Origin of the sequence: Xenorhabdus sp. Sc-CR9 (assembly GCF_963897815.1) — a bacterium.
GTDB lineage: Bacteria > Pseudomonadota > Gammaproteobacteria > Enterobacterales > Enterobacteriaceae > Xenorhabdus.
The window spans coordinates 1-45,053 of record NZ_CAWQTY010000166.1 but is presented as its reverse complement, the minus strand read 5'-3'; the positions used below and the strand labels follow the sequence as shown (position 1 = coordinate 45,053).

13 protein-coding genes and 3 pseudogenes are annotated in these 45,053 nt (G+C 46.1%); 8 read left to right on the top strand and 8 right to left on the bottom strand.

Annotation, left to right across the window (positions count from 1 at the left end):
• Positions 1–97: pseudogene (locus tag AACQ81_RS08175) on the top strand (IS5/IS1182 family transposase); the annotation flags it as partial.
• A 59-nt stretch (positions 98–156) separates the two neighbouring features.
• Positions 157–6,237 (top strand): annotated as a pseudogene (locus AACQ81_RS08170) (amino acid adenylation domain-containing protein); the annotation flags it as partial.
• A 192-nt stretch (positions 6,238–6,429) separates the two neighbouring features.
• Here the strand turns inward: AACQ81_RS08170 and AACQ81_RS08165 are convergent.
• The 6 genes from AACQ81_RS08165 to AACQ81_RS08140 all read right to left on the bottom strand — a co-directional run bounded on the left by AACQ81_RS08165 (position 6,430) and on the right by AACQ81_RS08140 (position 14,145).
• Positions 6,430–7,842 (bottom strand): amino acid permease, encoded by a 1,413-nt coding sequence (locus AACQ81_RS08165; protein ID WP_237386961.1) that lies wholly within the window; start codon positions 7,840–7,842, stop codon positions 6,430–6,432.
• A gap of 96 nt (positions 7,843–7,938) precedes the next feature.
• A complete protein-coding gene (astE, locus tag AACQ81_RS08160) occupies positions 7,939–8,973 on the bottom strand; it encodes a succinylglutamate desuccinylase (RefSeq protein ID WP_237386960.1) in 1,035 nt (344 codons plus the stop codon).
• Between the two features lie 12 nt (positions 8,974–8,985).
• Positions 8,986–10,329 carry an N-succinylarginine dihydrolase gene (gene astB / locus AACQ81_RS08155; protein WP_237386959.1) on the bottom strand — a complete coding sequence of 448 codons (1,344 nt, stop codon included), beginning with the start codon at positions 10,327–10,329 and terminating at the stop codon, positions 8,986–8,988.
• Between the two features lie 2 nt (positions 10,330–10,331).
• Positions 10,332–11,816, bottom strand: coding sequence for a succinylglutamate-semialdehyde dehydrogenase (gene astD / locus AACQ81_RS08150; RefSeq protein WP_237386958.1), 1,485 nt, complete (start codon positions 11,814–11,816; stop codon positions 10,332–10,334).
• A gap of 65 nt (positions 11,817–11,881) precedes the next feature.
• Positions 11,882–12,913 (bottom strand): arginine N-succinyltransferase, encoded by a 1,032-nt coding sequence (gene astA / locus AACQ81_RS08145; RefSeq protein WP_237386957.1) that lies wholly within the window; start codon positions 12,911–12,913, stop codon positions 11,882–11,884.
• Positions 12,914–12,933: 20 nt separating this feature from the next.
• Positions 12,934–14,145, bottom strand: coding sequence for an aspartate aminotransferase family protein (locus AACQ81_RS08140; protein ID WP_237386956.1), 1,212 nt, complete (start codon positions 14,143–14,145; stop codon positions 12,934–12,936).
• 964 nt (positions 14,146–15,109) lie between these two features.
• Here AACQ81_RS08140 and AACQ81_RS08135 point away from each other — a divergent pair.
• The 6 genes from AACQ81_RS08135 (at position 15,110) to AACQ81_RS08110 (ending at position 43,397) form a co-directional block, all read left to right on the top strand.
• Positions 15,110–15,796: a hypothetical protein gene (locus tag AACQ81_RS08135; protein WP_237386955.1), complete on the top strand. Its 687-nt coding sequence runs from the start codon at positions 15,110–15,112 to the stop codon at positions 15,794–15,796.
• Between the two features lie 353 nt (positions 15,797–16,149).
• Complete coding sequence (locus tag AACQ81_RS08130; RefSeq protein WP_237386954.1) at positions 16,150–17,775, top strand: cyclic peptide export ABC transporter; 1,626 nt, start codon at positions 16,150–16,152, stop codon at positions 17,773–17,775.
• A 479-nt stretch (positions 17,776–18,254) separates the two neighbouring features.
• Complete coding sequence (locus tag AACQ81_RS08125; protein ID WP_237386953.1) at positions 18,255–21,494, top strand: non-ribosomal peptide synthetase; 3,240 nt, start codon at positions 18,255–18,257, stop codon at positions 21,492–21,494.
• 34 nt (positions 21,495–21,528) lie between these two features.
• Complete coding sequence (locus AACQ81_RS08120) at positions 21,529–31,512, top strand: non-ribosomal peptide synthetase (RefSeq protein WP_237386952.1); 9,984 nt, start codon at positions 21,529–21,531, stop codon at positions 31,510–31,512.
• Positions 31,513–31,516: 4 nt separating this feature from the next.
• Positions 31,517–42,340, top strand: a complete 10,824-nt coding sequence (locus AACQ81_RS08115; protein WP_237386951.1) for a non-ribosomal peptide synthetase — start codon at positions 31,517–31,519, stop codon at positions 42,338–42,340.
• A gap of 430 nt (positions 42,341–42,770) precedes the next feature.
• Positions 42,771–43,397: a beta/gamma crystallin domain-containing protein gene (locus tag AACQ81_RS08110; RefSeq protein WP_237386950.1), complete on the top strand. Its 627-nt coding sequence runs from the start codon at positions 42,771–42,773 to the stop codon at positions 43,395–43,397.
• A 297-nt stretch (positions 43,398–43,694) separates the two neighbouring features.
• Here the strand turns inward: AACQ81_RS08110 and AACQ81_RS19705 are convergent, their stop codons facing one another.
• Both AACQ81_RS19705 and AACQ81_RS08100 read right to left on the bottom strand, forming a co-directional pair.
• Positions 43,695–44,060 (bottom strand): hypothetical protein, encoded by a 366-nt coding sequence (locus AACQ81_RS19705; RefSeq protein ID WP_443089540.1) that lies wholly within the window; start codon positions 44,058–44,060, stop codon positions 43,695–43,697.
• Between the two features lie 880 nt (positions 44,061–44,940).
• A pseudogene (locus AACQ81_RS08100) lies at positions 44,941–45,053 on the bottom strand (IS30 family transposase); the annotation flags it as partial.

The following is a 45,053-nucleotide window of genomic DNA, read 5'->3' as shown; positions in this document are numbered from 1 at the left end:
AGCAGTAGCTACTCGGTATGACAAATTAGCAAGAAATTATGAAAGTCTCGTTGCTTTGGCATTTTCAATCATGTGGCTCCCTATGTGGGTCGATTGAAACATGTACAACAAAGGTCAACACGCTCTAGTGAAACACGGATCACCGCAAAATCAGCCACCACAAAACCAATTGTCAGCCTGATAAATACCGTTCCATCGGCTATTGTGCATTTGATCAATACTAATGTTATTCCTGATACAACCAAAATCGTCAATTTGGCTGGTGAAGCATTGAAACCAAATGTTGTTGAACAGTTGTTTGCTTGTTCCTCTATACAAAATGTGTGCAATCTTTATGGTCCTTCGGAAACAACAACTTATTCAACCTGGACACGCATGAGCCGGACAACGGGCTTTATCCCCCATATTGGCCGCCCAATTGCCAATACCCAAATCTACATTCTCGATACCCATGGTTACCCCGTCCCGCTCGGTGTCAGCGGGGAAATCCATATCGCGGGTGTCGGTGTTGCCCGTGGTTATCTTAATCGACCTGAACTCACGGCTGAACGCTTCCTGATCGATCCGTTTTCCCCCGTTCCGGATTCACGGATGTACAAAACCGGCGACCTTGGTCGCTGGCGGCCCGATGGCAATATCGAATACCTCGGCCGCAATGATTTTCAGGTCAAGATACGTGGTTTTAGGGTTGAGCTTGGTGAAATTGAAGCAAAACTTGAGCAATGTTGTGGTGTACGTGAGGCCGTAGTTATGGCGCGTGAAGATATCGGGGAACAAAAACGGCTGGTCGCCTATCTGCTTACCGACCCAAATGTGAAACCGGCCCCTGCGGGATTGCGTCAACAACTCACGAAACAACTTACTGACTATATGATCCCCAGCGCCTTTGTAACACTTGACGCTTTCCCGCTGACACCCAATGGTAAACTCGACAGACAGGCACTTCCTGCCCCTGATCCCTCTGCCATTGTGACACGCGTCTATAATGCACCAATGGGTGCAGTGGAAACTGCCCTGGCGCAAATTTGGCAAACACTACTGGGACTTGAGCGTGTCAGTCGACATGACCATTTCTTTGAACTCGGCGGTCATTCCCTGCTTGCTATCCAGCTTGTCACACGGATACGCCAAAATCTGGCACTGGAACTCTGCTTGCCGCAACTCTTTGCCCACCCGGTGCTCGCTGATTTGGCTACCGTGCTCACTGATGCTTCGGTGGTCACTCAAACAACCACTATTCCTGCCGTCGATCGCCGTCAGCCTTTGCCGCTATCATTCGCCCAACAGCGCCTGTGGTTTCTCGCCCGGCTGAACCCCGCTGCCAGTCTGGCCTACCATATTCCGACAGTGCTGTACCTCTGCGGACAATTTAATCAAGCGGCATTCAAGAGTGCATTGGATTCTCTCGTTACACGACAGGAAAGCCTGAGAACCCGTTTTGTCCTTGTTGATGAGCAACTTTACCAGCACATTGATGACGCAGATATCGGCTTTACCCTGAACTATCAGGATCTACGCGGGTTAAATAAAACCTCATGCATGAACCGCATTGATGAGCTGATAACACTCGAAGCACAAACTCTGTTTGATTTTGTCAATAAACCGTCGGTTCGGGGTCAATTACTACAACTATCGGACGACGAGCACATATTTATTCTCACTCAGCACCACATCATCACTGATGGCTGGTCAGTGGGGATATTGATCCGTGAATTAGGCATACTCTACCGCGCCTCACTTGGGGAGCAAAATGTTCCTTTGGCACCTCTGCCCATCCAATATGCCGACTATGCAGCCTGGCAACAGGAGTGGTTACGGGATGAGATTATTTCGGCTCAACGGGATTTCTGGCAAGAACAACTTCAGGGAGCGCCAGAGCTGCTGGCTCTTCCCACCGATCGAACACGTCCACCAGAGCAAAGCTATGCCGGCAGCCACATTCCCGTTCATCTGAATGCGAATTTACTGACCTCTCTCAAAGAACTTGATCAACGTCAAGGCACAACATTATTTATGACTCTACTTGCCGGTTGGAGTATTGTCCTTTCCCGCTTGAGTGGTCAAAACGATATCATCATTGGCACGCCGGTCGCCAACCGTCCACGAAGTGAATTAGAAGGCGTCATCGGTTTTTTCGTCAATACCCTGCCTCTGCGTATTGAACTGGAGAATTGCAATACCGTGGCAGAACTGCTCGCTCACATCCGAGAAAGATCTCTGGCGGCCTACGCGCATCAAGATCTGCCTTTTGAACAGTTGGTGGAAATTCTACAACCCAATCGCAGCCTGAGCTACAACCCGATTTTTCAGGTTATGCTGGCTCTGGACAATACCCCCGTGCAATCCTTTGAATTGCCGGGTTTATCTGTCTCAACGCTTAATCAAACACGCCATAGCGCACACTTTGATCTCACTTTGTCACTCAATGAAACCAGAAATGGTCTCACTGGTTATCTGGAATATGCCTCAAACCTGTTCGATAAAATGACAGTTGAACGAATGGTGGGTTACCTCACTCAGATACTGACGGCTATGGCAGACAGTGAAATGCAGGCCATTGCACATCTGCCAATGCTATCTGTAGCTGAGCGGCAACAACTACTCTTCGAATTCAACACCCCTCAGGCCGACTTCCCGCTATTTTCACAAGGCCAATTTTCACAAGATGCTTTGATTCATAAACCATTCGAAGAACAGGTGCAACGCACACCAAATGCCACAGCCGTAATATTTGAAGATCAATCTTTGAGTTATGCCGAACTGAATTGCCGAGCAAATCAACTGGCGCACAGCCTGATTGACTTTGGTGTACACCCTGATGATCGGGTGGCGATTTGTGTTGAACGGGGTTTGGATATGATCATTGGCCTGTTCGGGATTCTAAAAGCCGGTGCCAGCTATGTGCCACTTGATCCAGACTATCCCACCGAACGGCTGATCTATCAATTATCGGACAGTAAACCTGTACTACTGCTGACACAAAAACATCTGCAAACAGGCTTATTGATGCAAAATTTGCCGGTCTGGCGACTCGATGATGAGACTTATCAAAAAAGTACAGCGGCACAACCTGAACATAATCCAGACAGCAGACAAATAGGGCTTCAGCCCCACCATTTGGCCTATATCATCTATACTTCCGGTTCAACCGGACATCCCAAGGGTGTCATGCTGGAACACCGCAATGTCGTGAGCCTTATCCATGCACAACGTTTAGTCAGTCAGCCTCATCCCGGCGATCGTGTCCTGCAATTTGTTACCTTTGCGTTTGATATTTCCGTATCCGATATTTTCCCCACTCTTGCCTCGGGTGCTACGCTGGTTCTGCGTCCGTCCTATATCAAGATACCGGATATCAATTTTGTTAATTTCCTGCGTGAGCAGAAAATCACTATCATCAATATACCGACTGCTTTCTGGCATCATTGGGTACAGGAAATAGTAGCAGGACGCATCGGTTTCAGCCCCTGCCTCCATACCGTCATTGTTGGTGGTGATAAAGTAGAGCGCCGCTATTTAATCGACTGGCTATCGTGCCCTGAAACACATTCCTGCCGTTGGTTCAACGCCTATGGTCCCACTGAAATAACTGTTACGGCCACGGCGTTGATGATAGATGGCAAACAAACTTCACCTGTCACCGATAACATCCCCATTGGTCGCCCATTGTCCAATACCCGCATTTATATTTTAGACGCGTTCCGCCAGCCGGTTCCTACTGGTGTCAGTGGTGAAATTTATATCGGTGGTATGGGTGTTGCCCGTGGTTATTCCAACCAACCAAAACTCACGGCAGAAAGATTTGTTGTCGATCCATTTAGTGAACACCCCAATGCCCGCATGTATAAAACGGGCGATTTAGGTCGTTGGCGGGCTGACGGCAATATCGAATACCTCGGCCGCAATGATTTTCAGATTAAAATACGCGGCTTCCGTATCGAATTAGGTGAGATTGAAACCAGATTGATGCAATGCCACGGCGTACGTGAAGCCATCGTGCTTGCCCGAGAAATCCCCAGTCATACCGAAATGCCGAACGAAAAGCGGCTGGTTGCCTATCTGCTCCGGGAACCATATGCGAAACTGGTGCCTACGGAGCTGCGCCGGCAACTCTCACAGCATCTTGCTGATTATATGTTGCCCTGCGCTTTTGTGATTCTCGATTATTTTCCGCTGGCACCTAATGGCAAACTCGACCGTCAGGCATTGCCGTTACCAGATCAAGCGGCAATGGTGAGCCACGCATATGAAGCACCAATCAGCAATATGGAAATCGCATTGGCCAAAATCTGGCAAACATTATTAGGGGTGAAAAGAGCGGGACGTTACGACCACTTCTTTGAGCTAGGAGGCCATTCACTGATGGTTGTCAGCCTAATCGAACGATTGCGGGAACAAGGCTGGAATCTTGATATCCGCTCTGTATTTGCCACACCAATGCTGACTGAAATGGCGAAAATGATGCAGTCCGTCGAGGAAAATGTGATTACATTGATTGTACCGCCTAATCTTATCCCCGATGGCTGTACGAAAATCACTCCTGCTATGCTGCCCCTCATCTCCCTGACACAACATGAGATTGATACTATCGCAACCATCATTCCAGGTGGAGCTGCCAATATCCAGGATATCTATCCGCTGGCACCATTACAGGAAGGCATGTTGTTCCATCACCTGTTACAAACACAGGGAGATAGTTATCTGTTACACATTTTGCTTGCTTTCGATAACCGTGAACGTCTTGATGCTTTCCTCACCGCCTTCCAGCAGGTCATTGACCGCCACGATATTCTGCGTACTGCCATCTGCTGGCAAGGTCTGGCACAACCAATACAAGTAGTCTGTCGCCAAGCATCTCTACACATTGACACCTTCACACCTGAAAACGATAAAGACATCCGGTCTCAGTTACTGGCACATACCGACCCGTACCAGCATCGCCTTGATGTCAGTCAGGCTCCGCTTATTTCCGTCAATATCGCCTATGACCGGCATCATGATGAGTGGTTGCTGGCACTGTGCTGTCACCATATACTTAATGACCATATCTCGTTAGACATTATCATGTCTGAAATTAATGAATTACTGTTCCATCGTCCCAAACATTTAACGCCAATATTACCTTACCGCCACTTTATTGCCCAGTTACAGAGAGTATCGCTTTCATTACATGAAACTTATTTCCGTGAAATCCTGGCCGATGTAGATACGCCAACCACACCTTTCGGGATACTCGATATCTACAGTGGAAACAGACAAATCACGCGTATTATTCAACCTATCAGTGCATCCCTGTCGGGAGCTATCCGCAGACAGGCCCGTCGTCATGGCGTAAGCCCCGGTATCCTATTTCATGTCGCGCTGGCGCTGGTGCTGGCAAAAATAAGCGATCGGGAAGATGTTGTCTTCGGCACAGTTTTGTCGGGACGTATGCAAGGAGGTACTGATATCGACCAGATTCTAGGCTTGTCGATCAATACATTGCCCGTGCGGGTTAAACTGACAGGAAACAGCGTAAAAGAGACTGTGCAAGCAACTTATCGCAATCTGACCCGGCTACTGGAACACGAGCAGGCTTCATTGGCATTGGCTCAACGTTGTAGTGCAATACCATCACCCTTGCCTCTCTTTAATACGCTACTCAACTATCGTCATAGCCAATCGGACACAATCAGCACCACATGGGAAGGTATACGTCTGATAACAGCACAGGAGAGGATGAACTATCCCCTCTATTTTGCTGTGGATGATTTGGGTAAAGGCTTTCTTTTAGAAATTCAGGCGGTATTGGGAATCGATTCATCCCGCCTGAATTTCTGTATGACCACAGCTCTGTCGGGTCTGGTTAGGGCATTGGAAATTGCCCCCCAGCAACCCATTGTAAACATTCCCATTATGTCCGCCATTGAACAACAACAATTGCTGACTGATTACAATAGTAAGCCCAAACATCAGGCCATACTCTCATTTGATCAACCTGCGGTTGTTGAATGGGAATACGAAGCCCCGGTAGATGAAATGGAAATGACATTGGCCCAAATTTGGCAGGAGTTACTGAAACTCGAACGGGTTGGCCGCCAAGACAATTTCTTCAGGCTAGGTGGGCATTCTCTGACAGCGATACAACTGCTGTCACGTATGCGTGAACAAGGTATGGAAGTTCCGTTGGCCGCATTATTCACGCATCCGATCCTGAGTGAAATGGCACTCATGGTGAAGGGCATCTCCATATCCTGATCTTCGGCAGCCTTATAAGCATGCTATTCAGATAGCAGTAACAGAACAAAAAAGGGAATGGAATTATCAATATACCCGTCGTCTTTTAAGTTGCAAATTTATTAACTGCAACTTAAAAGTCATTGGATATAACAATAATCAGGTTTATAAAATTAATCAGGTTTAAAGAAATGATTAAATTTATTTTTCTGTTTATTTCCATTCCGCTTGCTGTTTTTGACGTTTTCTGACTCGCCACAAGATTTCTAATATCACAAACCACACAGGTGTGCCATATAATGCAATACGGGTCTCATAATCAAATATCATAATCACTACCGTGAAAGCAAAAAATATCAACGTACACCATGTCATGGGAATACCCATTGGCATTTTATAAATGGATTTTTTATGTAAATCAGGGCGCTTCTTACGGTAAGCCAGATAAGCAAGCAATATCATGCACCAACTGTAAATGACCATGATAGCGGCGACAGTTGTAACAATAGTGAATAATTTCATCACATCGGGAATGATAAACAGCAGAAATACACCGCTTGCCATGCAGATAACGGAAAATATCAGGCTGAATACAGGAACGGCACTGCTTATCGAAAGTTGCCCGAATTTATAATGAGCCAGTTTCTCTGTAGAGAGGCCATAAAGCATTCGGGTGCAAGCGTATAGACCACTGTTTGCTGAAGACATCGCCGAAGTCAGTGCCACAAAGTTAATCACCGCAGCCGCAGCAGGTAATCCAGCTAATGCAAACAATGTCACAAACGGACTCACTTCCGGTGAAATATGAGGCCAGGAAGTGACAGCAATAATACACATCATGGAAAGTACGTAAAAAATAATGACTCTGATGGGGATGCTGTTGATGGCTTTCGGTAAAATTTTCTCCGGCTCTTTGGTTTCAGCCGTCACAGTACCGACCAGTTCAATCCCCGTAAAAGAAAAAATGGCGATCTGAAAACCAGCAAAAAAACCAAATAAACCATTTGGCAGAAATACTTCAGGTTCCGTCAAATGACGTACAGAAGCTGTCACGCCATTGGGTGAAATCCATCCCACAAACACCATGCCCACGCCAACGATAATCAAGGCAACTATCGCTACCACTTTGATCATGGCAAACCAGAATTCAGTTTCACCAAATAACCGTACAGAGAAAAAATTACAAAAGCACATCAGCCCCAAAACAAACAGTGCCGTTAACCAAAGATAACTGTCCGGGAACCAATACTGGATATAACCGCCACAAACCACAACATCTGCTATGCAACTGACAATCCAACTCATCCAATAGGTCCAGCCCAGAAAATAGCTGGCTTTGTCCCCCAGATAATCTGCTACGAAATCAGCGAATGTCCGGTAATCCAATTTAGTGAGCAACAGTTCTCCCATTGCCCGCATGACCATAAAAGCAAAAAAACCAATCAGCAGATAAGTCAGAATAATTGAAGTTCCTGATACTGCTATGGTTTTCCCCGTCCCCATAAATAAACCAGTACCAATGGCTCCACCAATTGCGATCAATTGAATATGACGTCTACCTAATCCACGGTGGAGTTTTTGCGCACCTGCGGATTGCTCCGCAGATGTTTTTAGTGATCTCGTCATCAAGGACCTCTATGGTTTTATTTTTATATTTTTTTGTCTTTCAAACCGCAGCCTTGTGAACTACGGCCCGAAATCGATTAGGTATATCTGGATTGATTACGTTAATTGCGCCAGCAATAGACCCGCCCGTAACCCAATAGCGACATGGGCATTAGGGAACAGAATAAAATTTGCAGGAGAGGCTATTTTCCAGGACTGATTATGCTGACTGGCAATTTCGAAACCTTCCGCCAAAACGGTAAAGTTTTTCGTATCCTCTGGGATATTCAGCCGGAAGCTATCATGTTGTTTGATAATCGCATCAACCACACGATAACATTTGAGCGCGGGTTTATTCCGTTTAACGACAAATGAACCCGCGACCAAATTCCGTAATGCTTCGGTTATGTTACTGAATCTTGCCAGATCGTTTTGCCCAAAAGGCAATGCCTTGCCTATCTCCAGTGTGCAACTGTCTGCATTGAAATGTTCGCTGGTAAAGTGGCTGAACGTTCCCCCCACTGCGTTATGAAATACCACCGCATCAATATCACTAGCTTCCAGCCCTTGTAAAAAATCAGCGGCATATTCACGTGTTTGGTACGGCAACAGAGCAAATTGCTCATGACAGGAACCTCGAATCGCTGTATGGAGATCAAGGTGCCTGCGTCTCTCTGACGCCATGATTGCGGGCTGGCTAAGGAATTGGTGGACAACTGCTTCCAGCTCTATCGCACGGCGTGTCTCATTCCCTGCCGGAAAATTTTTATGGCGACCGCTAAACATGCGGTTAAGATCATTATCGAGATACCGCAGACCCTCACGCATGGCAGGTAAATTACCGAAGATCAACAGGAGATTATGTCGTAACGGCAGGCTTCCCTGAGCCAGTTGTGACAATAGTTGAAGCAGTATTTCCACAGGCGCAGTTTCATTGCCATGTATTCCGGCTGAAATGATCAGCGTATCGGTATTTTTCTCCTGTGAAAGCGCTTGTGATTGTTTTTCTGGAACCGGTTGTTTTTCTGGAACCGGTTGTTCTTCCGGAAATAACTGTAATACGCCTTCCGCTAACCAGGATGACTTGATACTTGGCGGAAAACACAAGGTATTTTCAATTTTGTTTTCAAGCAATAAATTCAGTAAATCCATCTTATCTCCTGATTAGTGCTGAAAATCATAGATTGAACCGAGTCTGAGGATTTGCGTCAGTTCATCAAGTGCGCTGTAAACTTCATTCAATAGCTGTGGATCAGCCAGATCAGCCGCATACAGAGAATCACGATAATGGCGTTCAATCCATGATGTCAGACGCTGATACAGTATTGGGTTCATCAAAACCGCCTGATTCACTGCTGCCAGCTCTTTTTCGTTCAAGACGACCCGAAGCCGCAGACAAGCAGGCCCTCCCCCGTTGTGCATGCTTTCCCGCAAGTCAAAGAAATGAAGTTTATTGATAGGAGAGTTTCCCCCTGCAATCAACTTTTGCAAATAGGCTGAAACATGATGATTTTGGCGGCACTCTTCCGGTAGAACCAGCATCATGTTGCCGTCGGGTTGACTCAGTAACTGGCTGTTAAAAAGATAGGATTCAACAGCATCCTGAATAGAGACTTGCTCTGTCGGGACTTCAACCGTCATTAATGTGTGTCCAAGCCGGGCCATTTTTTCCCTGAGTTCGATCAATACCGATTGTTGGTTCAGAAAAGCCTGCTGGTGATAGAAAAACACATTGCGATTGCTGACTGAGATCACATCGTTATGAAAAACACCACCATCGATGGCAACAGGATTTTGCTGGGCAAATACGGTTCCCGCTTCTTCAAGTTGATGTAAACGAGCAACAGCCTGACTGGCTTCCAACGTCTGCCTGGCGGGATAATGTTTAGGCCCAATGCCGTCCTGCAAGGCTTTGCGACCATAAACAAATAACTGCACACCCGCTTCACTATATTCAGAGCAAAAACGGTTATGATTCGCTGCTCCCTCATCTCCCCAATCTGCATGTTGCGGCAAAGGGTCATGGTGGACAAAACAATCCTGATCCGGAAAAACGGCTTTCAGCGCCCGCGCAGTGGTCGTGCTTTCCAGTGAACGGTGCAGCTTGTTATTCAAGTTGGCCACAGTAAAGTGGACACGCTGGTCAGCACTATCAGCCGAAGGTGATACAGTTGCTGCATTGGCTGTCCACATAGAAGACGCGGAGCTGAGACCGGACAATAACGATGGTGAATATTGTACCGCCTTATTGAGCACTTGTTCGTCATTACCCGTAAACCCTAATTGCCGCAATACAGGAAGATTGGGGCGTTGTTGCGGGGGTAAAACCCCCTGTACCAGTCCCATATCAGACAGCGCTTTCATTTTCATCAATCCCTGAAGTGCGGCTTTGCGGGGATTGGATTCCTGCCCCTTATGATTCATGGCAGCTTCATTGCCTGTCGACAGCCCAGCGTAATTGTGAGTCATCCCCACCAGACCATCAAAATTTGCTTCAATTCCCGACATAATCACCTCTGACATCCTAAAAAACCCAGTCCCGGCGCCGGCGTTTCAGGTAACACCACATTGTCAGCCGTCAGGGAAGCCATCGGCCAGGCGCAATAATCCGCCGCATAATAGGCACTGGGGCGGTGATTCCCCGATGCACCGATGCCACCAAAAGGTGCCTTGCTGGATGCCCCTGTTAACGGCTTATTCCAATTCACGATCCCCGCCCTCGCCTCCTGCAATAACTTCTTGAACAGGCTGGCATCAGGAGAAATCAGGCCGGTGGCCAGCCCAAACCGCGTATCATTCGCAATGGAAATGGCTTCGTCGAAAGTGTCGTAACGTCTTAATGTCAGTAAGGGACCAAAATATTCTTCATCAGGAACACTTTTGGCATTTGTCAGATCAATGATGCCCGGTGTCATAAAGGTTGAATGAGGATCGGGCTGAGTCAGGGGAAGTCGTGCAATTCCCCCCGTTGCCAACAATTTCGCCTGAGCTTCCAGCAGGTTTCCCACCGCTGCCAAAGAAATTACACCTCCCATAAAAGGCTGTGACTCGGCATCCCAATGGGCTGGAACAATCTGACTTGCGGCATCAAGTAACCGTTGGATCAGCGCATCACCTTTTTCCCCCTGTTTTACCAGTAACCGGCGGGCACAAGTACAGCGTTGTCCTGCGGAAATAAACGCAGATTGAATAATGGTATAAACGGCAGCATCAAGTGAATCATAGTCATCCACAATCAAGGCATTGTTACCGCCCATCTCCAGCGCCAACATTTTTTCTGGTTGACCCGCCAGTACACGATGGAAGTGGAATCCCGTTGCCGCGCTGCCAGTGAACAGCACGCCGTCAATTTCCCGGTTTTCCAGCAATGCACCGCCAGTTTCCTTGCCTCCCTGAACCAAATTCAATACTCCGGCAGGTAACCCCGCCTTTATCCACAATTCCACGGTTTTCTCCGCCGTTACCGGCGTCAGCTCACTGGGTTTAAATACCAGTGTATTACCGGCAATCAATGCCGGAACAATATGCCCGTTAGGTAAATGACCGGGGAAATTATAGGGACCGAAAACCGCCATCACACCGTGGGGACGATGCTGCAATATTGCTTTGCCATCGGGCATAGTCGTTTCGGAATACCCTGTCCGCTGTTCCCATGCTTCAACGGAGATAGCAATTTTACCTACCATCGACTGGACTTCTGTCCGGGTTTCCCACAGTGGTTTGCTGGTTTCCTCACTGATCACACGGGCAATGTTTTCTTTTTCCTGTGTCAGCAAATCAGCAAATGCCTGAATAATTGCAATGCGTTGTTCAACCCCTAACCGGGACCACTCAGGAAATGCTTTGCGGGCTGATTGACAGGCTTCATCCACCTGAGAAGCAGAAGCACCATTTGCCTGCCATAAAACTCGCTGGTCAACAGGAGAATTTTTAATAACGGGCAGACCTTGCCCTGCTATCCATTCTCCGCCAATGTAATTTGCCTGATGATTCATTATGAAAACCCTCAATTGCGAAAGCGCTTTTGTTCTTAAGCGCTTGCTCTTAATTGTGAAAGCGTTTAGGAGAACAGAGAAACAAAACGTACCGAATCGCCATCATCCAGATGGAGTGCCTCCATTTCCTCGGAGGTAAGCCGCAGTTCATCACTATCCTGAGGAGCAGAAAGATGCAGGAGAAGTGCCTTGAAATCCTGAAAATGCAGGTTAGAAACAATGTACGGCAGGCCATCCTGTGATCGGGACACATTCTCGCTTCTTTTAACATGTACAAGCCGGCTGGCTTTGATTGTGCGCACATTATCTATCTCTGCATCCAGAATGGCGCCAGCATCAAAAATATCCACCGCCTCGTGGTAAGCAAACCCCTCTTTTTCCAGAATGGCGCGCGCAGGCAAAGTATTTTCATGCACTTGTCCGATGGCTTGGCGCGCTTCTTCTGGCAACAAAGGGACATAAATTGGATGGAATGGCATCAGCTCTGCAATAAATGTTTTGGAGCCAAGCACTGTCAAATAATCGGCTTCGGCGAAAGGTACATTAAAAAAGTGATGCCCGAGTGCATTCCAGAAGGGAGATTCACCTTGCTGATCCACGACCCCGCGCATTTCCGCAAAAATATGTTTTGAGAACAGGTGTCTGAACGCAGCAATGAACAGAAAGCGGCTTCGGGAAAGAAAAACACCATTGCTCCCCCCATGATAATCAGGGTCAAGGAACAGCGTACACAGTTCACTGCATCCAGTATAATCTTGCCCGACTATCAGCGTTTCAAATGTGTTGTAAATGCCTAACTCACGGGAGGAACGTACTGATCTTTGTACGCGGAAATTGTAAAAAGGCTCTTCCAGCCCGACCGCAACTTCCAGCGCACTAACACCAACAACACGATGCTTTTCCGTGTCTTCCAAGGTAAATAAAAAACCTTGTTGTGCCCGCCCCTTTGCATCGTTGAAAGAATCAATGCTGCGTGAAATCCGTGCCGCCAGATATTCCTGATTATTCGGTAACGTCGTCAGGCCAACGCCAGCACGGGACGAAAGATTGAGGATATCCCCTAAATCTTCATGTTGAACGGATCTAAATAGCATCATGGTATCACCTCAAATCGGCTTTATTCCTGAACAAATCGCTTGAGGGCGTTTTCAAGGCGGATGAAACCGTCATTGATATCCTGCGGTTCAATATTTAACGCAGGAGCAAAACGCAACACATCAGGGCCGGCAATCAGGGCAATTAATCCCTCCTCCGCAGCGATATTGGTCAGGGTTTTCGCCTTGCCCTGATATTTTTCATTTAGCTCAGCCCCCAGCAATAACCCTTTACCGCGGAATTCACTGAAGATTTGATAACGTTGATTAAGTTCGGACATCCGACGGATAAACTCATGGTGGCGCTCTTGCACGCCAGCCAGAAATGCCGGCTGATTCACCAGCTCAATCACTTTATTGGCAACGGCTGCCGCCAGCGGGTTTCCGCCGAATGTTGTGCCGTGAGAACCCGGCTGGAATGCTTCTGCGATATACTGCCTGACTAACATCGCGCCAACCGGGAAGCCGCCGCCAAGCCCTTTGGCAGTAGTCAGAATATCGGGTTCTACACCAGTTTCCTCATAAGCATACAAGTAACCGGTACGTCCGATGCCTGTTTGAATTTCATCAAAAATCAGCACTGCCTGATGTTGATCGCACAATTCACGCAATGCTTTCAAAAAGGCAGGGTCAGCAGGGATCACACCACCTTCACCGATAATAGGCTCAACAATCACGGCACAGGTGTTTTCTGAAATATGTGCTTTGATAGCATCAATATCGTTGTATGGAAGGTGGGTAATTTGTTGTGGCAGAGGAGCAAAGTCCTGAGAGTATTTTGGCTGGCCTCCTACCGTTACAGTAAATAATGTTCTACCGTGGAACGAATTTTCGAATGAAATAATTTCGCTTTTATGACTGCCATATTTATCCAAAGCATGTTTTCTGGCAATTTTTAATGCAGCTTCATTTGCCTCCGCACCGGAATTACAGAAAAAAACCTTATCTGCGAATGTATTTTCAACCAGAGCTTTTGCTAATTTTAAAATAGGCTCATTGGTGTAACCATTACCAATATGCCATATGTTTTCCATTTGAAATATTAATGTATTTTTTAATTCATCATTGGCATGACCTAATGAATTAACGGCGATTCCGCCTGCAAAATCAACGTACTCTTTCCCATCCTGATCCCATACACGAGAGCCTTTTGCCTTGACCGGAATAAATTTCGCTGGTGAAAAACAGGGAACCATGTACTGGTCAAACCAATTTCTTTGAATCGTGTTCGTCATTAGTTTTTCCTCAAGTAATTAGGATAAAAAATTAAATTCTATATTATTAAATATAATTTTTTATTAATGGATTCATTTGGATTATCTATTCGATGTTTTGATTAGTTTTCAATGATACTTTTGCAATAAACTCTCTTGTAATATCTTTTTTATCTTTTTTGATTGGTAATTAACCTCATAATCTCTTTGAGTTTTAACAAAGTCAATACAATAAAATCACAATTAATTTACTTTATGATGTTTTTCACAATTTATAAAAATGACTCTATTTTCAATTTATGCATCGTTTATGCATAAAAAGATAAATATAAGCAGATGCAGAACAGAAGCCAACCGAAATGAAGTGATTTTGTTCAATAGTTATTCATAAATCATGACCATAAGTTATGGTCATGATCCAAAAAATATGTTTGCAATTAACAATTTTTACTCTGGACATCTATAATATTATTTAAAATCAAAAGATTAAATAAAATGATACCAAAAATAACTATCAGAGAACTGTTTTTTCTTACCGGATACAGTAACTGTTGAAAGGTGTGCTGGTTTCAAGCAGGCGATCTTATCAGCGATATTTTTTACACACATGCCAGGTATCACATTGTTCGTGAAAAGTACTTCAATAATATTATCTGGTGTGTTAAGTCAGTAGATTAACTGTACGTTAATATACACATCGTCTTTCAAGTGCAGTTTTGTTGGCTACGTTCATTTCCCTCAGTCAACACCCTGATTCAATAAAATTGAACAATTATGGCATTTCTATATTCCTCTTACTGAGAGGAGTAAGCAAGTGCCCTAACATTCTGAATGCTTATTTATTTGTTGAAACATTATTGAATACAGTTTTTTCTCAACCCACAAAACAATAGTAGAGAGTGAAAAAATAGATAAATTAAAGTTATAAAATTTTATTTTAAAAAATTACATTAATGTATTTTACATTATTATTGGAAGGTACATCATGATACTTAAATCAAAATTTTTCAGCATATTAGACTCAGGAATAGAAGGGTCACTGACTCGGCCCGCTTGCTATGGTTCAAGCCCAGAAGTGGCACCAAGCACATTTAATGTTAAAGATTACATCACTATCAGAGAAGTTGGACATCAAGATGCTATATATTGTGTTAACAAAATAAGAACGAATATCATTAATGGTGATTGGCTTATAGAGCCGAAACAAACGGAAGAGTTAAATAAAGATCAGAAAAATTGGTATTCACGAGGTAAAATGACCTACAGATTACTTTGTGATATGAATGATATTATATACAGTAACTTTGACAGCATTTCAAATACAATAAATCATTATTTTTATGTTATGTTTTATCAAGAAACACCAATTGGTACATTGATGCTCAGCAATGATTTTTTAAGAATCACAGAGCCGGCCAAAATTCAGGATTTCATTATGCATATCGGTATAAGACGCTGTGGTATATTACTGATAGAGTATGCAGTAAATAAATCAAACGAACTAGGTAAAAATGGAAATATCCAATTGACACCAGCACCTAATGCCAGAGATGTTTACCATGAATATGGTTTTAATTTTCAAGAAGGCCATATGTTATTAGAACCTAATCAAAATGAAAAATGGGAGTTTCGTAATGAAAAGTATTATTTTAGGGCAGGTTGTAATTACTGATTGCCTGATTTTTTCATTGGGTACTTCCTGTCATTCAATTTAATTACACCCAATGTATACCCATTGGTTTTCAAGCTGAAGTTTAAAAGACGAAGTATATATTTATTATCTTACACTAAAATATAAAGTGGCTATCCAGCCACTTTATTATACCTAAGATAATTTATCTACTTAATTTAAGTAAGTTATCATTTGCATTAGAAAATAATTTTAATTGAAATTATATTTATTAATATTGCTGTGCTATAAATCACGCTTGCAGTTTGATAAGAAAAAAACAACCATAGTGGATTGTGTAGACAGATATATGAATTTTCATATTAATTATAACCTTTGACAATGGCTTGTTTTTTATGACTCTAATAGCTTATTTATATCGTCAATCTTGGGTATTACTGCTGGTATCGACAATAAGCGCATTAATTAGTGGGTTTGCCGGTGCTTCTATAGTTGGCATGATCAGCCAAGGTGTTACAGAACAGATCAACCTAACTATGTTTCTTTTAGGCTTTTTTGGTATGTGTTTTATATTTTTTATTACTAAAACAGTATCAGAAATCACATTATCTCATTTAGCACAATCTACGATTTATTCATTGCGTCTGAGTTTGAGTAGTAAAATTCTACGTGCCCCACTAAAAAAACTGCATAAACTCGGACGACACGGCTTATTGGCAGTTTTAACTAAAGATGTCGATGTATTTGTACACTCCTTTATGCTGGCACCCAGCGTTTTTGGTAATGTCACCTTAATCTTGGCCTGCTTTAGTTATTTAGCCTGGATATCCTGGGAACTGTTTGTCATTTTGGCTATATTAAGCCTTATCTCAATGTATCTGTTTTATATATGGGAAAAATATCCATTACACCTGATGACATTAATGCGTGATCAAGTGGATAAGATATACCTTAATTTCCAAAGCCTGATTGATGGAAGCAAAGAACTACAACTCAATAAACAGAAAGGCAGTCTTTTTATCGATAAAGTTATCGCACCAGCAGCTAAGGTATTCCAAGAGATCTGTATCAAAGCGAATTCCAACTATGCATGGGTCATAAATGCCAGTTCCGTCACATTCTATGTCACCATTGGCATCATCGTTTTTGTCGTTCCTATTTGGCTTCCTCAAGAGCCATCAACGCTTTTTACTGTCTCATTACTTGTTCTCTTCTTATCAGGTCCCATCAGTGAAGTGATTGGGGCAATCCCTGAATTAAGAGAAGCAGAAGTTTCATTGAATAAAATGCGCCGTCTTGACGATGAGTTAGAAGAAGCTATGTCCGTGCAAACTGAAAGTTCTAATCCATTCTATAACCAACACTCAATGGAACTTGAGCTGAAAGATGTCGTCCACCATTACACGACGGATAAAGAGGATCGACAGTTTGCACTCGGCCCATTGAGTCTGAAAATATCGCAAGGTGAAATTGTTTTTATTGTCGGTGGTAATGGCAGCGGTAAAACAACACTCGCGATGTTACTTATCGGTTTGTTTGAACAAGAGTCCGGTTTTATTTCGCTAAATGGTGTACAGGTAACACCAGCTAACAATGAGCATTATCGTCAATTCTTTTCTGCTGTTTTTTCCGATTATCATTTATTCGAGCAATTGCTCAATAGTGATTCGGACGTTACCGAAAAAGCGACACATTATATTGAAGCATTAAACATGGGGCACAAAGTTAAAATCGTTGATGGTGGTTTTTCCACAACCAATCTTTCGGCAGGTCAACGGAAACGGCTGGCTTTAGTCTCGGCTTATCTGGAAGATCGTCCTATTTATCTGTTTGATGAATGGGCCGCAGACCAAGATCCCGTATTTAAACGTTTATTCTATACTGAATTGCTGCCTGAATTAAAAGCCAATGGTAAAACTGTCATCATTATCAGTCATGATGATGCTTACTTTGATGTTGCCGACCGTATTATTAAATTGGAAGATGGTAATATTAAAGAAATAAGCAATAAAATCCATTAATCCATTTGAAAATAAAATTAAGTGAAGCTCATCACAAAGAGCCTAATAATATAGGCTCTTATTTCACTTTCTATATCCAATGAATTTTGAGTTAAAACATGAAGGGAAAATCACCAGATCTAATAAAACTTAATACATAACACCCATAATAAAATTAGATGCGTTAGAAAAACATTATTAGAAATGTGGAATAAAATAATTTAATGTAAAATCATCTAATATCGTACAGAACCCAATTCCTTTCTGAACTGAAAAGGAGTTGGGAAACACATTTAAAATAAGACTGTTCTTTTTTATTAGAATGGTCAGGTATTTTTATGTCGTTTGTTCTGGGTGTGCCAAAACTCCTTACTAACAGAAATAGATTATAAATCTATTTCGGAGAGTTATTTTTATTAGTTTAACTTCAAGTGTGATTTTTTGTTTTATCAGTTCTCATGTTTTTATTTTTAATATACCCATAAAAAGGGAGCTATAGAATGAATTACCCTGAAAAATTGAAATCATTTCCTTTATCGGAAGCGCAAAGTAGTCGCTGGTTTCAATATCAAATTGACCCTGACAAACGTGGTCAGAATAATAGTGCATTTTGTGTTCGCATTAAAGGCTTGACAGCCAAACGATTAGAAGAAGCTCTCAATAAATTGGTGCAAAGACACCCTCTGCTACGGGCCAGTTTTGGACTCCATAATGGTGAACTGGGCTATTGCATAGCAGACAGTTGTAAAATCACACTTGCAGTACATGATGCACAAAACCTCAGTGAAGAAACGCTTCAGCAATGTGTTCAGGACGACTGCTGGCATGTATTTGATTTGTCATATCCACTACGGGTTTATGCCAGTTGGTATCAATACAATCAGCAAGAAAGCGTAATGGTGCTGACATTTGATCATCTGGCCGTTGATGGCTGGTCTTATTGGGTATTGCTGGATGAACTTGATGCTCTGCTGTCTGAAAAACCTTTAGATCCTGTATCAGAACATAGCTTTAACGATTATGTGAAATGGCAACAGCAATGGTTAAAAAGTGCCGGAGCCAAAAAGCAACAACAATTCTGGCAAAATAAATTAGCCGGCAATTTAGCGGTTTCACAATGGCCCCCTAAAAACTGTACCAAACCCGCCACAGGGAAAACTTCTTTATATAAGAAAATCCCCCAATCCTTGGCAAAGAAATTGCAGGCGCTGGCACCAAAATATGACAACAGCTTGTTCGCCATCTTTCTCGCCGCCTATCAAGTTCTCCTGAATCGTTATACTGAACAGGATGACATTATTATCGGCTCTATTATGCCGGGCCGAGGCCGCGCTCGTTGGGGAAAATTGGTCGGTGAATTCATCAACCCCGTCGCCCTGCGCTGCCAAATCAACGATGAAATGTCAGTACAAGAACATATTGCACAGGCCACAAGAACCATCCGGCGAGGTATTGAGAACCAGAAATATCCGTTCTCCAAGGTACTGGAACAACTGCAATTACAGCGTAATACTGAAGTTCACCCTGTTTTCCAGACAGTGATGATTTTTCAAAAGACCAGATACGTTGATGACCTGCCCGCACTTTGGATGGCAGAAGATAACACAGTGACGGTGCATTGGGGCAACGCAGAATTACAGCCTTTCCCTTATCCTTACTACGCGGATGTACCCGTTCCATTGATGGTCAATATTCTGGAAGTCGATAATCAAATCCGTTATGCCTTTCATTACGATACCGCAGTATTTGATGCTGACTTCATTTCCCAGCTCATGCAGAACCTCTTGAATCTGTTAACGGCAATGGCGGATGACGAACAGCAAGCGGTTAATCGTTTGCTATTGATGGATGAGCAGGAACGCCAGCAAATTCTTCGTGGTTTTAATGACACCTATAAGCCTTTTCCGCAGAATATGTTGATCCACCAATTTGTTGAACAGCAAGCGGAATGTACTCCTGATGCAATTGCTCTGAGTTTTGACAATGAACAACTCAGCTACAGGGAATTGAACCAACGCGCCAACCAACTCGCCCATGCTCTTGTCGGTGCGGGAATTCACCCGGATGATCGCGTTGCCATTTGTATGGAACGCAGTCTGGATATGGTTATTGGCCTGCTGGGTATTTTAAAATCCGGTGCGGCTTATGTACCACTCGACCCAGAATATCCGGCTGACAGACTTGCTTATATCCTGTCAGACAGTGAGCCAGTGATCCTGCTGACCCATCACGGCTTGCAAGAGCAATTGCCTGCAACCGAGATTCCTGTCTGGATTTTGGATAATCCAACTGTTCAGGCCAATATCACCAGCGAATTAATCAATAATTTAGATGCTTCCCATTTAGGGCTGACATCCCGTCATTTGGCCTATGTGCTCTATACCTCGGGTTCTACAGGTCAACCCAAGGGGGTCATGAATGAGCATCGGGGTGTTGTAAACCGTTTGCTGTGGGCACAGGATACCTATCAATTATCCCCTCAGGATCGGGTTTTGCAGAAAACCCCATTCAGTTTTGATGTATCCGTCTGGGAGTTTTTCCTGCCCCTGATGTTCGGTGCTCAATTAGTGATGGCGCGTCCGGGAGGACATAAAGAGCCTTATTACTTATTGGAAGAAATAGAAAAACGCGGTATCACTACGCTCCATTTCGTGCCTTCCATGCTACAGAGTTTTCTCTATTACATCCCTGCCAAGCGCTGCTCTTCCCTGCGCCAGATTTTATGCAGCGGAGAAGCACTTCCTTATGCTTTGCAGCAGCAATGTCTGTCCCATTTTCCTCATAGTGAACTACATAACTTATATGGGCCAACCGAAGCTGCCATTGATGTCACCGCTTGGCAATGCGTTCCGGATCGCCATATCGGACAAGTACCGATTGGACACCCTATTTCCAATATTCAGATTTATATTCTCGATACACACGGGGAACCGGTTCCGGTAGGAATCGCTGGTGAAATTCATATCGGCGGGGTCGGTGTCGCCCGTGGCTACCTGAATTTACCTGAATTGACCGCAGAACGCTTCGTTGCCGATCCATTCAGTACCGATCCTGATGCCCGCCTGTATAAAACTGGTGATTTGGGACGCTGGTTACCTGATGGCAGCATCGCCTATCTGGGACGTAATGATTTTCAGGTCAAAATTCGCGGATTACGTATTGAGCTGGGTGAAATTGAGACCAGGCTGACCCAATGCACCGGCATTCGTGACGCTGTGGTCATTGCCCGTGAAAATGAAACGGGAGACAAGCGACTGATCGCCTATCTGATCCCCGATAAAGATACTACACCCAGTATTTCTCAACTGCGCGAGCAGTTAAGCAAGGATCTCGCTGATTACATGATACCGAGCGCATTTGTCATGATGGAAGCTTTCCCTCTTTCTCCGAATGGCAAACTCGATCGCAAGGCATTGCCTACTCCCGATCACTCAGCCATGTCAACCCAGGAATATGTGGCACCGGAAGGCGAAACCGAGGAGCAATTGGCAGCTATTTGGCAATCATTGCTGGGACTAGACCGGATAAGTCGCTATGACAATTTCTTCGAACTTGGTGGTCATTCATTGTTGGTTCTACAACTACAGTCGCAGATCAAGAAAACATTTGATGTTGGCTTATCCATTCATCAGCTGTTTTCACACCCGACTCTTTGTCAGCTTGAAGAATGCATTATCAACTCTCTATTAGAGCAATTTGATTCAGCGTCTCTGCAAGACATTTATAAATCAATGAATTAGGTCTTACTTTATTTGTTTTAAATGGTGATAAAAAATGAACAATAATGAGCTCTCATCTCTACCATTAGCTGAACGCAGAAGACTACTTGAGTTAGCCAAATTAGCAAAACTAACCCGCCAGCCGACTCAAAAAACAGAAATCATGACTCAGGCTCGCAGTAATGGCGTGCCCTTATCCTGGGCACAGCAACGCTTATGGTTCCTCGCTCAATTAGATCCGGCAGCACAGGCAGCGTACCATATGTCGGCAGGTCTTAACCTGCAAGGCAAGCTGAATTTAAATGCCCTGCAAGCCGCCTTGAATCGCATCGTCGCACGCCATGAGATTTTGCGTACGACTATTGCTATGGTAGATGATGAAGCACAGCAAATCATCGGTAACCCAGACTGTGGGTTTTCCCTGAAACAAGAAGATCTGAGTCAACTTTCTTCAGAAAAACCGGCCCCAGAACAGCAAAAGGCGATTGAGACAGCAGCTTATCTTGAGGCAAACCATCCTTTTGATTTTGTTAATGGCCCACTGGTACGGGGACGATTGCTGAAACTGGCAGAAGATAAGCATATTCTGCTGTTGACCCAACATCACATTATCTCCGATGGTTGGTCAGTCAGCATACTGATGAATGAACTGTCCACGCTTTATCACGCATTCAGCCAAGGGCAGACAGATCCAATGCCTGATCTGACTATCCAGTATGCTGACTATGTTCTCTGGCAACAAAAATGGCTACAGGGCGAGGTGCTGGAAAAACAGGTCAATTTCTGGCGAGACACTTTACAGGATGCTCCCGCCCTTTTGGAATTGCCGACCGACCGGCCACGTCCGGCAAAACAAAGTTATACCGGCGGGCGAGTAAACCTGACTCTGCCACCCACATTACAGGCGGGATTAAAAGATCTCAGCCAACGCCACGGTACGACTTTATTCATGACGTTATTGGCCGGATGGGCCACTCTGTTATCTCGCGTCAGCGGTCAAGACGATATTGTGATCGGTACTCCTGTCGCCAATCGCCAACAACCAGAATTAGCCTCTTTAATCGGCTTGTTTGTCAATACGTTGGCCCTGCGGGTGCAGTTGCACCATAACCCCACCGTCAGTGAACTGCTGGCACAAGTGAAAGAACAGGCAATCAATGCTTATGCCCATCAAGACCTGCCCTTCGAACAACTGGTCGAAACCCTGCAACCATCACGCAGTTTGAGCCATAGCCCAATCTTTCAGGTTATGTTGGCAACAAATAATACGCCGGGACAACGGCATTTTGAGTTACCCGGATTGATACTGGATGAACGGCCGTTAATCAGAGACAGCTCTTATTTTGACCTGACATTGAGCCTTGATGAGACTGAAGAAGGTTTAGTGGGCGATCTGGAATATGCCAGTGATTTGTTTGACCATACCACGATTGAGCGCATGGCGGGTCACTTATACACCTTACTGGCGGCAATGGTAGAAAATGACACTCAACGAGTAGCTGAACTGCCGTTGATGGAGCCACAACAGCGCAAACAATTACTGGTGGATTTTAACAACACGGAACGGGTTTATTCTCAGGATAAACTGATCCACCAGCTGTTTGAACAACAGGCAGAATCAAGACCTGACGCTATCGCACTGGTGTACCAAGATACCCAACTGACTTATTCGGAACTGAACCAACACGCCAACCAACTGGCTCACAGCCTGATAGCATCTGGCATACGACCAGACGATCGCATAGCTCTGTGTGTTGATCGCAGTCTGGATATGATCATTGGCATGTTCGGCATTCTCAAAGCCGGAGCGGGTTATGTTCCATTAGATCCAGAATACCCCGCCGAACGACTGGCTTATCAATTATCAGACAGCACACCGAAGTTACTGCTGACCCAACAGCACTTGCAGGCTAATTTACCGATTGCGGACGTTCCGGTCTGGTTATTGGATGATCAAAATCACCAGGATACTCTGGCACAACAGCCGATCCATAATCCTGATGCCAGTCAACTGGGTCTTTTGCCACACCATCTGGCCTATGTCATCTATACCTCTGGTTCAACCGGTCTGCCCAAAGGGGTCATGCTGGAACACCGCAATGTGATCAGCTTTATTCATGCCCAACACCTGATCAGCCAGCCTCAGCCAGAAGATCACATACTGCAATTTGCAACAATGGCATTTGACACCTCCGTGTCTGATATTTTCCCAACACTGGCAGCGGGAGCGACTCTGATTCTGCGCCCTGCCCATATCCGCGTACCGGATACAGCATTTATCGATTTTTTGAATCAGCACCAGATCACCATTATAGATGTACCAACCGCTTTCTGGCACCAGTGGGTACAAGAGATGAAAGCGGGCCGGACTGGTTTCAGCCTCTATCTGAATGCCGTGATTGTTGGCGGAGAGAAAGCAGAATATCGCCACCTGGTGGATTGGCAATCATTGCCGGATACTCAGTTCTGCCACTGGATCAATTCCTACGGCCCAACTGAAACCACGGTTACAGCAACAAACCTGATTCTGAATGGAGAAGATTCGTATCACATCACCGGCTCTGTTCCGATTGGTCATCCAAACGCCAATAGCAAAATTTATATTTTGGATACCTATGGTCAGCCAGTCCCTATCGGTGTCAGCGGAGAAATTCACATTGGCGGTGCGGGGGTTGCCCGTGGTTATCTGCATCGGCCGGAGCTGACAGCAGAACGCTTCGTACTCGACCCATTCAGCAAATACCCCGATGCCCGCATGTATAAAAGCGGTGATTTGGGCCGCTGGTTGCCAAACGGCACCATCGAATATCTGGGACGCAATGATTTTCAGGTCAAAATACGTGGTTTTCGTATTGAACCAGGCGAAATAGAAGCACAACTGGCGGCCTGTGAAGGTGTCAAGGATGCCGTGGTGATTGTCCGCGAAGAAGCGACGGGTGATAAACGTCTGGTAGCCTACCTCATACCACAACCTGATGTGACACTGAAACCCGCGCAACTACGTGAACAACTAAGCACCTACCTGGCGGAGTACATGATCCCCAACGCATTTGTCATGCTGGACACGTTCCCGCTGACCGGAAGCGGCAAACTGGATCGCAAAGCCTTGCCTGAACCTGATCGCACTGCCATTGCCAGCCGGGAATATGAAGCACCTCAAGGTGAAACCGAACAGAAAATGGCAGAAGTCTGGCAATCCCTGCTGGGACTGGAGCAGGTGGGACGTCATGACAACTTCTTTGAATTGGGCGGACACTCTTTACTGACAGTGCAGATGGCTTCCCGTTTACGTCAGGCACTCAATATTAAAGTTGATTTACAGGATCTGTTCACTCATCCAATTCTGGCGGATTTGGCTCAATCATTAAATACAACTAACCCGCCGGCACAGCAATTAGCACAACAAACAATATCACCGGCCAACCGGCAGCAGGTTATTCCGCTATCCTGGGCCCAACAACGCCTATGGTTCCTGGCTCAGTTAGATGCTGCCGCCCAGACGGCATACCACATTTCCGGCGGTTTGCGTCTGAAAGGTAACCTGAGCCAGAGTGCCCTGCAAGCGACACTGGACAGAATCATTGCCCGTCATGAAATTTTGCGTACGACGATAAAAATGACAGATGGTGTCGCTCAGCAAATCATTGCGGAAGCTGATTGCGGTTTTAATTTAACGTTCAAAGATCTCAGCCGGTTCACTGATGCAGAAAAACAAACTGCCATTGATGAAGCCGCACAGTTTGAAAGCAACCATCCTTTTGACTTTGAAACTGACCCATTAATTCGCGGTCAACTACTGAAACTCGCAGAAGACGAACATGTGATGTTATTAACCCAGCACCACATGATTTCAGATGGCTGGTCACTGAATGTCCTGATGTATGAGCTGACTACCCTTTATCGTGCTTTCCATCAGGGGCAGCCTGATCCTCTGCCGGTGCTGAAACTCCAGTATGCTGACTATGCCCTTTGGCAGCGTCAGTGGTTACAGGGCGAAGTACTGGAAAGACAAGTGAATTTCTGGCGTGATGCACTGCAAGGAGCGCCAGCTTTATTGGAATTGCCTACAGACAAAGCACGTCCTGCGGTGCAGAGCTATCGTGGGGATCAGGTGGCGTTTACCCTCTCCCCTGAGTTGAGTGATGGCCTAAAAACACTGAGCCAGCGCCATAGCTCCACCCTATTTATGACATTACTGGCAGCTTGGTCAATCTTGCTTTCCCGCATTAGTGATCAACAGGATATTGTTATTGGGACACCTGTCGCTAACCGACAGCACAGTGAATTAGAACCCTTGATCGGTTTCTTCGCCAATACGCTGGCACTCAGGGTTAAATTGGAAGACAACCCCACAATCAGCTCATTATTGGCACAAGTGAAAGCCCATGCACTGGAAGCCTATGTCCATCAGGATCTGCCCTTCGAGCAACTGGTTGAAACCCTGCAACCACCACGCAGCCTGAGCCACAGTCCGATTTTTCAGGTCATGCTCGCGCTGGATAACACACCAATACAGCAATCGCTTGAGTTATCGGATTTAACGCTGGATGAACTGCCTTCTACCCGCCAAAGTACCCATTTTGATCTGTCACTTTCCATGAATGATACCGAAAATGGATTAGCCGGCGAACTGGAATATGCCAGCGATCTGTTTGATCGTACCAGCATTGAGCGCCTTGCCAGTTATCTGCAAACCCTGCTGGCAGCGATGGTCGAAGATGATTCACTGAAAGTGGAAGACCTGCCACTGCTGCAACCACAACAGCGCAACCAGTTATTGGTGGAGTTCAACGATACTGCGCTGAGTTATCCGCAAGATAAGTTGATTCATCAACTGTTCGAGCAACAAGTGGAACAGACCCCTGATGCGATTGCGCTTATCTTTGGTGACAGCCAACTGAGTTACGCCGAACTCAACCACCATGCCAACCAACTGGCGCATTACCTGATAGCCTCAGGTGTCCGTCCTGATGACCGTATTGCTATCTGTGTTGATCGCAGTCCGGACATGATCATTGGCATGTACGGTATTCTCAAGGCCGGAGCGGGTTATATCCCCCTTGATCCAGAATACCCTGCTGAGCGTCTGGCCTATCAGTTGTCAGACAGTAAACCTGCATTATTGCTGACTCAGCAACATTTGCAGACTCGCTTGCCGATACAAGGGATACCCGTCCTGTTGCTGGATGATGCAAACCATCGCAATACCGTGGCACAACAACCCAGCCATAATCCTGATGTCCGCCACATGGGGCTTCATCCGCACCATCTGGCTTATATTATCTATACCTCCGGTTCGACCGGACAGCCCAAAGGCGTGATGCTGGAACATCGCAATGTAGTGAACTTTATCCACGCGCAACATAAAACCAGCGAACCCAAAGCGGGGGATCGTATCCTGCAATTTGCCACTGTGGCATTTGATACATCAGTCTCTGATATTTTCCCGACTCTTGCATCCGGTGCCACATTGGTTCTGCGTCCGCCCCATATCAGAATACCGGATATGACATTTGTCTCATTCTTGCGCGAGCAGAAAATCACCATCATGGATATGCCAACCGCGTTCTGGCATCACTGGGTACAGGAGATGACGGAAGGCCGCAGTGGTTTCAGTCCTTACCTGCGCACCATTATTGTTGGTGGCGAGAAAGCGGAGTACCGCCACTTAATGAATTGGTTGTCGAATCCAGAAACGCAATCCTGCCGCTGGATCAACTCCTATGGCCCGACTGAAACAACCGTCATTGCCACCACCCTGAAATTGGATAACAAAGAATCTGTTTCTTTCGAAAACACAATTCCAATTGGTTATCCGTTGCCTAATAGCTGCATTTATATTTTGGATACGCATGGTCAGCCAGTTCCCATCGGGGTAAGCGGAGAAATCCATATTGGCGGCGCAGGGGTTGCCCGTGGCTATCTGAACCAACCAGATTTAACAGAAGAGAAATTCGTTTCCGATCCATTCAGCAAGCAACCGGATGCCCGTATGTATAAAACGGGGGATTTAGGACGCTGGCTGCCCAATGGCACCATTGAATATCTGGGACGCAATGACTTTCAGGTCAAGATACGCGGTTTCCGTATTGAATTGGGCGAGATTGAAACCCAGTTGGCGGCTTGTGAAGGCATCAGTGATGCTGTGGTGATTGCCCGTGAAGAAGGCATGGGTGATAAGCGTCTGGTTGCCTATTTAATCCCACAATCAGGGGTCACTCTCAGCCCGTCCCACTTGCGTGAGCAACTGAGCACCAGCCTGATGGAACATATGCTCCCCAGTGCGTTTGTCATGCTGGATGCTTTCCCCCTCTCCGCCAACGGAAAACTGGATCGCAAAGCACTGCCGGCACCGGATCGCACAGCCATCGTCAGCCGCGAATACGAAGCGCCACAAGGTGAAACCGAACAACAACTGGCTGTGGTCTGGCAATCCCTGCTGGGGCTGGAACAGGTGGGACGCCATGACAATTTCTTTGAGCTGGGTGGACATTCGCTGCTGGTGGTCAATCTGATCGAAGAACTGCGTCAGCTTAACCTGTCCCTTGAAGTCAGTGCCGTCTTCTCTGCGCCAACACTTGCAGCCATGAGTTCCCGCTTAAATCAGAATACTGTTCAGGGTGTCACCTTACTGACTGTTCCGCCGAATCTGATCAGTGAAAATAGTCAGTCCATTACGCCAGACATGCTGCCACTGGTGGAATTGACGCAAGACCAGATTGACAGCGTAGTTAATCTCGTGCCGGAGGGTGTCACAAATATTCAGGATATTTATCCTCTGGGACCTTTGCAGGCAGGCATCCTGTTCCACCATTTGCTGGAAACAGAAGGTGATATTTATCTGGACAGCCAGCTTATGGCTTTTGACAGCCGGACACGCTTGGATAATTTCTTACACGTGTTCCAGCAGGTAATTGATCGGCACGATATCCTGCGCAGCGCTGTCCATTGGCAGGAGCTGCCGGAACCCGTACAAGTGGTCTATCGTCATGCGCCACTGCCAATTACGGAACTCACATTGTCCACGGAAGAAAAGGCTGAGATACAGTTACGCCGCTCTACCGACCCGCGCACAGTAAGGATGGATATCACCAAAGCCCCTCTTCTGGAAGCGCACATTGTTCAAGATCCTGAATCTGGACAATGGTTGCTCTCCTTACTGCATCACCATTTAGTTTGCGATCACGTATCACTGGATATGATCTTCAATGAAGTGAAAGCCCTGTTCTTGGGAGAAGGAGACAGCTTACCCGCCCCGCTGCCTTATCGTAATTTTATCGCTCAAACCCGCAGTGTCCCGCTGGAAGCACATCAGGACTATTTCCGCAAACTGTTGGGCGATGTGGATGAACCTACTCTGCCATTCGGATTGTTGGATGTGCAAAGTGGGAGTCATGAAAGTAGCAACCATGATGAAGGCCAACATAACGAGATAGTGGAAGATGTCATCACGCTTGATAGCGACCTGGCTCACAATCTTCGGGAGTGCGCCCAGAAGCAGGGCATGAGTGTAGCGGTATTGTTCCATGTTGCATGGGCACAAGTACTGGCGAAATGCAGTGGACGGGATGATGTGGTATTCGGCACGGTTCTGCTGGGACGCTTGCAAGGCGGGATTGGCGCGTCACAAGTGCTCGGTATGTTTATCAATACTCTGCCTGTCCGTGTTCAATTACAGACACGCACTGTTCAGCAAGCCGTACAGGAAACCTATCAGCAATTGAGTGAATTACTGGATCACGAACAGGCACCACTGGCAGTCGCCCAGCGTTGCAGTAGTATTCAGGCACCATTGCCATTGTTTAACAGCCTGCTCAATTTCCGCCATAGTCCACATGACGAAATGGAATCGACATCACAGGTCTGGGAAGGCGTGGAAATTCTCAGTGGGGAAGAGCGCAGTAATTATCCGCTGTCGCTGGACGTGGATGATTTTGATGATGGATTCGCCCTCACCGCACAATGCAGTCAACAGATCGATCCGGCTCGCCTGAATGCTTATATGGAAATTGCGCTGAAAGAGATTGTATCTGCATTGCAACATGCACCGGAACACTCAATCGCCGCGATCGAAATCCTGCCTCCGGCAGAGCGCATTCAACTATTGGTGAATTTTAACGACACTGAACAAACCTATCCGCAGGATATGCTGGCTCACCAATTACTTGAGCAACAAGCGGCTCGGACACCTGATGCTCTTGCACTGGTATCTGGTGATACCGAACTGAGTTACTCAGAGCTGAATTACCACGCCAACCAACTGGCACATAGCCTGATTGCCTTCGGCGTGTGCCCTGATGATCACGTGGCTCTGTGTGTTGAACGCAGTCCGGATATGATCATTGCCATGCTGGGGATTCTCAAGGCCGGTGCGAACTATGTTCCGCTCGATCCAGAATATCCCATTGATCGACTGGCCTATCAGTTATCTGACAGCAAGCCGGTATTACTGCTGACCCAGCAGCATTTACAGGCACGCTTACCGCTACAGAATGTGTCCTTCTGGTTACTGGATGATGCCGCCCACCGGAGCAACATGACACAACAGCCGGTGCATAATCCTGACGCCGAACAATTGGGGATTAAACCACACCATCTGGCCTATATCATTTATACCTCCGGCTCAACAGGACAGCCAAAAGGCGTGATGATTGAACACCGCAATGTGGCGGGCTTTATCCATGCTCAGCATCAGATCAGCCAGCCTCAACCGGGAGATCGCATCCTGCAATTTGCAACAGTCGCATTCGATACATCGGTATCCGATATTTTCCCAACACTGACAACCGGTGCAACGCTGGTTCTGCGCCCCGCGCATATTCGTGTACCGGATACGGAATTCGTTGATTATCTGAACCAGCAGAAGATTACTATCATCGATCTGCCGACTGCGTTCTGGCATCACTGGGTACAGGAAATGAAAGCAGGCCGCACCGGTTTCAGCACTTATTTACGTGCAATCATTGTTGGCGGAGAGAAAGCCGAATACCACCATTTGATGGATTGGCAATCGCTTCCAGAGGTTCAGAACTGCCGCTGGATAAATACTTATGGTCCCACTGAGACTACGGTGATAGCCACTCACCTGATCGATAACCGCTCCAATCTAATCAACGGCGTTATTCCGATTGGCTATCCAAACGCCAATACTCAAATCTATATTCTGGACACCCTTGGTCATCCGGCTCCTTTCGGTGTGAGCGGAGAGATCTATATTGCCGGTACAGGTGTTGCCCGGGGTTATCTGAACCAACCAGATTTAACTGCGGAGAAGTTTGTTTCCGATCCATTCAGCAAGCAACCGGATGCCCGCATGTATAAAACGGGTGATTTGGGGCGCTGGCTGCCTGATGGCACCATTGAATATCTGGGACGCAATGATTTTCAGGTCAAAATCCGTGGCTTCCGCATTGAACTGGGCGAAATTGAAACGCAATTGCTGGCCTGCTCCGGTGTCAGGGAAGCGCTGGTTGTGGCTCGTGAAGAAGATAACGGTGATAAGCGACTGGTGGCCTATGTTATTCCGCAACCCGATGTTACACCGGATGTCAATAGCTTGCGTGAACAGCTTAATACCCATCTGGCTGGCTACATGATGCCCAACGCATTTGTCATTCTGGACGCTTTCCCTCTGACTGCAAGTGGAAAAGTCAATCGCAAAGCCCTGCCGGTTCCTGATCGTACTGCCATCGCCAGCCGTGAATACGAAGCGCCCGCAGGAGAAATCGAACAACAGGTTGCCGTCATCCTCCAGACCTTATTGAAATTAGAACAGGTGGGACGCCATGACAGCTTCTTTGATCTGGGTGGAAACTCCTTATCCATTATTCAGCTAATGGCAAGGCTGCGTGATGAATTCCACCTTGAAATATCAATTCCAGACATCTTTGCTCATTCAACACTTTCTGAACTCGCTGCACTTATCGAGTCAAGACAAATTGAAACCTTTTTCGCACCAGAAGATATCGAGTCACTGCAAAAAGAATTGGAGAACTTGTCTGAAGATGAATTGCGTGCCCTGTTAAACGGAGATAATTAATTAAATGAGTAACAACGAACAGACCCTGCTTAAACTAAGACAAGCAGTACTCCAGAAAAAAATTAAAGAACGCATCCAGAATAGTCAGGTTGCGGAAAAAAACCAGATTATGCCAAGAAGTGCGGATCAACAGACCCTCCCTCTTTCTTGGGCACAGCAGCGCTTGTGGCTCTTGGCACAGTTAGATCCTGCGGCGCAGACGGCATACCACATTCCCGGCGGCCTTCGCCTGCAAGGGCATTTAGATTTGAATGCCCTGCAAGCCGCTTTGGACAGAGTTGTTACCCGTCATGAAATTTTGCGCACTACTATCAATATGGCGGAAGGTCAGGCCCGGCAAATCATCGGCGAACCCGATTCCGGTTTCTTTTTGGCTATCGAAGATATCAGCCACCTGCCAACAACAGAACAGCAAACAGCTGTTGAAGAAATATCCCAGCAGGAAACCAGCCAACCTTTCGATTTCTCACAAGGCCCCCTGATTAGGGGGCGGTTACTCCGTTTGTCTGAACAAGATCATATTCTGCTGTTAACGCAGCACCACATTATTTCCGATGGCTGGTCACTCAATATTCTGTTAGATGAACTATCCACGCTTTATCATGCATTCAGTGAAGGACAGGATGATCCCCTGCCTCCCCTGACTCTTCAGTATGCCGATTATGCCCTTTGGCAACGACAATGGTTACAGGGTGAGGTGCTGGAAAAACAGGTGAATTTCTGGCGTGATACGTTGCAGGGTGCCCCTGCTCTTCTGGAATTGCCTACTGACAGACCGCGACCGGAAAAACAAAGTTACGGTGGGGGACGTATTGATATCGCCCTATCACCAGAATTAAGTACCGGGTTGAAAACCCTCAGCCAGCGCCACGGAACAACCTTATTTATGACTCTGCTGGCAGGATGGGCAGCATTGCTTTCCCGACTCAGCGGACAAACAGATGTTGTAATAGGCACCCCCGTTGCCAACCGCCAGCACCGTGAATTGGAACCGTTGATTGGTTTCTTTGTCAATACATTAGCATTGCGGGTTAAGTTGGATGGCAATCCAACTATCAGCGATTTGCTGGCACAGGTCAGAAGCCATGCCCTAGAAGCCTATGCGCATCAGGATCTGCCATTCGAGCAACTGGTCGAAGTGCTGAAACCGCCCCGCAGTCTCAGCTACAGCCCGATCTTCCAAGTCATGATGTCGGTAGACAATACACCGGGACAACAGGATATCGAATTACCGGGAGCAACGATCAGTGCCATCAATCCCACCGAAAACATTTCACAATTCGCCCTGTCACTCTCGCTGAATGACACGGATAATGGTTTAATCGCCGACCTAGAATACTCTAGCGACTTGTTTGACCATGCCAGCGTTGAACGCATCGCCAGTTACCTGCAAACTTTGTTGACCGCGATGGTTGAGGATGATTCACAACGGGTAGAAAATTTACCGCTATTGCAACCGCAACAACGCGCCCAAGTGTTACTGGATTTCAATAATTCCGTCCTGCCATATCCAGAAACCCTGCTAATCCACCAAATGTTTGAGCAACAAGTGGAACGGACACCCGATGCTACCGCGCTGGTCTTTGGTGACAGCCAACTGAGCTATGCGGAACTGAACCGGCACGCCAACCAATTGGCTCATCATCTGATAGCTTCTGGTGTTCGTCCTGATGATCGCATCGCAATCTGCGCTGATCGCAGGCCCGATTTGATCATTGGTATATATGGCATTCTCAAAGCCGGTGCAGGTTATATCCCGCTCGATCCGGAATACCCTGCTGAACGTCTGGCCTATCAGTTATCAGACAGCAAACCCGTGTTATTGCTGACTCAACAACATTTACAGGCCCGTTTACCTCTACAAGGCATGAATGTTTGGCTGCTGGATGATGCAAGTCATCAAGAAAATGTGGCACAACAACCCAACCACAACCCTGATGCCCATCAGCAGGGGCTTGAGCCACACCATCTGGCCTATATTATTTATACCTCCGGTTCGACCGGAATGCCCAAGGGTGTCATGCTGGAGCACCGCAACGTAGTGGACTTTATCCATGCTCAGTTCGAAGCCAGTGAACCTGAGCCGGGTGATCGTATCCTGCAATTTGCCACTATTGCATTTGATACTTCGGTATCTGATATTTTCCCGACCCTTGCATCCGGCGCGACGCTGGTTCTGCGTCCGCCTCATATCAGAATACCGGATAACACTTTTGTCTCTTTCTTGCGGGAACAGAAAATTACTATCATCGATCTGCCCACTGCGTTCTGGCACCACTGGGTACAAGAGATGATGGCGGGTCGCAGTAGTTTCAGCCCTTATCTGCATACCGTTATTGTCGGGGGTGAAAAGGCAGAACACCGCCACTTAATGAATTGGATGTCCAATCCGGAAACGCAATCCTGCCGCTGGATCAACACCTATGGCCCGACTGAAACAACGGTTACCGCCACAATATTGACCTTAACACCATTGTCCTTAACACCGGATGATAAACACGCCCCGTACCTTGCTCACGATATTCCGATTGGCTATCCGCAGCCCAATGTCCATATTTATATTCTGGATACACACGGTCAGCCTGTTCCTGTCGGCGTGAGCGGTGAACTCCACATCGGTGGTGTCGGTGTCGCCCGTGGTTATCTGAATCGGCCTGATTTAACCGCAGAAAAATTTGTTGCTGATCCATTCAGCGAAAAAACCAATGCCCGTATGTATAAAACCGGTGATTTAGGCCGCTGGCTGCCTAATGGCATGATTGAGTACGTGGGACGCAATGATTTTCAGGTCAAAATACGCGGTTTCCGCATTGAATTGGGCGAAATTGAAGCACAACTGGCAAATTGTGAAGGTGTCAGCGATGTGGTGGTGATCGCCCGTGAAGAGGGTATGGGAGATAAGCATCTGGTGGCTTACCTGATCCCACACTCCGGTGTTATGCTCAGCCCATCTCACCTGCGTGAGCAACTCAGTACCCGATTGATGGATCATATGCTCCCCAGCGCGTTTGTCATGCTGGACGCTTTCCCGATGTCCGCCAACGGAAAATTGGATCGCAAAGCGCTGCCGGCACCTGATCGGACAGCTATCGTCAGCCGTGAATATGAAGCACCACAAGGAGAAACCGAGCAAAAATTGGCGGCAATCTGGCAATCCCTGCTGAATTTAGAACAAGTGGGACGCCAAGATAACTTCTTTGAACTGGGCGGGCATTCATTGCTGGTTGTTAATCTGATCGAACAGTTACGCCAGAAAGGTCTGTCTCTTGATGTCAGTGCTGTATTCTCTGCGCCAACACTGGTCGCAATGAGCGCCCTTATCCGTCAAAATACCGACCAAACCGCCACCATGCAGGAAGTTCCGCCGAACCTGATCTTCGAAGATAGTCAGGCCATTACCCCTGATATGCTGCCGTTGGTGGAATTAGAACAACATCAGATTGACCAGATTGTTGACCACGTAACGGGCGGTATTCCGAATATTCAGGATATCTATCCATTGGGACCCTTGCAGGAAGGCATTCTGTTCCACCACTTGCTGGAAACAGACGGTGATCTCTATCTGGATAACCATTTAATGGTTTTTGACAGCCGGGCGCGACTGGATAGATTCCTACAGGCTCTCCAGTATGTGATTGATCGACATGATATATTACGCAGCGCTGTCTACTGGAAAGAACTCCTCAAGCCAGTGCAAATCGTCTATCGTCAGGCTCCGTTGCCGATTGTTGAACATACGCTGTCAGTAGAAGAAAATGCCGAAACACAGTTGCGCCGTCTCACCGATACCAGTGCTGTACGGGTGAATATCACCCAAGCACCATTACTGGCGGCTCATATTGCTCAGGATCCCGTTTCCGAACAATGGATGCTTTCTTTGCTGTATCACCATTTAGTTTGCGACCATATCTCGCTGGATATTATCTTCAGTGAAATACAATCTCTGTTGTTAGGTGAGAGTGAAAACCTGCCGACACCTTTGCCTTATCGCAATTTTATTGCCGAGATCAGCAAAGTGCCGCTGGAAGTGCATCAGGCTTATTTCCGCGAACTGTTGGGCGATGTGGAAGAACCGACCCTGCCGTTTGGATTACTTGATGTACAGGGCGGAAACTTCAATGAAATAGTTGAAGATATCTTCACGCTGGATAGCGAACTGGCCTGCAATCTACGCGAATGCGCTCGACAATTGGGCATGAGTTCTGCTGTGCTGTTCCATGTAGCATGGGCACAGGTACTGGCACGATGCAGCGGACAGAGTGATGTGGTATTTGGTACGGTACTTCTGGGACGTTTACAGGGCGGGGTCGGTGCTTCCGAAGTACTTGGCATGTTTATCAATACCTTGCCTATCCGCGTCAAGTTACAGGCGCGTTCCGTTAAGCAAGCCGTTCAGGAAACTTATCAGCAACTAAGCGCATTATTGGAACATGAACAGGCACCATTGGCCGTTGCCCAGCGTTGCAGTGGTATTCAGGCTCCATTGCCGCTGTTTAACAGTCTGCTCAACTTCCGTCACAGCCCACGTGAAAATGAAGAATTATTATCAATGGCCTGGGAGGGCATTCAAGAGCTGGAGAGTGGAGAACGCAGTAACTACCCGCTGTCACTGGATGTGGATGATTTTGATGATGGCTTTTCTCTCATTGCCCAATGCAGTCAGCAGATTAATCCGGCCCGCATCAATGCCTATATGAATGCGGCACTGAAAGGGATTGTGGCAGCACTGCGACACGCACCTGAACATGCCATTGAAGCAATTGATATCCTGTCACAGACAGAGCGCAATCAATTGCTGGAAGTTTTCAATGATACCGCCGCAGATCTTCCGCAAAATACATTTATTCACCAGCTGTTTGAACAACAGGCAGAGCGCACACCAAATGCCATCGCGCTGGTTTTTGGTGATAGCCAGCTGAGTTATGCGGAACTGAACCGGCACGCCAACCAACTGGCACATAGCCTGATTGCGTCCGGCGTACGTCCTGATGATCGCATCGCAATTTGTGTTGATCGCAGTCTCGATATGATTATTGGCATGTACGGCATTCTCAAGGCCGGTGCGGGCTATATTCCGCTCGATCCGGAATACCCTGCCGAACGTCTGGCTTATCAACTATTTGATAGCAAACCCGCGTTATTGCTGACCCAACAACATTTGCAAAAACGCCTGCCAACACAGGGAATGAGCGTCTGGTTGCTGGATGATGAAACTCACCGCGGCAACGTGGCAAAACAGCCGGATCATAACCCTGATATTGGGCAGTTGGGGCTTCAGCCGCACCATCTGGCCTACATTATTTACACCTCAGGTTCAACAGGACAGCCTAAAGGGGTGATGCTGGAACACCGCAATGTGGTGAATTTTATTCACGCCCAGCACCAAACCAGCAACCCAAAACCGGGTGATCGCATCCTGCAATTCGCCACTGTGGCATTTGATACTTCGGTATCTGATATTTTCCCGACCCTTGCTTCCGGTGCCACACTGGTTCTGCGTCCGCCCCATATCAGAATACCGGATATGACATTTGTCTCATTCTTGCGCGAACAGAAAATCACCATCATGGATATGCCAACCGCGTTCTGGCATCACTGGGTACAGGAAATGATGGCGGGACGCAGCGGTTTCAGCTCCTATCTGCATACTATTATTGTTGGCGGAGAAAAAGCGGAATACCGCCATTTAGCGGGATGGCTGTCCAGTCCGGAAACCCAATCCTGCCGCTGGATAAACTCCTATGGCCCGACTGAAACGACGGTCATTGCCACGACATTGACGATCAATGACGAACATTCTCCGCATATTGCAGACAATATTCCGATTGGTCGCCCGTTGCCCAATACCCGCATCTATATTTTGGATAATCTCGGTCAGCCTGTTCCTGTCGGCGTAAGCGGTGAAATCCATATTGGCGGGGCAGGCCTCGCCCGTGGTTATCTGAACAGACCAGAACTGACGGCAGAAAAATTTGTTGCTGACCCATTCAGTAAACAACCCGATGCCCGCATGTATAAAACCGGTGATTTGGGGCGCTGGCAGCCCAATGGTATGATTGAATATCTGGGACGCAACGATTTTCAGGTCAAGATACGCGGTTTCCGCATTGAACTGGGTGAAATTGAAGCGCAATTGGCACACTGTGATGGTGTCAGCGATGCGGTGGTTATCGCCCGTGAAGAAGAGAATGGTGACAAGCGTTTGGTAGCCTATGTGATCCCACAAACCGGTGTCACACTCACACCGGCAAATCTGCGCGAACAACTCAGCATCGGCCTGATGGATTATATGCTTCCCAGTGCGTTTGTCATGCTGGATACCTTCCCGATGTCCGCCAACGGAAAATTGGATCGCAAAGCGTTGCCGGCACCGGATCATGCCTCCACCGTCAGTCGGGAGTACGAAGCACCGCAAGGCGAAATCGAACACAAACTGGCGGCTGTCTGGCAATCCCTGTTGAAATTAGAGCAAGTCGGGCGTTATGACAACTTCTTTGAATTAGGTGGACATTCCCTTCTGGTGGTCAGCCTGATTGAACAGCTGCGTCAACAGGGGCTGTCCATTGATGTCAGTGCCGTATTCGCTACCCCGACACTGGCTTCCATGAGCACTCGTCTAAGCCAGAATAGTGATCATGATACTGACGAACTGGCTGTTCCGCCTAATTTGATCCATGCAGACAGCCAGATCATTACACCTGATATGCTGCCCTTAGTGGATTTAACACAAGAACAGATTGACCAGATTGTTGCCCAAGTACCGGATGGTATTTCCAATATTCAGGATATCTACCCACTCGGGCCATTGCAGGAAGGTATTCTGTTCCACCATTTACTGGAAGAAGAAGGCGATACTTATCTCGAAAACATTCTCATGGGCTTTAACAGCCGGACTCTGCTGGATAGTTTCTTGCAAGCACTTCAGCAGGTGATTGATCGGCATGATATCCAGCGCAGTGCTTTCCATTGGAAAAATCTGCCCATGCCCGTGCAAGTTGTACTCCGTGACGCTCCGCTGCCGGTTACTGAATTCACGCTGCTATCAGGTGAAAATGCTGCAACGCAATTACAGCGCCTGACCAGCCCAGATACGATACGATTAGATATCACCAAAGCACCACTATTGGCAGCTTATATCGCTAAAGATCCTGAGACTGAACAATGGTGGCTGAGTTTATTACATCACCATCTGGTTTGTGACCATCTGTCACTGGAAATCATTTTTGGTGAAATACAAGCGATTCTCTTGGGCGAAGAAGACACACTGCCCTCTCCCCTGCCTTACCGCAATTTTATTGCCCAAATTCGTAAGGTGCCGATCGAAGTCCATAAAGCCTATTTCGAGCAATTATTGGGGGATATAGAAGAACCGACCCTACCTTTTGGATTGTTTGATGTTCAGGGCGGTAGCCGCGCTGAGCGTGATGAAATTGTGGAAGATATCTTCACTCTGGACAGTGAACTTGCACAGCAAATCCGTGATTGTGCCCGTAAACAGGGTATCAGTTCAGCCGTCCTGTTCCACGTGGCATGGGCACAGGTATTGGCACAATGCTGTGGTCGTGAGGATGTGGTCTTCGGGACCGTTTTACTGGGACGGTTGCAAGGAGGCACGGGGGCTTCTCAGGTTCTTGGTATGTTTATCAATACCCTGCCTGTCCGTATTCAATTACAGGGACGCTCTGTTCTGCAAGTGGTACAGGAAACTTATCAACACTTAAGTGAATTGCTGGAACATGAACAGACACCTCTGGCAATAGCCCAGCGTTGCAGCGGTGTTCAGGCATCTTTGCCACTGTTTAACAACCTGCTCAATTTCCGCCACAGTCCGCGTGATGATGAACAATCTGGTTCAACAGCTTGGGAAGGCATTCAACAAGTGGAAATTGAAGAACGCAGTAACTATCCGCTGTCGCTGGATGTGGACGATTTTAATGACGGTTACGAAATCACGGCCCAATGCAACCGGCAAGTTAACCCTGTACGCATCAATGCTTATGTCAATGAAGCACTGAAAGGCATTGTGGAGGCACTGCAACGTTCCCCCGGACAACCAATCCGCTCAATCAGTATTCTGCCTCCGGCAGAACGCATTCAGGTATTGGAGGATTTTAACGACACTGATTTGGATTATCCGCAGGATATGTTGATCCACCAATTGTTCGAACAGCAGGTGGAACGCACGCCTGATGCCACCGCACTGGTGTTCGGTCATGAACAATTGAGTTATACGGAACTGAACCGCCATGCTAACCAACTGGCACATCACCTGATTGCAGTGGGCGTACGCCCCGATGATCGCGTGGCACTTTATGTTGACCGCAGTCTGGATATGATTATTGGCATGTACGGTATTCTCAAAGCGGGAGCCGGTTATATTCCGCTCGACCCAGATTACCCTGCTGAACGGTTGGCCTATCAGTTATCAGACAGTCAATCCGCGTTATTACTGACTCAGAAACACTTGCAAGAACGTTTGCCAACGCAGGGAATGACCGTCTGGTTGCTGGACGATGATACTTACCGTGATAATGTGGCGAAGCAACCCGAACATAATCCTGATATCGGTCAATTGGGGCTTCATCCGCACCATCTGGCCTATATTATTTATACCTCGGGTTCAACAGGACAGCCTAAAGGGGTGATGCTGGAACACCGCAATGTGGTGAACTTTATCCATGTGCAACACAATACCAGTGAACCCAAATTGGGAGATCGTATCCTGCAATTTGCCACCGTGGCGTTTGACACCTCGGTATCGGATATTTTCCCGACCCTTGCCTCAGGTGCTACTTTGGTTCTGCGCCCTGCTCATATCCGTGTGCCGGATGAAGAATTTGTCGCCCTGTTAAATGAACAGCAAATCACCATCATAGATATGCCGACGGCCTTCTGGCACCTATGGGTGCAAGAAATAGCAGCAGGACGTTGTGGATTCGGCCGACACCTGCGTACAGTGATTGTCGGCGGTGAAAAAGCAGAACTGCGGCATTTAATAAGCTGGCAATCTATGCCGGAAACACAGTCCTGCTGCTGGATCAACACCTATGGCCCGACTGAGGCAACAGTCATAGCCACAGCTCTGACGCTGGATAAGCATCATGCTCCTGAGTTGACCAATAGCATTCCGATTGGCTATCCGCTGCCCAACACCCGCATTTATATTTTGGATGTGCTCGGTCAGCCTGCCCCTCTCGGTATGAGCGGTGAAATCCATATCGCCGGCGCGGGGGTTGCCCGGGGTTACCTGAATCAGCCTGATTTAACCGCAGAGAAATTTGTTGCCGATCCATTCAGCGAAAAACCTGATGCCCGTATGTATAAAACGGGAGATTTGGGACGCTGGCTGCCCAATGGCATGATTGAATATCTGGGACGCAATGATTTTCAGGTCAAGATACGCGGCTTCCGTATTGAATTGGGTGAAATAGAAGAACAATTGGCTACCTGCAAAGGGGTCAGCGATGCGGTGGTCATTGCCCGCGAAGAAGAAAGTGGTGACAAACGTCTGGTAGCCTATGTCATTCCACAATCAGGCGTCACGCTCACACCTTCCGAACTGCGTGAGCAATTAAGTGTCCGCTTGATGGAAAGTATGCTCCCCAGCGCGTTTGTCATATTGGATGCTTTCCCGCTGTCTGCCAACGGCAAACTGGATCGCAAGGCGCTACCCGTACCGGATGAATCCGCCATGATTACACAAGGGTACGAAGCGCCAATCGGAGAAATGGAAAATATCGTGGCTAACATCTGGCAAGAATGCCTCGGCTCAGGACGTGTTGGCCGACACGATCACTTCTTCGAATTGGGTGGGCATTCTCTGTTAACCCTGCAAATCGTGACACGCTTGCGTCAGGCTTTGAATATTAATGTCGCAGTACGTGATTTCCTTGCCCATCCGACCATCAGTGAATTTGCCGCGTTTATCCGGTTGGGAGCCTCTCTGACCCAACAGACAAATTTAGTGACTGTTCGTCAAGGCAGTCGTCAAGATAATCGCAAAGGTAACCACGCAGATAACGCCAAACCTGCACTGTTCCTTGTTCATCCTGTCGGAGGCGGCGTTGATTATGTTTACGAACTCGCCCCGTATATTGATGATAAGGAGATGGCGGTTTATGGGATCGTCGCCAATGATGTACAGGAGGAAGACGATACCCCAATCAGTTTGAAAGAGATGGCTAAAGAGTACGTTGAATGTATCCGTCAGGCACAAATCCAAGGGCCTTACTGCCTTGCTGGCTGGTCTGTCGGAGGTTCAATTGCCTATGAAATGGCCTGTCTCCTGATTGCGGAGGGTGAAACCGTGCATTTTGTCGGGTTGCTTGATACTCATTCCACCTATGAAAATACGTTTACTCAAGAAAAAGTAGAGGCTGGATTAAAGTTTGATGAAATTTTTACTTTCACCGAACACATACCAGACAATCTTCCCGATCGTTTGGGAGAACAAATCGAAAAACCGATACTTAAGCGTGATTACAGTGCAGTGTTAATGCTGACTCAAGAGAACAACCTGCTGCCGCAGGGCATTTCTCCTGAGAATATCAGGCAACATCTGCATCTATACCACAATATCTCAGTTGCCGCTTATTACCATGCTCCGTCGATATGTCCTGATGGCATGAATGTGACCCTATTCAGGGCGACGGAACAAGAACCAGATGCTGAACATAGCATTGCGCTTGGCTGGGATGAGATCATCCCGCCCGCTCAGTTGACCGTGATTAATATTACAGGTTCCCATGATACTATTCTGCAACAACCCAATATTCGATCGTTGGGTAAATTATTACTGGATGACATAGTCATTAAGCAAGATCATTAAGATATTTGGGAGCGCCGTATATACGGCGCTCTTATTATACTGAAAATTTTGTACTGTGTTTCCACATCTGTTTATGATAAGAAAAGAGATGTTTAATATCGGGCAACTAACTGAATACCTGAATATCTACTGTAACCAGATAATCAATGCTGTTAATTTTATTCAAAATGAGAGCGCCGAGTATTTTTACCAGAATATTATAAGCTATACTTACGGTAAAAAGGAATACTATTAAATTTAACTCAACTCTAATAATAATATACATTACAAATAAAAACGGCATTATTTAATTATCAGCAATAGTCCAAATTTAAATTAATATTTTTTAAAATCAGGCCTCAATATAAAACCCTCTCATTATGTTGACATAAAATCCAGCTTCCTTATTCTGGTCATTCACTACCACAATAAAAATCTGGAGAAAACAATCATGTCTAAAGACAAATTAGTCAATGGTGCTATATTTTATACTCAAAAAAATTATGCTGGAGATTCCTATGAATATCCAGAAAATAGTACAGAAGTAAATTTAATTGGTACTCCATTAAATGATAAATTTCTTTCCGTTGAAATTGGCACGAACTCAATTGTGTTTGCCTGGCGACATGGCAATGATAATCAGTCCGGGCAAATTTATCGTGAATGGGACACAAGCCAAGCCGATCTTAGTGATATTCAAGGATTATCTAAATTTGTTGTATCACCATCAAACCGTGAACTGTTAGCAGTGAAGTTAATTAACGAATCAGGTGTAGATCAAGTTTTCAGGGCAAATATCCAAACTTACAAAATCCCTAAAGCAGTAGAAATTTATTCAAATGGAGGTTATGAAATCGTTGGCTTAATACCGAAAGATGGTCAGGAATATGTTACATCCGTCGCGGTATTTGATCAGAACCACATTCCTGTTACTCAGGGTGCTATTTATTTTAAAGATAATGGTTCTGGCCTTGATATCATTACTTATGATACAACAAAACCTCCCTACATGCGGTTTGAAAATGCATCAGACTATCAAGTTATTTTGTATCTGGAAAATTTTACTACCCATAAGTAAGATAATCCTGAAATTATAAATAAAAATTCATTACTCTTTTTTAAATGTTATTGAAATAGAAAAAGGGCTGATAAATGATAAAATAGGCGTGCACTCTATATACACGCCTATTTTTAATTAATTACTACCAATGGAAAATCTTCATTCTTACAATAAATGTTATCCATCATTATTCATTCTTGATCGTTGACTATATCAGGTTTTTCCGGTGTCAGTCTGACCAATCTCCCATCTTACTTTTCCCGCTCAATTAGCAAGATCAATAAAGCTAAAAACGATTCCATTACTCTGTAATTATTATGCCACTCTGAATTTTTCTTCACCCGTTAATATCACCCACGATATTCTGGCGATCACCGGCCCAATACCGGAAATGGTGGTCAACCGTTGGCAGACATCGACCTCTTTGAAATACCTGTCAGTCATTGCGTTAAGTTCACTGATCCACGTCTGTAAACAGGATAATTGTTCAAGATACATCATGCCCAGATTTCTCAGGATAGGGGTTATCGCTGATTCACCGTCCTCGATAAACTCAAGGAGACCTTTTTTTAGTGAAGACAGTCCGGTCGGAAATATAACGCCTTCTTCTGAAAAAAGACTGCGGATCTGATTTGATTTTGCTGTTCTTTCCTGAATAGCCCCTTCCCGAGTTCGGTGCAATAACTATAATGATTGCAGCTCAGCACTTTTTTGGGCACACAGTGAATATTCGGTCTTGTTACCGCCATACAGATAGCAGCAGCATCATTAGCATCATTTCCGATGAGTAGCCTGCTCAAGAGTTGCAAAAAACCTCAATTACATTGTTTCGACATAATTTACGTTTAATAGTGGCTATACCCCGATGGTCCGTTCCATAAACCTGAAAAATATTCTTGGCAATATCAAGACCGATGATGAGATTAGGCATAATCCCCTCTCAAAGCTGGCTGGATTTGATTGATAAATTTCCATATTACTCCGTGAGGAGCGGGAGTTCATAACATCAGCTTCAATGAGTTCTGATGAAAATCCGTACTTTCTATCCTCATTATTCCAACATTGTATACCCATTGGATTTCAAGATGCAGCTTTGTTGGCTGCGCTCACTCACCCCGGTCACATAGTTATCTATGCTCCAGGGGATTCGTTCCTTGCCGTCGCGCTGCATCTTGAAATCCAATGGGTATAGATCATTTCCTTACTCACAGAAAAAGTTAAGATATATATATATTGGTTTCATAATGTATGTATATTCAGAACACCTAAAAAGTGTTTCACCATATATTCTAAACACATGACCAATTATTTATTATAACCTATTGATTGTAAATTAATCATTAGCAAGACGTTAATCACGTTTTTTATAATAACCATTTCATCTTCATTCTCTCCGTAGTTCAATAATTATACTTATGTTATGGTGTTTTTTATTTTAAAATTAATCACAAAAAAACCATTAAAATAACAATTAACTAAATCCTTAAATACAATTACCTTCCTAGTGCTTTTTAGTAAAAAAATCATTTCTTCTTATAGAAAAGACTCTTGGATTCACATATTAAGCGCAACATCGTAATGAACGAAGTAAATGAGTGGGGATACCTTTAAATAACTCATTCGGTGTTTTGTAATCTCGTGTTTTACGAGGACGATTATTTAATCGGTTTGCCA

Excerpts from the sequence above, each read along its gene's own strand:
- AACQ81_RS08165 (WP_237386961.1), bottom strand. The coding sequence starts at position 7,842 with ATGACGAGATCACTAAAAACATCTGCGGAGCAATCCGCAGGTGCGCAA.
- astE (WP_237386960.1), bottom strand. The coding sequence starts at position 8,973 with ATGGATTTACTGAATTTATTGCTTGAAAACAAAATTGAAAATACCTTG.
- astB (WP_237386959.1), bottom strand. The coding sequence starts at position 10,329 with ATGTCGGGAATTGAAGCAAATTTTGATGGTCTGGTGGGGATGACTCAC.
- astD (WP_237386958.1), bottom strand. The coding sequence starts at position 11,816 with ATGAATCATCAGGCAAATTACATTGGCGGAGAATGGATAGCAGGGCAA.
- astA (WP_237386957.1), bottom strand. The coding sequence starts at position 12,913 with ATGATGCTATTTAGATCCGTTCAACATGAAGATTTAGGGGATATCCTC.
- AACQ81_RS08140 (WP_237386956.1), bottom strand. The coding sequence starts at position 14,145 with ATGACGAACACGATTCAAAGAAATTGGTTTGACCAGTACATGGTTCCC.
- AACQ81_RS08135 (WP_237386955.1), top strand. The coding sequence starts at position 15,110 with ATGATACTTAAATCAAAATTTTTCAGCATATTAGACTCAGGAATAGAA.
- AACQ81_RS08130 (WP_237386954.1), top strand. The coding sequence starts at position 16,150 with ATGACTCTAATAGCTTATTTATATCGTCAATCTTGGGTATTACTGCTG.
- AACQ81_RS08125 (WP_237386953.1), top strand. The coding sequence starts at position 18,255 with ATGAATTACCCTGAAAAATTGAAATCATTTCCTTTATCGGAAGCGCAA.
- AACQ81_RS08120 (WP_237386952.1), top strand. The coding sequence starts at position 21,529 with ATGAACAATAATGAGCTCTCATCTCTACCATTAGCTGAACGCAGAAGA.
- AACQ81_RS08115 (WP_237386951.1), top strand. The coding sequence starts at position 31,517 with ATGAGTAACAACGAACAGACCCTGCTTAAACTAAGACAAGCAGTACTC.
- AACQ81_RS08110 (WP_237386950.1), top strand. The coding sequence starts at position 42,771 with ATGTCTAAAGACAAATTAGTCAATGGTGCTATATTTTATACTCAAAAA.